Consider the following 57,671-nt stretch of genomic DNA (forward strand, 5'->3'; position numbering starts at 1 on the left):
GCCAAAGACAGGCTGCTTAAAATTGCCGTGGAATACGACAAGCTGGCTCGGCGTGCCCACGTGTGGCGGATGCACAAAAACGAGGACGATACGTGGCCTGAGGAAGAGCTGTAAAGCGTCGCTGCGGATCATCAAAAAGGCCCCCAGCCCGTTGATCGCTACCCGACCTAATGGTCCGCGCAAAATGTCGCTCAGCTGCAAGTCAGTGCCTGGAAGGGACGTTGAGGGGCACCGTGGGCCAAGGCATCCTGACGGTCCTGTGGCGCGCTCCTGATCGCGACACGTAGGTGAAGGCGGAGCAGGCCGCCTGCCCAACGCTCCTTCAAGTCTACTTGTTTAGTCAGCTTCTCGAAAGCTAATTCTCATATGACGAAAAATGCGGGATACAGACCTCAATTTGAGTCAATGCGTCCCAGTTAAAGCGGAAGCCCGGATGACATCCGCGCGGGGACATGTTGAGCTGTTACAGGTCAGTGTTTGGCACTTCGTCGCGGCTGCAATGGCATATCAGTTTGGCAAATTCGAGAGTTCTGCGGCATCGCTCAATATTTACTTTGCGCTGGTCGGAGGGACGGATTTCCAGGTAGTCGCGCGAAGTGTGTCACTGGAACCAAGTCTGTGAAGAGGTCTCCACGTCCGATTGATGGTGCGCATACGGTGCGGCCGCGGCATGCGAGAGGTGTCGGTAAGCTCCTCGCGCCTTTGGCATCCGCGAGATTATTTCAGAAGAGCGCTGCGATGATCCAGTAGATACCGGCCCAAAGCAGCGCATTTATGAGGAGTGCAGCCAGCAGCCAAAGGTTCCACCTCCTTTGCACCTGCCGGGAGCGACAATCGGCGCCGTAATGCTTGATCGGTTGTTGCTTTGGTGCGCGCCAATGCGTCATTTCATCAGACGTCGCGCTGGTCCACGGAAAAATGCCGGGTTTTGCATGCCTCGTACTACTCATAAGTTCGCGGTCCTCTTTCATAAGGAGAGTGTCAGAATCGTTTGTCTGAGCGCGGCGAGCATCCGGCCGATGGTATGCTCGTCGTATCGTCGGTGCATTTAAGGTCGGCGTTCCGTTGCCACAGCAATCTACATGCCACGACGGAGAAGTGTCGGCACCGCTTTGATGTAAGCAAAAACGCCTCTGTCGGGCGTTGGCGACACGGAACCGCTGTCCAAGGTCGGATTCGCGACGTCCATGTCTGAAAGACAACACCCGCATTAGCAGCAAAAGCGTGAGCGCTTCGCGAGCGTCATACCGTGAGAAATGCGTAAGAGCTGTATCGTAGTAGTGCGGGAAGACGGCCGGCGGTCGCACTCATAGAGATCGATTAATCATTGTTTCTGACCATCACCTTACGAGGAGACACCGAGATGGCAGGCGATCCGCTGGATGCTATCAGCTCGAAAACAGTTCGTGCTCGGCGTCAGCGGCTCTGGTGCAGGCCCGTTTTGATTTGGTCCCGTACAATTCAATCGAGCTTACGTAGATGGCGCATTGGCACCGTTCAGACTCGACCGAAAGCTGCGAATGGTCAAGTACTACGATCTCACCAAGCAGTAAGATCGCCGCGAAGCATCAACTGGTGCCAGCAGTGGTTTTGCGCATCATAGAATGTGGATGTCAAACGCCACCATAGGGAGCATGCCATGATGACGACCAATTCATTGAAGAGGAGGTGACGGCCAAGAGCTGACAAGTTCTTGTGAAGAAGGTCACCATGAAACATGAATGGGCGCTAACGCTTGCTTGAAGCGGGCAAGAGCGATGGCGGACATTGCTGTTGCTGATGCGCGATCTGTTCGGCGACGTGCGACCAATACTGGCTGGCATCGATAAGTAGGATGATTCGCATGAGAGGGGCTTGATGGCACAGCTGCCTTACGAGCGGGAAGGTGCAATCGGCGGACTGATTCGCCATCGCGCAGATCGTGCTATCGCGCATGCTCAGGCAATCAGTGGCCCTTGAGAGCGACCTTCGCCCACAATGCGAGTGTTAGAAGACTATAACAGGAGAACGAGTGATGATGAACATCTGCGGCTTTCTCAGATGGTGCGCTGAAGAGGAGTATAGGAGCGCTGGGCCGAGGATCGAGCCGGTTGACGAGTTGCGAGACAACGTCATCTGCGTTGAGTTCAAGGCCATCCGAGAGGCAAAGGAGCGGGCGTGCGGGCGCAGATGATAGAGAAGCTGGAGGCCGGCCGCGTGCAACACGGCCGGTTCGCTACCGTTCCGGGATCAGGCCCTTGCGGCGTGTTCCTCGTGCAGGGGCCTTGCGGGTGTGAACTAAAGATAAGTGGATTCGTCCGTCCTGGCTGGGAGCATGTCGCTGTCTCGACGCCGCGGCGCTGTCCGAATTGGGACGAAATGTGCTTTGTCAAAGACCTGTTCTGGGATGAAGAGGAGTGTGTCATGCAACTGCATCCGCCACATTCGCAGTATGTGAATAACAGCCGATATTGCCTGCACCTGTGGAGACCCACTCATCGCGGCATCCCAATGCCGCCGCCGAGCTTTGTGGGCATCGTTGGGCTAGGGCCATCAGAAGCCGCAATGTTGTTCGCCCAGATGAGCGCGACAGCATGATGAGCTGAGTTAAAAGGATATCTGAGCGGAAGATGAGGCCGAGCGGGTGCAGAAGCACCGGTTCGGCGCCGCCGGAACGCGGCGTCGCAAGCGGATATAGTCGCCGATCGCCTGTTGCACTGTGCAGGGGTGCTGAGCCTGAAATCGCTGTTTTCAAAGGAGCTGCTGATGGTGCACTGATCCGGTTCAAGAGCCTCGTATGCGGTTGGGACCAATTATTATCGAAGGAACGAATTGAAGTTCGGGTCTTGGTGGCATTCAAACCAGTGTTTGCAGTACCGTGCTGAACGCCGGTTCGGCAGCAACAACGACGTCTCACCGGGCAGACGACTTGTCACGAGTCAATCACTGGACGATCCGACGAAGCGAAAAGCATGTGCCGACCGAATGGCATAACGCGAAATGCTGAGACCGAAGCCAAAGCGAAGGCCGAATTCAGTTTGACGAAGGCGCTGTCCAGGCGCCGCCTACGCCACGAGCCGGGGTCCGGTCACCCTGACGGCATGCGGAATTGCTCAAGCTAGGCCTACCGGTCGCTCTGCAAGAGCCGGTAGCTCGTCGGCACTACTCCTCATCTGAAGCGGGGCTGATGAGCAGAGACGGTCGAGTCGCCAAATAGCCAACTCGGGCGGTAGCTTCTCCAAGCCTATTTGGTTGTCAGCTCGTCGTCAGCTTGCCGCAATAGCATTCGCAGGCAGGGCGTAAGCAGCCCGCCCTCGCTCTGAGGCAACGTACGCTGAAGAGGCAGGCGAGCCGCCATGTATAATCGAGTTAGTGGTCAATCCACACGCCCTAATCAAACTAACGAACCGAGTCAGCCGGCAGACAGCAGCGAATTTGCGCAAACACTGATGGATCTCGCTCGACGGGAGAGCTCGTCACCTGGGGAATTGCCCGACAAAATGGGGCTCTGCTGCAGCAGGCCACATACCTCCGATGCAAACATTTACAGTCCAAGCACCTCAGATTCCAGCATAACCTCTTTGTCCTCCAGCTCAAGTCCATCCTCTCCAGCGAGGCCTATCCCTCCTCTGTTCGGTTACAGGACTGCTGAATTGTCCGAGGCCAATGTCAACGGCATCTGCGTTGGATTGGCAGCGGAGTGGATCCGCAATCTCCCAAGCAGTCCTTCATCCCGGATGAGGGCGCTCCGCCCGGGTACTGAAACTCACAGCTCAGCCGCAGTGCTGCAGCAGCGGTATGAACGCCTCAAGTCGGCGGAAAGTTCTCACAATCCTCAGGCAAGAAGCACGATGTTACGCGAAGCTGGCCTAGAGCCGTCCGCCGAGCAAAAGCGATATAGGTTTGGTACATCTTCGCGCATTGACCAGATCGTGAGCGAGGTCACCCACGATCCATCGATCTATTTGGTCAGCTTGCGATTCGCCGAAGGTGACGCCCACATGATCGCAACGTCTACATCGAACGGAATGACGACCCTCTTTGATCCTAACTATGGAGAGTTTACAGTTCGGTCAGATCAGATGGGTGATTTGTTCAAAAGTCTTGCCGACCGCTACCGCAACCCGCCGAACGGACTTGATATATCGATGGTCGTCACACAGAGGATGACGTGAGTGTTGCGGAGGTTCCAAAACGGGCCTTGCCGATCCCACGCGCGGATGCTTTCGCGATTAATGCCGGACAGCCGCGTCGCGTCCGACAGTGCAACACCACGGCACGGAAGACGGATTGTGGCACCCTGAACGTGCGCCCGACGTGGTAGCGGAGCTCACCGGCGCCCTTCGGACGTTGGAGGGGCACGCTCGACGGAAGCTCTCTGGAAGTAGTGCAGCGAGGGGGAGAATATTCAGAGAGAGGCTGGCCGGTCACTCGGGTTCATGAGCTCGTGCCCTCGCGCGTCAAAGACTCAATGGGCTTCGCTTGCACTGAAGCAGGACCGTTGGCCCGTTAGAGCTTGCATGAAAGCTGGTTAAGCTCCTCGCATGGGGTTCGGCGCTTTTCGTCCTTGCGCTCAGGGCCAAGGGCGAGCATCACGGATCCAACACAGGCGGCACAAGCTGTATTTCGTCGGCTTCGGAATCGTCGCCGGCCACTTCTCTACTGACCTCGCCAGCCAAACAGCTGCTGTGGACGACAATGCATGCCGTCGCACCAGCGCACGACCGAGTCGACGTTCGCCACGAGCTCCGCAACAATCCGCGCCTTGTCCTCGTCGCTGCACTTCCGCTGACGTTCAGCTCTGGAGAAGACCTCAGCCCCGGAACCGACGCAGGTTCGTTCCAAGCCTGACGGTCAAACTTTGCATCGAGCTGGGCTAGAAGGTCATTTGACACTTCCCGAACAATGCCAGGTGACATGCGACCCGGAGCCCTCTCCGCGGAATGCGCGCAAGCTGGCTATTAGCTTGATCTGGAAGACGTCGCCCCGTGGTTTAGATATGATTCCAGTCTCACACCGGAAGCAGCGCGGGCGCGACTCGGCGCTGGTCGGGCTGGATGGATCAGACGCTGTCCCTGCCACGCCCGCACTGGTTGAAGTTAGCAGAAACGTGACTCGGCGCCCAAAAGCCCCACGCATACACGGAGCAAGCGCTGTCCCTACCACGCGCCGCTAACTTCAACGGCATTGTACACGGACTAGCTTTCCGAAAGCTGACGAACCCGACGCGATCTATAAAACGAAAGCGGCCGGTGTGGGTGGGTCGATGCTCCTGTCTGGAACCCACGCGTCTGTCCAGCGGACGTCCGACTTAAGGGTATGGTCAAGCATAGACACAAGCCGATCTCTTCAAAGAGGTCGTGAAACTCGCATGTGCCATGTGCCGCAGAAAGTGTCATCAGAAGCCCATCGATGTGTGCAAGGCGCGGCTCTGCGACATCATTCACGAAAGACGATCCATTATCTCTGCGACTTCGACGACAGCTGGGCCCATCCGATCAAGCGCGAAAAGTGATCCGACAACAGGCGAACGAACGGCCTTCCACTCTTACTCGATGCCGCCGGATGTCGGCGGTGTGCCGGACTATGTCGGAATACCTCGATGTCATAGGTGACCCCTCTCGTCCCGAGCACGGACATATGCGTCCGTGCGGCCCAGAGAAATTCGATCGCCGCTTCATCGACCGGATAGCGCTCGAGGCCGCTGTCTCCGCATTGTCCGGAAAATGGAAGGCGCATAAGCGCTTCACGCGGGCGAAAATAGCCGTGAAGCGCCAGTCAAAACGGGATCCGATCTACGCTTGCCTTTCACGGACCCCTCTTTCTCGACATTGTGGTCGGGTGTCACGTAGATGATACGATGCGATCGTGTCCCATGTCATAGTGCAACGGGCGGCGGGTCACGGCGTCCAGCGGCTGGAGCCGGGAGGTCAGTTGGCGATCGCCGGTAGGCTTGACGGTGGGATCATCGCTCAACGTTGCGATGGCTTCCAGCGTCATGTAATGGGCGCGCTGGACGGCCCATTCGTGGTTCTGATCGGGCAGGAATTGCACCGATGAGGCGGACGATGGCGTCCTCGTTGGGGAAGATGCCGACCACCTCGGTCCGCCGATTGATCTCGCCGTTGAGTCTTCGGCTTTCCGGAGTTGCATAGTCGCGCGCGGGACCACCAGGTGGAAAGAGGTCCGGCATCCGCTAGTTCTCAGACATACTGCACTAGCTTAAGGTAATCGTCAGTGAGAACAGGTGAGCGAATAGAACAAGCCGCGTCTTGAAGGAAGGTGGTCAGAGTCCGACTGGCCCGATTGCGGACTTCGACAGATTGCCGTGCCGGCGCGCGAGTACGGAGAGTTGCTAGCTCGGAACTGACCAGGTCAGCCGCTGCTGCGGCGCAATCTGAGATAGAGAAGCAACCAGCAGACATGACAGCTTTTGCCAAGCCCAATGTGGTGAGCCAACCCGCATAGATCAGCACGGCACCGTCTGTCTCATGGAGCCCAGAGAGTTCCTCAATTGCAGCAGCATGGACTGAAGCCGCACCAACTGACCGAAACAGATCGGCTATTTCATCACGGGTGGCTTTAGAGAGGAGGCAGCGGCCGAGGTGTGATAAGAGCGCCTCAGTCGGACCTTCGAAGATGCGGAGGATGCGAGCGTCTCGATAGATTTTAGCTAAAGGCGTTCCCTCATCGTAACCACGGCCACCTAACAGCTGGACGCATTGATCAGCGACAAGACCGCACCATTCCGAGGACAAAACCTTCGTTGCCGACGCAAGGTGGACGTTGGGCGCGCCCTGCGCTGAAACAAGTCGGCAGGATGCTGCCAGCATCGCCTTCACGACTTCCCGCCGCAGCACCATCTGCCCAAATAACTGCTCGATGTAGCTGTTCTCGATCATACGCAGTTTACCGAGTCGACGATGGCTTGCATAAGAGGCTGCGAGCTGGATAGCGCGCTCAAGCGCTCCAAGACCCATAGCAGCCACACCGATGCGGCCGCGGTTCATACTAGATGACGCCGCGCCCCAGCCGTCTTGATCGCGAGAGAGCACGTAAGCACGCGGCACCTCGACATCCTGAAACTCCAGAGTATTCTGAATAATGCCACGTAGACCGAGTGTGCGATGCTCGTGCGTGACCTTTAGCCCTGGAGCCTGCCTGTCAACGAGTACACCAACGAGCCGACCTTTCGCATCGGGACCAGACGCGCGAGCAAAGCAAACGATCCAGCGAGCCCAGTCAGCGAGGCCGATCCAGATCTTGCGGCCAGAGATCCGAACTTTATCTTCGCGCATGAGAGCCGAAGCTTCTATATGCCTCGGGGCAGAGCCAGCTCCAGGCTCGGTCAAAGCGAAAGCGCAGAGATCGCCGCGTGTTGCACCCCGAATGATATGCTTTTGTTCGGGGATGTGCGGTGCCGCTTCGATGCAGGGCAAGGCTAGGAAGTTATGGATGACGAGGGTGGAGGCAGCGGAGACGTCGAAGGATGCAGTGGCGGAGATGAGGTCGATGGCCTCTTGCAAGGAAAGAGCTAATCCGCCGTGCTCTCCTGGTGTGGTGAGCCCGAACAGTCCATGCCTTGCCAAGATGCTGTGTAGGGTTGGAGGGAATGCTCGGCGGTCATCAGCGTCTGCGAAATTCAGCTGACTGAGGTCAGCGATCAAACTGGAGAAAAGTGCAGCTGCACGGCCCTCAGCTGTGCGTTCCTGCGCCTCACCGAATTGGGCGTTAACCTGAGTATACATAGCCATAAGGCCCATAATGATCCCGGCCCCGCTTCGGGCCAATTCATCCGCGTGGCTAGCTTGGCTACACATTGGTATAGTGTGGATGCAAGCGCAGTATAAGCACGTTGTCGGGGACGGGGGTTTATTGCGCCTACCGCTTCCCGGCCGATCTCAGCGCCGATCAGTTCCTCAGCCATGCAGACGCCCAGGAAACGTGGGGATTTGGCGCAAATTCTACAACAAAGAATGCTCCCGGAGGGCAATCGGCAATAGATCGCCGATTTTGCTGCGAACCCACGTGGCGCAACCAGCCCGCCAAAGTGTTCAGAGTCGTAAAACTCGACTTCTGGGTAGTCCATAGTTTCGGTCCCGCTGCATCCTCAAAAGTCATTCCCCGTGATTTGCCTGGCCGTATGCTCAACAGCCTCAATTGCGCAACCTGCTGACACACACTCTCTCTAAAACAGATATCATGGTAGGACCCTGCGGCGGAGTTCAGGGCCCGGTAGGCGAAGCGGAGCCCATCCGCGAGGACAAAAATGAAGCGCACGCTAAATCATGGCACTTCCACGGGACATCTTGTGGCTCTTGACAATGAGCATTCTCGCTGAGGGGTTTCAAACAAGCGCTCTCGCCATGAGATGTAAGTGCGAAACTGCAGGAAAGGGTATTTGGGCGCTTGGGACCACGCGTCAGGACAGGAAAGTAGGCAAGAAGGTCGAAAGCGGGTAGGCGGCGCCGGATAAGCCCCAGACGAAGAGTTCAAACACTCAGCAGAGGTAGGTTCGTGAGACTGAAATAGCGACAGGCCCACTTCCATCGCAGTGCTGGACCCGTTTAACGTGGACCGAGGCCATGTCCCCGCCGAAGGAAAAGTCACAAGCAAATTAAGTCTGGGCCCTACCGCCGTTCATACGGATAGGCGGATGGGTTGGGCCTTTGGCGCGGCTTGCAAGGGCTACGTTGCAAGCTCGCCCGAGCAAAACCCTGGCATTCGTGCCAGGGTTTTTCATGTCATCGATACTTTGAGAGAGTGGATCAGAAGTCCATACCGCCCATGCCGGCGCCTGGAGGCATTGCTGGACCAGCCCCGGCCTTCTTCGGCAGCTCGGCAACCATCGCTTCCGTCGTAATCAGCAGCGCCGCCACCGAGGAGGCGTTCTGGACTGCGATGCGCACGACCTTGGTCGGGTCAATAATGCCTTTGGAGACAAGGTTGCTATACTCGCCTGTCTGCGCATCGAAGCCATAAGAGTACTGCTCGTTGTCGAGGACTTTGCCGACCACGATCGAACCGTCTTCACCGGCGTTGATCGCGATCTGGCGGGCCGGCCAGGACAGCGCCTTGCGGACGATCTCGACGCCGGTCTTCTGGTCGTCGTTCTTGGTGCGCAGACCCTTGAGCTGCTCGGAAGCCCGGAGCAGGGCGACGCCGCCGCCCGGCAGGATGCCTTCCTCGACTGCCGCGCGGGTCGCGTGCATCGCGTCATCAACGCGATCCTTGCGCTCCTTTACCTCGACCTCGGTCGCGCCGCCGACGCGGATCACCGCGACGCCGCCGGCCAGCTTGGCGAGACGCTCCTGGAGCTTCTCACGGTCGTATTCCGAGGTGGTCTCCTCGATCTGCGCCTTGATCTGGGCCACGCGCGCCTCGATGTCGGCCTTCTTGCCGGCGCCGTTGACGATCGTGGTGTTCTCCTTGTCGATCGTCACCTTCTTGGCGCGACCGAGCATGTTGAGCGTGACGTTCTCGAGCTTGATGCCGAGATCTTCCGAGATCGCCTGGCCGCCGGTCAGGATCGCGATGTCCTGCAGCATGGCCTTGCGGCGATCGCCGAAGCCCGGAGCCTTGACGGCCGCGACCTTCAGACCACCACGGAGACGGTTCACCACAAGCGTGGCCAAGGCCTCGCCTTCGACGTCCTCGGCGACGATGACCAGCGGCTTGCCACTCTGCACCACGGCCTCGAGCAGCGGCAGCAGCTCGTTCAGCGAGGAGAGCTTCTTCTCGTATATCAGGATGTAAGGGTCCTCCATTTCGACCCGCATCTTGTCGGCGTTGGTGACGAAGTAGGGCGAGATGTAGCCGCGGTCGAACTGCATGCCCTCGACGACGTCGAGCTCGGTCTCCAGCGACTTGGCCTCTTCGACCGTGATCACGCCTTCGTTGCCGACCTTCTTCATGGCGTCGGCGAGGAACTTGCCGATCTCCTGGTCGCCGTTGGCCGAAATGGTGCCGACCTGGGCGATCTCCTCGTTCGAGGTGACCTTCTTGGAGTTCTTCTGCAGGTCCGCAACGACGGCCTCGACCGCGAGATCGATACCGCGCTTGAGGTCCATCGGGTTCATGCCGGCGGCAACCGACTTGGCGCCCTCGCGGACAATCGCGGCGGCCAGGACGGTCGCGGTGGTGGTGCCGTCGCCGGCAGCATCCGCCGCCTTCGAAGCCACCTCGCGCACCATTTGGGCGCCCATGTTCTCGAACTTGTCGTCGAGTTCGATGTCCTTGGCGACGGCAACGCCGTCCTTGGTGATGCGAGGCGCGCCGAACGACTTGTCGAGCACGACGTTGCGGCCCTTCGGACCGAGCGTGACCTGCACGGCATTGGCGAGGATGTCGACGCCGCGCAGCATGCGGTCCCGCGCGTCTACTCCGAATTTGACTTCTTTGGCTGACATAAAGAATTCCTCAGTTCTTATTTTCTCTTCCTTCAGCGCGCCCGTCGGGCGCTCGCCAGGGGGTGGGCTGTGCGAGCGCTGGGTTAGGCGGCTTTCTTCGTGGAAAACACATCGGTGAGAACGCCCATCACGTCGCTCTCCTTCATGATCAGCAGGTCCTGGCCGTCGATTTTGACCTCGGTGCCGGACCACTTGCCGAACAGCACGCGGTCGCCGACCTCGATGTCGATCGGAATCAGCTTGCCGGTCTCATCGCGGCCGCCCGGGCCGATTGCAATGACTTCGCCCTGCGAAGGCTTTTCCTTGGCTGTGTCGGGAATGATAATGCCGCCAGCGGTCTTCTCATCGGCGTCGATGCGCTTGACCACGACGCGGTCGTGAAGCGGACGGAAATTCATACAAGTCTCCTGAGCGTCTGAACAAGTTGGAGATAGTCACATTGTGACGAGCCCAATTACAGCAAGAGTCAGGCCAAAAATGAGCTGAACGATCATGCCTGCAGTTCTGCTGAATCGTTGCCTGGTCTGCGCGTGTCTTTGTCCGGAAGCAAGCGCCCTCAGGTACACAGTCCGCCAAGCTGTTGCGAAAATGACATTGCGTTGCGTCGGAACACCCGGTTGATCCCAGGGTTCCTCAACTTGGCGGCCCTTACACCGATCGAAGCGCCGGCGTATTTCGACGGCGGCGGCCTGGCTGCACATAATTGGTTCGTCTTACAGCAGCATCTAGGAGCCGGGGAAACGTGCGGCGCACAAGATTCATCGAAGGGCGGGTTCGAACAATATGAGATCCTCGCGCATAATAACGATTATGCCAACTATCTTGAGCGCGGGACCTTCAAGAATTGATCTGGACCGAGCTCGATAAGGTCATTGCACGCTGGTACAAACCCAGCAGAGGCCCGCCATGAGGAAGGCGCACGTGTCTCCAGACAGCGAGAGGTTGCAGGGCAGTCGCTGCACCTGTCGGTCCGAGAGGTTTCCCTTTTTATGTCCATGGCATCCAAATAGCCGTCATGGATCAAGGGGACTGAGGGGCTTACGAATAATATACGTTGATATACGTTGTGCCGGCGCATCTGGCGTGTGATTGCAGCTTCGAAGTTCGAAATTCACGCGATCTCCGCGCCCAATGGGAAAAGCACCTGTGTCCTCTGTAGAAGTCCACCAGTACATCGTCTCACTTCTTCAGAAGCCGAATCCAGTCATCCTGGATATCGGCTGCAATGACGGGACCGATACGCAACAGTTTCTCAACCTCTGCCCGCAAGCTCAGCTCTACTGCTTTGAGCCGGACCCCAGAGCGATCGCGCGCTTCAAGAAAAAGCTGGGCTCGTCCCTCAATAAGGTGAAGCTGCTTGAAATCGCGATCAGTGATCGAAACGGGATGATCGACTTCCATCCAAGCAATGCAGATGGTGATGTGAAGGAATGGGACCTCTCCGGCTCAATACGCCGCCCAAAGAATCATCTCACTGAGTATGATTGGGTCCGATTCGATCGCCCTGTCTCGGTTGAAACGCGGCGGCTGGATGACTGGTGCGGCGAGGCGGAGCTGAACACGGTCGATTTCATCTGGATGGATGTCCAGGGAGCCGAAGCCGATGTTATTGCCGGCGGCATGCGGACCTTGAGCAACACGCGCTTCATCTACACGGAATATAGCGACCGTGAGCTCTACGAAGGGCAGTTGTCCCTGCAAGCCATTCTGGACTTGCTACCATCATTCGAAGTGGCGGCCCATTATCCGCGCACAGTGGAAGGTGATGTATTGCTCAAAAATACGCGCTTCTAGTGGCTGCTCGTATCGAGCGCCTCATTCATTGCTGGGAGACCTGACCAGCGCGCTCCATGCCACCCAAAGCTGCACAATTGGCGTCATGAAGGCGAGGGGATGTCAGTAGCCGAGCGGGCACTCCGGTTTCCGGCTGCCATTGCAGACCACACGCATCACGTCGGCGTCGGGCGGGTGGTGGGTCTCTGACAATCATTTATTTGGCGAGCCGGCACGACCGAGGACTTTGCAGCCAGCAGGCCGAGCCGTTTCATATGTTTGAATCAACACTGCCAGCTGGGGCTCGAAGCGTGGAATCATCTGAACGGCTGCTGATGGTCTGAACCTCTGGTAAGCTGGTGCACTGCTTCGAAGCAACTGGTTCTCGTAGTTCCTTGTCTCAATCGGAAAGCGAGCTGAAGCATGTGTTTATGCCATATGAAGGTCGCCGTGAGGCGTCCAGCATAACTGCAGCAGCCGATTGTCCAGCAAAGCGTGCGGCGCAGGAGAAGGGGGCCGCGATCATCAGCGGCCAATCTCGTGCCGGATCGGATCAAGACCGCCATCGTAATCGCGGTTACTTGCTGCTCATGTGTCGCAAGCGGAGTTGATCATCGAATCTGCGAGCACGCTCGGCCCGTGCGGCTGCGGCGCGATGACGAAGATCGGCGAGCATGTCAGGAAACGCCTTGACGTAATGCTGGCGCAATGGCCGAAGATTCTCCTAGCCGCGCCGCCCGATCACCCGCAATTCCAGATCGGCCCGATCGGCGTCCGCGTCCAGCACGGCCCGAAACCGCCGCCATTGTAGCGGCCGCCGGCGGAAGCCGGGGCGGCCGAAATAGTGCCATTCGCCATCCCAACCGTGGTACTGATGAACCGGGTCAAGATACCAGTGGCGCCGGTCGGCGCACGAGAGCCGGCGCATCGCGTCCTTATGCCCGTAGAGCGGAATGCTGTTGCTGAGCGGCTGGCGATAGCCGGGCAGGAAGCCGTAACCTTGCCAGACCGGCTTGGGCCGCTTTTGAATTGGCGCAGCGTTCGCGACGACCGACAGCAGCGACAGGATGATAGTAGCAGTTAGACACACAAGGCGCGCGACATGGATCGACAATAGTCGGTCTGTTGCGCGGAGGCTATTCAAATTTGGGTGCAGAGTCCTGCGCAATCTTGCGCAGAATTGTTCTCTCAGCTGATCACGCCCTTCCTGATCAGAAAGCACGCATATCCGGTGCTGTCACCCACCTGCACCGCGCCAGCCCTAAGCCTTAGCGCGAGAAGATCCGGACATGAGAGTTTGCTGCGACTGATGGGGCGACCGACCCAGCGCTCGATCTCGGTCTGCACCGTGCGTGCGTCCGGGCACACGGTCGAGATCGTCGACCGGCATCATCACGCGCGCGGATCGGCGAAATCTCAAGCGGGTAGAAGGTTAGGATGGCGTGGACAGTCTTCTCCATACTCATGCCCGGGAGCTGGATCAGGCGCTCCGAGCAGAGTCGTGGGTGCCCGGGCCGCGAGGGTGGTCGCCATGGCCCATGGAGGCGAGCAGCCAGAGCAGCTCGGGCACTAGGATCGGATCAATCGGCTTCAGGATGTGATGAACTATCCCCTCGATCATTCTGACGTTTGTCTCTGTCTCCCCAAGCTTCGCAATCATCAGATACCACGGGCCAGAACAGTCCAAACTGTCGTCGATCGGTGGCAAAAAAAAGCCCGGCCTCATTTCGATAGCCGGGCCGAAGTCAGTCGTCGACAGAGGGAGAACTGTCGACGGTTATTTGCGGCAAAACGTTCACCGCAAATTCTAATTACGAAAGGATTAATGACCGGAGAAATCTCGCGCCTTTTCCTTTCTATCAGACGATATTGACCGAATGCGGCTCAACGCTGGCTCGCACAAACCTTGAAGGGTGTATTGTCCGTTATCCTGAGGATCGTCGAAGCCATGGTGATAAAGTGAGCGTTGCCGAACAGAGACGATCCGCAGCTGAATGGCGTCAATGTGTCGTCCGCAGAGCGCAGCAACCCAGCTTCCCCTGGGCTGGGACGAAGTACGTTATTTTTCGCATGCGAGCACTCGTTGCCCGTTCGCGCGATCCCGCACGCGAGGGCCCTCTGCTGCACACAACGACCGCATTGGCATCATCGTCTCACCGATGGCAGGAAGCCGCCGGCCGCTCCGATTTTCCGGGCATCCTCGTCATCTATTTCTCATGGTACACCGTGACGTCGCGTGCGATTCAAGGCCTTTTAGCCCGACGATGCAGATGTTCTGGAGCGTGCTGGCGCGTGTCCGGAATGTGCGGGCCGGTTGATCTCCGGGCCGATAGCCGCCGAGCGGTCGTATGAGGAAATGGGGCAAGTGCGGCGGGGAGGGGATGCTCTATGGAGATGCGGTGGTGTTTTTGAGAAGCGCCTGACCGCAAGAGTCTCTCTCTCTTTCTTGTCCTTTAAACAAGGCCGGCAGGCCGCCAAGTCCTTGCAACCGCAGGCCGCATCATATCGCAGGCTCTGCAATTCGTAGCTGCAGAGCGTGGGGGGACCTGGGTGAACCACTTCATGGAAAGCCCGGCTGTGCTGCACTTCCGAGCAGGAGTCGGCCGGCGCTCTGGAGCGTTCCCTCGTTTAGAGCTGCGTGTTGGGCAACCACGAAGCTGTCGCACATGGCGCGCGCCAGATTGCTGGTGGTATAGAGCGACGTACTTCCAGCGAGACCGCTCGCAATCCTACAGACCTCAGCGCTCTGCCGCGCGGCGTTCGTTGCGGCGAGTCGCATCAGCGTCGCCGTGCTCCGGTTTACCGCACCCTTGAGCGCTTCCTTCCACAGCTCCTCGGTGGCCTCATAGAAGAAGGAACGGGCGGAACGCAGCATGGCTTCGGCTCTGGCCATCTCCAGTTGGACATAGCCGCGCTCCGCCATCACGGGCGCTCCAGTGATCGAGGCGCGGCTTCCGGCCATGGCGACCACCTCGTCTAGCGCCGAGCGCGCAATACCGATGCCGACAATTGCATGCACCTGCGCAGCGAAAGCCACGGACGGATAACGATAGACCGGCCCGTCGAGTGTCGGCGGACCGCCGCGGATCAAGGTCCATTCCTCCGGCACAATGACATCGTTGACAACGACGTCGTGGCTGCCGGTGCCTTGCAGGCCGATGACGTCCCAATTGGGGCGGATTGTCACCTTCTCGGCCGGCATTACGGCTACACGCACAAGGTCACCGGTCGAATCGTCTTCCACAGTGATGCCAACGCCTATCAGGTCCGCGCCCGGTGAGCCGCTGGCGAATGGCCACACGCCGTTCACGACAAATCCGTCGGTGCTTCGCCTGGCGGGCTGGAGTGGGAAAACCGCACCTGCCAACACCACATCAGGTCCATTCGCGTATACCTTGCGAAGCGTGTCGTCCGGAAGAGCAGCGAGGTAGCGAGCCCCATCGCCGAAGCTGGCGACCCAACCGGCGGAGCCGTCGGCTTCAGAAATGCGCTCGATCAGGCGACAAAACTCGGCCGGCGTTCGCTCCTCACCGCCGAATCGCCTGGCCGCCATAGCCCGATAGACGCCAACGCGCTTGAAGCCCTCGATGATCTCGTCGGGAATCTGCTGCGCTCGGGCGAACTCGTCTCGACGCGCGCGGATATCGACCAGTAGCGGCGACAGATTATCCCAGGTCGCAGCCGTAGCGTCGGCTTCTGCAGTGATCTTCTCTGGTGGAGCGTTCATAAACTTTCCTCGGGAGTTTAGCCGATCGACGGCGCGTGTCATTGATATGGATTGCCCGCGCATGGCGAAGCCGGCCGGATTGATACCCAGCCGGAGGGATCGTCGAAACTGTCGCAGTTGATAATCGGCTGTGATGCGATTGCAGGCGGTTGCCAGTCCAAACCGCACCCCGAGCGGATTGGCTCAAAGAAAAGGTGTTGAGGGCCAGGAAGGCTGATCGAGATGTGGCCTCGATGTTGCCATTGAGGCTGAACTGGCAAGGCAACCGATATGAGGCGGCGAGATCGATCCGCCTCTGCTGCACTATGTTTCGGACGGCTGACGGCAGCGCTCGTTTTGTCATGTCTTATCCAACGGACAGGTTGTCACAATTGGGGCTCGGCCGGCGCGAACCACGTTGTGAATACCTGACTTGGCGACCGGTACCCCAAGCCTGCGGCTCGTTTCCATATCCCCAGCAATCGACGTGCCACCAATCATGTCTGCCGGTCGTGGCTGAATCGAGCGAGATCACGTGACCCGTGCCGCGCCAGGAGGATGCTCGCGCCTCCCGTGTCTGATACCAGGCACAAGAAGTCATCAACCGAACAAGACGGGAGGAGAACGACTGAAGTGGACCTCGGCCGCGGACCAGTCGGGCTCGGCTTGCCTGCTGGAGTTTCAGCCCCGCTGCGATCTCCTGGGACTACCAACAGCGCAATTTACCGTGGTCGCGGAGCCTGAGCGGCAGCAACGCCTGATCAGTCTGGTCGACGATGCGTTGGTTGAAGAGACTATGGACGACGTGCGATGACCGCGCGAGTCGCGATCATCAAGCTGATGTCCGCATTGGAAAAACGCACTTCAAAGGTGCACGCCGGCCGCGAAGATGCTCCTTTCCGATGCGCCACTTCGGAACTTCCAATGACAAGACCCGCCTGCGCAGAGCCACGAGTGCCTTTTAGATGGCACGTCAACGCGTCTGTCGATAGTTGACCGTCAGGCTTCACGAACTCCGGCGCGGGCATAAAAGATTGTTCTCCGCTCGAGCCGATGGTCGCCATCGTCGTGCGCGCGACAAGTTTCTGTTTATGCTGATCCAAGCTAGGCCCAAGACAGATGCAACAAGGCTGCTTTCCGACACTTGTGGTCTCCCAAATGGCTGATGCAGAGAGACGTCCGATGCCTACGCGAGTAGCTATTTTCTTTACGTCGGTCGGCTGGTTAGTCATGTCGGTCGTAATCCTGCTCTATTTGATCTTCGGCCCTGGCTGAGCCTGGTGATCATAAGCAGGACCATAGATGGCTTGCCGGATCGGGAGTGAGAGTCTGCCGGAATTGTCGCTTGTTCCGGGGGCCGAGAGCTCAGACCCTGCATGCCTCGCACCGCGATCTGCCGCTTGACCCCCCTCGCGCATTAAGGTGCAGGCTTGAATACTGTTGGCCGCGATATGAGTGTTTCTTGGTGCTGGCCTCGCGTTGCCAACATGAGCGCGTAGAACACAAGGAGGATTAAGAGGCCGCGCATAACATAAAGCTTCCCGAAGCTATAACAATTGTGGAGCTGATTGTACTCGGTGCAGTTGATGCAGCCGATGCACGAGCGAATTGCGCGGAACTCGACGAAGCCCTGTATCAGGCGGCAAACGACCAGCTGGCCGCGCGAAGGTGCCAGCGTCAGCTCAGCAATTCGACCCTGCCGGTGTCGAGCCGATATAGCCCCCCGACGACCTTCAGTCTGTTCTGCTCAACTGCCGCGTTGAGAATCGGCCCCGTCGATTTAAGTTTGTTGACATTATCGACTACATTTTGTCGGGTTGCTTCTGCGAACGTGTCACCTGTTTGCTGGCGAGATGCTGTTACTGCAGGCGCAAGCGCAGCGATGAGGGATGAAATGTGCCCCGGCGGCGGCTTATCGTCGTGGAGCGACTTGATCGTGGCGTCTATCGCACCGCAATGATCGTGGCCAAGTACCAGGATCAGCGGCGTATTCAGCACGGCGACCGCATATTCCATACTGGCGAGCGTGTCATCGTTGGCGAAGTTGCCGGCGAGGCGGCAGACAAACAGATCACCGAGTCCGCTGCCGAAGACAAGTTCAGGCGCCACGCGAGAATCGGCGCAGCTCAGAACCGCGGCATATGGATTTTGCCCATCCACCAAAACAGAGCGCTCGCGCTTGAAATCGTCGCCTCGTGATACGCCATGGACATAACGATCGTTACCTTCCATCAGCCGCTTCAGGGCAGCATCCGGCGAGAGCAGGTTATCCGGCTTGGGCGGCGTTTTTGCTTCCTTCGCATCGACAATGTTGTTGTCAAGCCGCAGGCAAGCCGCCGAAACAGCGAACAGCAACAGCGAGCGGCGCGAAGGCGCGATCTTGGTCAGATAGGACATATTCGGATAATGGCCTGCATGCATGCATCTCACCTCATCGCGCGGCTTTGCGCCACCCGGTCGCTTCGGCTTCCGATTCGCTGCAGAGCCAGCGTTCACCGGGCTTCTTCGTCATGTCGATTTGTTCGTAACCGAATTGCCCGGGCAAGTGATAAAGTCGCTCGCCGTTGTGGCCCACGGTGCCTTTTATCAGACACTCTGACGAGGGCGGGTCCGATAGCAAAGCGGATCCGAGCAGGAGCTCCTGAGCGTCGATCGGAACCGAGCTCGCGCCGATGATGATCGTCCCCTTGTTGCGGCGACGCCAGTCCCAGGGCGCGATGAACGCCCCCGACCACAGCCCCGCATAGGCTTTGCTCGCCACAACCTCATAGATAACGTACGTATTGGCAGAAGGCGACGATAGTGCCCAGCCGGAGCGTACCATCCAGGCGTTCACGTCCTCGCCTTCGATGAAGCAACGGCCACGCGACCTGCCGTATTCATCAACTCCTGTGGTATGACAATCCCACGTTCGTCCGTTCGAATGCTTGATAAGCTCGTCGCGAGCAGCCACGCCGCAAGCCCATTTCCGGCCGTGGGCGTCGAGGCAAATCTGGTCAGTCTCAGGAGCGTCGATGCCTGAGAGCCGAAGCGTGGTTTTCTCGAGCTCGATCGTATTGCCGTCGAGGATGCGCGGAGGGCCGCTGAGCTTCGCCGCGCAGACCGGAGATGTGATGACAGCCAACAATGCGACCATCATTACGCGGTGTTTCATTCCGACAATAGCCTTTCGTCTTGATTCATGTTCACGTGCGATCCGGCGCCGCGTTCGACGCTTAAACGCACTATGTCCGTTATCGGGCCGCATCTTTCGACGTTTGCTTTATGAAAGCTTGGCCCTCATTTCCAAGCTACGACCTGACGCTGCGTGAGGTTCAAGCGATTTCTTCCGGTGTGCGTATCGCGGTATCCTTCGAGCCTCACCGGTCTCACTCAGTGGGCGCGCACAGCACCCTCTCTCGGCCTGAGGAGGAGATCCCCATCGCTCAGCCGCCAACTCGGCATGCGGGAGAAAGCCGAGCCTCGGAACGCTGTTTCTCACGCGATTGAAGAAGAAAAGCGCCTGTGAATTGTGACAGTCGAGTGGAAGTCAGGCGTGGAGGACAGCAACCTGGCTATGCTTTGTGCCAACCCCCATCGGCACACAGAAGGCTGCCGACGGTTTCGGCGAGAGCGATGACATTTTAAGTTCTTGCCACGGAAAGACCGACGTTCGAAAGAAATCTGGTCTCGCGTCCTATCAGAGATTTGGACGAAAGGCGCCACGGAGTCCAGCTCAACGCTCGCAGCGCAAGTGAATCGGTATCGTTTGCGCAAACCGCGGAAAACCAGGAGCTCTCTTGAGAGCCAGCCGGGATGGTCGGGTGGTGCCGCGGCCCCGTTCGGAGAAGGCCAGGATTTTTCATGACCCGGTCGGCGCGACTGGCGGCCGCTCTTTCGTTGTGCGCTTCCCCGTACTCACGTGTTGAGAGTTACCCAGCACGGCATGAGGGCATGCGTTTGCGCCGGGAAAATTTAAGGACAACCATGTGGAGCCGTGGCTACTTCGTATACGCACCGGCGAGGGGTAAGCCGCCCGCGTGTTCGGACGATCGCGAGTGCCGTCCTGATGCCATTCGGTGCGAGGCGTCAATCCACAAGGCCCATCGCGGCATCCGAGCAGGTAGCTCTGGTGTGGTATGGCCGACTCAAGCTACACATCATTCTGAGCCACCTCACTACCCAATGGAAATGAAATGGTTTCAGCCCCCCGGGAATTGCCCGTCTCTTCTTACGCGCTTGAAGTGGATGGCCGACTCAGAGCTGAATTCGCAACCAAAGACGGCGCCAGGGCAGGTGGAGCAGAACTAAAGAAGCGCTTTCCCATGCTTCAAATCCGGATCTACGATGCGCAGACGAATGCGTGCGAGGAAATCTAGCGGGCGACTCAGTCCGGTCTTCGATGCCTCGCGCACGGCTCCGGCTCCTCGTTGGGGGCACTTGAAGGACCGGTGGTCAAGCCGGGGCCGCTAACACTGCCCCATTACCCTATTAACCGGTTTCGTCGCAGCAGTCGATCCCGCGTGCCACCTCGGCCTCGGAATGGTCACGCTCTTGCGGGTGCCAGTCAGTCGCGCGATGCGCGGTTCGCACGCCGGATCGGGCTTGGGCCCGAGGCATCTGCAGGCCCAGTCCCGTGAAGAATGGCATGGAGAGCTGGTTCTCTCGCAAATGGTGTCCTTCCACTGCGTGGGGTGCGCCGAGGTCAAGCCGCCTCTCGCAAGGCGGCACGCGCCGCTGAGCTCGACTCCTCGCAGAAAGAATCGGAGGTAATCGTGCTGCCCCATTTTCTCGATGGCCGGCTGAAGGCCGCGGGAAAGCTCGCGACTGTTCAAGGTGTAAACACCGGAGAGTTTAGAGCTGATAGTCTTGCCGTTGCTCTGAGGCGTTCGGCCCTGCAGGAGCTACGGCGCGATCTTGCTCTGCGCGATCATTTACCGAGGCCTTTAGCTCCCTTCTAATCCTCCCGTTCCTTTGGCTCCATGCGAGCGAACCAGGAGCCAGGAGGAAAAGCCGCGATACGCTTGGCAAAGGAGGATTGCGGCTCCCAATCTTGTCCTTCGCTCTTCTCGAAAGTGATGACCCCGTTGTATGTAAAATAGCGGGGCCCTGGGATATTACAGTTCACCACAAGCAAAACGCGCCACAGATCACCTTTCTCGGTCGGCTTGTCATTCTGCTTCGGCAAGTAGTCCACTCCAACAGGATCAACGATAGTGCAGCTGCCCTGCCGCAGAAGATCACCGAGCCGACCTTGCATGGTCGTCACAAAGTTGAAGTTGGCCGGGTCATGCAGAAAGCCAAGATTTGCGTCCCTTTCGCCATCCTTGACTTCACTGGCGATCAACGAGAGCGCGAAGGCGCGCCAGCCCAATTCCATTGGCTTCGCATAGGTCGACGCAAGTTCAATCGTCCCGTCGAGCGCGACCTTCCAGGTGATAACGTACTCTTCGTCTGATTTATCATCCCGGTGCCTGGTCCAAGAAACAAAAACATATTCATTTTGGTCAAGTTCAGCGACGCCCCACATCCGAGGGACGAACTGTGCCACCTTCGAGACGTTGGAGATAACTTGTTCTATTGTCTCACCGTCTTGCGCTCGCCACGTTGACTTGACTCTTTCGACAAGGGGGCTGTCGTTAGCGCGAACAGTGTTGCTCGTCGCAGCCAGCCCGGCCAGGCAGATCAGGGATCGACCGAGCCAAAGCCATAGCGCGCGTCTTCCTGACGTTTTCTTCATAACCGTCGGCCTATCCGGTCTCATCCACACGTCATTCCAGAGCAGGCAACCTTCAACCTGTTATGCGCGAGCGCAAGAAGTTAGCGGCGACGCGACGGGGCGACCACTGGTTTTCCCGTGCGAGCAGGCGCTCCCCTCTATGTCACGCGCCGCTAACTTCACTGCCACCGACAGCCTCAATTTGCTGTGCTGGACATGCCCAGCAGGAGGACTGGGCAGGCAGAGGACGTGCATTCTTCGTGCCAGATAATAGACGGCAATTCGCACCGGTTTTGTGTCCTCTTTGTCGACTTTCCGACTGGCGCATGTCTCGATGTTTCCGTTCAACCTCTCCAGCACGGCTTATGCATCCCCGTCACGCACCGGATGTTCGACGGCACAGCGGAACGCCTCGGTGCCAAGTTCCTGATGAGAAGTGGCAGCACGTTTGCCGTCATTGAACCGTGTGGTTCGGTTATCGTTGCCGGAATGTGGGCTTTTGATCGCTGCCATGCCTTCGGGCACTTTCGGCCAAGGGGCCATGGCGCGTTTGGCGCTCCTTTCGCGACGTCCGGCGCTCCGGAAGTCGAGAACAGCCTCAGTCAGGCGCGCTTTGTACTCGATGGCGAACGACGGCAAGCCGATCTTCGCCGAGCATTTGGGGTGTGGCTGGCACCGCAAATCAAACGTGCTGCCCGGGTAAGTTGTAAGTTGCTGGCTTAGCCAAGTGTCTTGGCCTATTCAACACTGATCCTGTTGGTCGAGAAGGTGGCTGGATGGCGCGCGTGCTCGAAAAACCGCTGGGAAGCTGGGACTGGCGACAAATGCGTTCTGCTCGAGGCAGCGGCCCCGACCGCGCAAGCCGCATTTGTCCTTTCCACCGATCTGGCGTGCAACCCGCGGGCAACTGCGATGCTCATTGCGGTATCGCTGATTGGAGAGCACTGCTACATCATCTCAATGCTAGAGATGCACGGTCATTCGCGTAGCAGATGTCGCAGCATCAGCTTGAGACATGATCTGAGAGGTTGACGGAAGACTGCTCTTGCCGATAATCCAAGTCGTCGAGGTTCTCCGGTTTCCATTTGATCCGGAGCTAAGAGGGAAGCCGGTGAAAATGCCGGCGCTGCCCCCGCAACTGTGAGCGGCGAGCCGCTGTCCAACGACGTCACTGAAGCCTGCGCGGCTTCGGGAAGGCCGGACAGCAGCGATGACCTGCGAGCCAGGAGACCTGCCCCGACACTATATTCGTCCACGGGCGGGGTGTCCCGGTGGTGCGCCAAGCAGCCGTCGCACCGCGACTTCCCCTGCCTGCGTCCGCCATGGCCTTTGCCCCCAACATGGGTTAACGCTATGTCTCTTCTCTCCCTCCCTGTTGCCACGCTCGGAACGCCACGCATCGGTCCAAGGCGCGAGCTCAAAGTCGCTCTAGAAAGCTACTGGGCCGGAAAAAGCAGCGAACAGCAGCTGCTCGAGGACGCAGCTGGCCTGCGTGCCGCGAATTGGGCCCGTCAGAAATCTATCGGCGTCACGGTCATTCCATCGAACGATTTCTCGCTGTATGACCAGGTGCTCGACACAAGTGTCATGGTTGGCGCCATCCCGGAGATCTACGCCTCGAAAGCCGAATCCGTTTCGCTCAAGACATACTTCGCCATGGCCCGCGGTTCACAATGCGACGACCAGGAAGCGAGTTGCGGTCACGGACCGCGCGGATTTGGCGCACCCGCGCAGGAGATGACCAAGTGGTTCGACACCAACTATCACTATATGGTCCCCGAGTTTCACAGGGGACAGACTTTCAGGCTATGCTCTCGCAAGCCGATCGAGGAGTATGAGGAAGCCAAGGCCCTTGGCTTTCAGACCCGCCCCGTCCTGATCGGGCCGGTCACATTCCTAAAGCTCGGCAAGAGTCCCGATCCCACGTTCCAGCCACTCTCACTGCTGGATGAACTGATACCGCCCTATATCGAGGTTATGCAGGAATTGGCCAAACGTGGGGCAAATTGGGTTCAGTTCGACGAGCCCAGCCTAGTTCTTGATCTGGATGAGGGGACGCGAAAATCTTTGCGACATGCCTATGACCGGCTCGCCAAGGAGGGGCCGGCGATCAAGATCATGGTTGCCAGCTATTTCGGCGACCTCGGCGACAATCTGGACACCGCCTTGAGCCTGCCAGTTGCCGGGCTGCACCTCGATCTGGTTCGAGCGCCACAGTTGTTGCACCAGATCATCGCTGGCGGCCGAAGTGATCTCGTCATGTCGCTCGGTGTCGTCGACGGTCGGAATGTATGGCGGTCGAATTTGTCGTCGCTGCGCCAGCGGCTCGAACCCGCGATTGCGAAGCTCGGCAAGGATCGTGTACAGATCGCCCCATCCTGCTCGCTGCTTCATGTGCCGGTCGATGTTGAACTCGAGACCGGGCTCGCTTCCGACGTCAAGAGCTGGCTTGCTTTCTCGGTCCAGAAGATGCGGGAGCTTGCGATCCTAGCGCGTGCACTCGCAGGCGACCAGAATGTTGCGTTAGCTCTTGCCGAGTCGGAAGGTGCCGCGACTGTCCGCCGGACTTCGCCGAAAATCCGTGATGCCAATGTCGCTGTCCGGATGAGAGCGATCGACCAGACCATGTGTCGGCGCGCGAGCCCATTTGCCCGTCGGGCCGAGATCCAAAGCAATCGATTCGGACTACCGGCTTTTCCTACCACGACGATCGGATCATTTCCGCAGACCACAGAGATCCGGAATGCCCGTGCGGCGCATGCGCGAGGTGCGATAAGCGACGAGCAATACGACAAGTTCCTCAAGGAGGAGACTGCGCGCGCCGTACGTTGGCAGGAGGACATCGGTCTTGACGTCCTCGTGCACGGCGAGTTTGAGCGCAATGACATGGTGCAGTACTTCGGCGAGCAACTCGCCGGCTTCGTATTTACCAAGAGCGGATGGGTGCAGTCCTACGGCTCGCGCTGCGTCAGGCCACCGATCCTGTTTGGCGATGTAGCACGGCCGAAGCCTATCACCGTGGACTGGTGGCGCTACGCGCAATCACTAACAAGGAAGCCGATGAAAGCGATGTTGACCGGACCGGTGACGATCTTGAACTGGTCCTTTGTTCGGGATGATATTCCCAGAAGCGAGGTCTGCCGCCAGATTGCGCTCGCGATCCGAGACGAAGTCCGCGATCTCGAGAATGCTGGTGCGACCATGATCCAGATCGACGAAGCTGCAGTCCGCGAAGGATTGCCGTTGCGTCGATCGGAGTGGGCGGCTTATCTCGACTGGGCCGTCGATTGCTTCCGCATCTGTTCATCGGGCGTCGCCGATCAAACGCAAATTCATACGCATATGTGCTACTCGGAGTTCAACGACATCATTGGTGCGATCGCTGCAATGGACGCGGATGTCATCTCGATCGAGACATCGCGCTCGAAAATGGAACTACTCGACGCGTTCAGGAACTACGAATATCCAAATCAGATCGGGCCGGGCGTGTACGACATCCACTCTCCACGCGTTCCCGAGACGAGCGAAATGAAGGAGCTGATGGTGTTGGCTCGGACGCGGCTGCAGGATTCGCAGCTCTGGATCAATCCAGACTGCGGCCTGAAGACGCGCAAATGGGAGGAGGTTCGGCCAGCGCTAGCGAACATGGTCACTGCCGCCCGCGAACTGCGCGCTGCATTCGATCCGCGAGGCCGTTGATCCGGGCTTCGGTCTCTTTTCGACAAAGCTGATCCGCTTGTGGTCATTTGCGCGGGAGCCTTAGGAACATAAAAAATGCCCCGCCCCGCTTAGCGGGCCGGGCGAAAGTCTGGGAGGAGCGAAGCTGACGCATTCGCGCGGACTTCCATCGGCGAAGCCGCCAGTTCGATCACGGCGAGGACATTCGCCGAAAATCTGAGCCGAGTTGAAGCACAAGATCAGCGTAGCTCAATTATGCCGTGGTATGCGACCGTATAGCCTGAGAGTTAGAATCTACACCAAGGTTTGTCGCTCATGAGCACGTCGGCACGATTACGACAGCAGCGAGGGGGCATGCCGGGCGGTCGCCGCAGGACAGCAAACTCGGTGCGCTTTCCTGCCTGGAGCCTTATGTTCGATCAGGGCGACGTAAGCCCGGCTCCATGGATCTCGCAAGCTTATCCAATGCATAAGCGGTTGCTAAATTTGAACCTTGCTTAAGGCAGTCCTTGGTCGACCGGTTCCACCCGATAGTCGGGTTTCGGCTTGGGCGCTGAGGAGCACCCTATCGGCACCGCGGCATCATCAAGCTCGTGACACCCTCCGCATGGTCCGCTCATAGATCTCAAACAGAGGTTTCTGGACCTGATTACGGAGTGTCGCCGATGCCTATGGCCGCTCCAAGGCCAATGGGAGGGCATGCTGCACGCCGCATACACGTATGTAGGATCGCGATGAAGCGGTCACGCGTCAGGAACGAGCATCATTTACGATGCGGATCCCCATAGGTTGTTGAAATCCAATTGCGCCAGAACTGGTCGTGGCGATCCACGTCCAGCGCCTTGCTGTTGGTGCTGAACGTACCCGGGACTGGCAGTGCCTCGCATTCGCGTGCAGTGAGTAGGACCGGCTGCGGCCGGATGTCTCAGAGCGTATGGGGCGGGGCTCAAGGAGTGGGAGTGCTTCGCCGCACCCGCGCGGCGGCAATCGTCCGTCCTCATCGGTCGGCGGACACGAGAGGCGTCCGTTTCGCGCGATATCACTGCGCAACTGACAGACCTGCGAGGTTTACATTGTGGTGCCGGAACCAGAGCTCAGCTAGGCTCCGCCATGCTGTTTGCGCCGGTGGTCGAGGAAGCGATCACGTTGCGCAGAAGCCATTTTGGGGGGGGGGCGGCAGCCTACGTGCCCGCGAGCACCCCCCATTTTCTTTCGACAGAATGAGCATGAGGTCCACTTCCTGCTGTCAAACGGCCGCGTCAATACGGCCCGTCCGTCTCGGCGCTGTGTCACGGATTGCCGGCCTTGGCGGACGACAACGCGACCGAGCTCCGTTCGGCCTCAGCTTCTTGCTCCAATTGCAGAATATGCGCTCTTAGCGCATCGGAAGTCGCTGCCGCTGTCTCGCTGAACAGCGGATCTCCATCATTGGTGAGGGCGGAAGCGATTTCGGTCCAATCCTTAGCCGAGAGAGCCTTCAGAGCGGCGGGAAAGAAATCTCGTTCTTCCCACATCATGTGGTGCCGCTCGCGTACTATAAAGTCGCGTATGATATTGCCGACGTCTTGCCGAAAGAGGTCACGATCCGCGAGGATAGCGTCAATAGCTCGCGCGAAGTGGTGCAAACGGTCGACGACTTCCTGGTGTTCAAGCGCGAGATCGCCGACGATTGCAGCTGCCTCCGGATCGCGAGACTTGAGCTTGAAAAAAATCAAGTCTTCCTGTGGATGATGGTACACCTCGGGGTAAACCTCGAAATAGCTGATAATCGCGCGAATGACCTCATAATCGGGCCGGATCCCCTTCTCAAAAATCTCCAATTCGCGTTGAAGAGCGACCAGAAGAAGATCAATGTTGCGATGCTCTCGAAGCAGAAGATCGATGATCATTGCGGTGTTCCTGGAGGCACAATCTAGGCTGGAAGCGATTTCTGCCATTTGCAAGACTGCCCAAGCCGAATTCGGTGTCCTTCGCGGGGCTGCGATTTGTCCGCGCCATTCGACGCAAAAAGTAGCGCGCTTCAATTTGAGCTGGCGTAAATCAACTTAGCTGAAGTGTTGCACAAAGCTCCTGGGCAGTCCGTCGTTACGCAGCACGACCGCACAGCGCACGAAACCACCTGATAGAGGTATTGGGCTGCCTGGTCTTCGCGGTAGATCTCGCTATTGGGAGTGAGACGCTTCGGTCTCGGAATTATGCCAAATGGTTCACGACGATGAGGTCGCCCACGCAAGACGCTGGTCGGATGGCGTCTCGTCTCGCTAGAACTGGCGGCCTGGGCGTGCATGGCGGACCCTATCTTACCAACGTCGATTCGACGCAGATTGGCTGCTCCTGACGAATTGGAAATTTGGATGTTTTCCCTAGGTAGAAGCCCCTAAGTATTTACACGTAAGTCCATGAGCGGGGCGTGTATGGGGCGACGCGGTCACTTGGTTGCTCAAACATGCTCAAATCGGATTACGAAGCTGCATGCTGGCTTCGTCGGCCGCGCACTGCCGTACCCCTGAAGAGCTCCAGCCAGCCGAAACGTTGTCGTCCATCGCCACTTTCGGCTCGCCGCAGGAAGTCTTGTTCGGCGCCTTGACTTTGATCCTCGTCAGCATCGGTCGGCCGCGGAGGTGACGGGGCCGATGTTGACGGCATCCTGATCGATGTACGCTGGCGTGGTGACGTGCTTGATGATCATGCGATAAGTACGCATGTGGACCGAGTTGGGGTCTAGCCCGGATCATAGGTCTCGGCTCGCGTGACATATTGACCTGGCGCAACGGCCGGCCTGGGTGTGTTGCATCGGCAGGCGTCACCGAAAACATGATCGGCTCGGTGCGCGCGAAACCTGCCGTTCGTCAGCTTGATGCATGAATAAGCCATTCACGCTATTTTGCGCTGCTGCTAGAGTCCCGCGGTAATGGCGATCCGCATCAACTCGGACATGCTGCGGACATTAGTCTTGGCCATCAGGTTCGCACGGTAAACCTCGACTGTCCGCGGACTGATGCCGAGATCATGGGCTATCACTTTGTTAATCTTGCCGGCTAATAGTCCCTGCAGGACGTCGCGTTCGCGCGACGAGAGATCCGCGAGGCGGGCTTCCGCCTGCAGTTTCGCTGCGTCGGCTGGCTTTGTTGGCCGCGCTTCCAAAGCACTATTGATCGCACGCAATAGCACCTCCTCCTCGAACGGCTTCTCGATGAAGTCGACCGCACCCGCTTTCATCGCTTCGACTGCGAGCGATACGTCGCCATGACCAGTTATTAAGAGGACGGGGCAGTCGGCGCGATCGGCTTTCACTTTTCTGACGAGTTCGAGACCGCTCATAGCCGGCAGACAGATGTCTGACACAATGCAGTCAACCGGACCGCTTGCGACGTCATTGAGAAACGCGGTCGCCGTCTCATAGGTTGCTACGTAGAAACCATTAACATCAAGCAGAAACGCGAGCGAGTCCCGCATAGCGGCGTCATCGTCGATCACGAGAATGCGCCGCCCAGTCATGTGTCTTCACTAAGCTCCGCAATCGCGCGGTGAACTGAAAGATCCTGTCGCCGCCCGGATTCCTCGTGGCTCGATGATCGTCCAGCAGATCGATAGCCCCACACCCATGCCATGCGTGTTAGACGTGACAATGGGCTGGAACCGGCCGTCGCTGATGCAGAGCAGGGTAGCGAAGCTCCCCCAGTCCGCGGCCGCGGCGAAAGCGGGAAAAACGACCGGAAGGTAGATGATCGTGCCCGTGCGGTCCTGAAGATGCGGACTAACGCCCGTCGCAGCACGAGAGCCAACGCGGCGTCTGCCGCGCCAGGCCCATAGCCGTACCTGATGTGGTCCGACATGTTTCTGGCAGGCCCTCTCATTGATCAACTCTAAATTGTTTACCACGAGAGGCCACCCCGAGGCAGTCCCGGCCTCAACTCACGCCAATCTATTGCGCAGGATGGTCGCCGCTATCCGGGCCAGATGCGCCAGTGCGTCGGCTGCACGGCGACGCGTTCTCCGGTCTTTGCCTTAATCCAGCCGTCGAAGATCCGGCGGCAAGGAAAGACCACCCGGTGAATGGTGTTACCCTCGATCACGGCAATCTCCAGATCCCGATCAAAGGGCGGCGCAGTTTCGAGCCGCTCCCAGGTCAGGTCGCCACTAGATCCTGGACGGAGTTCATCGCTGCGGGCTGACAAATTCAGGCAACCTTCTGAACACTACGGACGAGATCGCTTGGTGTGCCGCGCGAACAGGCTCAACTCGGTATAACCTAGGCGGCGCGTGCTCTCGATGGGGTCGGCCGCGGCCGGGATTTTATCGGCCGTGGCGCCGTTGAACCTATCGTGCCGGGACATGATCCGCTCGCTAACCGAAATATTAGGATTGGCGCTGCGAAACAACTCCCGGGCTTCGGTCGAATCGATCTGAATCAGCTCAAGCCCGCGGCGGTTGGTATTCATCGCTGTTCTGCAGAAGTTAAACTGGACTGCGCTGCGACGATCTGGCCGGCGCCGCGACAAATGTCGCCGTAGTCTGTCATGCCGAAACATCCTCCGTTGGTGAAAATCTCCTTGTCCCACGACGTCAGCGCGGGGCGTTGGGTTGTGATGACGTCAGCCGCGCCCTTACGAGCGGAGCGGCATCCCCAATCGAGAACGGGAAGGCGCGGGAATTTTCTTGACACCATTCGGATGGGCCTAGTTGCGCTCGGCGCTGATCATCGCGCCCGTCCGCAGGTCGATGAAGTGGACGCCATCGCACGCAGCGCAGGTTATTCTGTGCAGGTCATCGGCACGCGGTTCGGGTGCGTCCGGCAGCAGTCCTTGAACTCGGTCGCCGGTATCTGGACATGAAAAGATGATGGGGCGCCAAGTCTTTCTGTCTGCCATGTGTGTGACCTTGGACTGGAAGCTCACTTCTATCAGTAGGCAGTCGCCGCAGAATTGATACAGGTCAAAAAGAGCTGATGCGCGTCCAAAACGGCCAAGCTCGAGCGGCTGCTGCGAGCCCGACAGGCCCGCGTTGGCAGGCGACATGTCTCAACTCGGGCGATCCGCCAGGGTCCCGCGTTGGTCTGCAACACGCCAGCGTGTAGCCGAGTTGATTTGAGGCGCATCCCTCGCGATGGGCCACGACAGCATCTGTCCTCAATGCTGCGATAGCCAGCAAGCAGATAGTCAATTGATCGCTCGCTTCGCATTGTCGGCAGCCTTGCCGGCGCTGATCCCAGATAATCTTTGGCGCTGAAGTCCGGAATCTTGGCCTTATCAAACGTTGGCTGCGACAAGCCTGATCATCGGCTTTGCTGTCGGGGCGGCAGGGCGGACCGTCAGAAGGTCGGGGCGGTTCGCCTCATTGGCCCGCGATCACGTGCGCGTAGTCTCGCCGTCGATAGTCCTGGCCGCCGGCACGCCTCAGAAATGCCTCTGCCCGGTCATTGGCGCAATGACCTGGTGTTTGCGGCAATGCCTCGTGAGACCACCAAATATCGCGTGTAAGGTTCGCGGCGTCTCGAGCCTCCATATTGCCAGCGGTTGAGTATGGGAGTTCAAGGTGCAAAATTGTAACGCTCCCCCGAGATCGCGATCGATAGAGATCAATAGCCGGCATCTCGGGCGTGACGGCGCATGCTGCTCTCGATCCTCTCTTCGAGACATTCCCCAATTCATCGTCACCCCAATTTGTTGGTCGAGGGCTTGAGCAGACCAGAAGACGCTGTCCCTCGGCTCAAACAGAGTGCGATCTGCAAAGCTAGACAGATAGAGATAGCGCGGCTTGCGGGACAACAGGAGCGCGCGGGCCGCGCTGCCAAAGTCTCGACTTTATCTCGACGGAGCAGCGGACAACCAAACCTCTTGGGGGTGCTGCTTGAGGCAGATCAAATACTCTTGAGGCGCCAATGGCAGGATGGTGGATAAGCAAACCCACAAGAAGAGGGGGCCATGCCTTCATTTAACGTTCGGTTCATTAAGACCGTTTGTGACGATACCGGTCACGAACATCGTGCCTGTCAGGCAGCGTTTAAGATCGATGCCGCCTCGCTAAGTGCTGCTGCACAGCAGGCGGAGACCGATTTCTGCAAGCAAAAGAGTGTCCGCGATTGGACAGTCTTCGCCGATGTGATCGAGCTTCGAACCCCGCCTGCATTGCCGTCGGCATAGGCTGGTTAGCTTGAGTTTGGCGAGAAGTCTGCGAATTGAGTTGTGGGGTCAATCTGTAATCTAAGCGTGATCCCGGACAGGGTCGTGTCGACCGTCGATTCGAGAGAACAACTGGTGATGCTTTCGTCAATTCGGCGGGCACCCTGTTGTCTCACCACACCTAAGCGGACCTCGCTGGACGGTTTGCCGCCTGCCGTTCAATGGGGTCTGCAGCGCTCGGCCAAGCATCGTACCGGCAGGGCAATCCGGATCGAAGGACCTGCTCCCACAAGTCGGTCTTGTTTGATCCAATGTCAAAAACAAGTCTGCCTCCGGCAGCTATGGCTGTTTCGAAGGGTTAGGCTTGGTTGTCCAATCTGCACACATACCCTTGACGGTTTAGACATCTCCTCAGCCGGTTACGCGCGGGCCTGTCCCAGACATCCGAACCGGCTTAGTTGAGCTCGCAGGACATCGATGCGATCGCACGTGACCTTAGTCTGTCCGTATCCGCCTTTCGAACCATGGCGCAAAGACCGGGCTCTCCTGAACTCTTGAGCAAGCGCCTCGCACTTGGCGGTGTTTCCGAGAATGCGCTTGCTGCCGCAATCGAGACTGCGATCTGCAACGCGTGTGTGGCCTGTGTCAGACCAAAGTCCGCTGCGCCGCCGACCTCGAGAGCCAACACCATGCAAGTCCGCTCAAAGACTGCCCGAACGAACAGACCCGGCGCGATCGGTCGTGAGATATCCTCCGGCTGCTCTTTCGCGATCATCTCGCTCAATCAGTTCCTCACCGAAGATCTTGACTCCTGAGCATGCCCGCATTCAAAGAAGGCCGATACAGGACAAGCCCATCGCCGCCTCGAAATCCACGACATAGTGAAGCAGCCCTTATGTCTATATTCGCTGTTTCTGCCTACGTCTTCTTCTTTGCCGCAGCGATGGGACACGATCCGGCGTTTACGTTCTGCGTATTGCTGGCTTTCGTCGCCAGCCTGGCCGCCGCCGCCGTCGTCGTCCTCAATCGCCGCTATGAACCGCCGGCGCGACTACCCCCGGCGGAGATCAAAGTTCGGCCGAACTACAACTCGGTCCGATCAAATTCGCCTCAGCGACGGCGAGGTGGCCGCTGGATAAGGGAAATCAGTCTCAAAGGGCAAGGCGTGTTGCATCCAGACGCTCAACACAAAAGAGTGCGCTCCACCTGCTCGGGCGTATATTCGTGACAAGGGCGGCAATATTCTTAAAAACGCGGATGGTCATTATCGTGTCGATCTGACGAAGCCCCGATAAGTGGATCTGTTAGCGACAATAAGGCGTGAGAAGCCTCCTGTGTTCTCGGCGATGCGGAGCACCTGAAGGAGAAGCGGGATTGCGCCATGCACCCTCAAGTGCGGCAACATCCGGAGAAAACTCGCGTAGAGTTCTTAATCGCGACTGTTGCTTCGATGTCACCAAATGTATGAACCCGCGATCTACGCTCGTGTCTGACGAGGGACGACATGTTTGATGTTTATTTGAACGGAAGGCGCGATCTTTTGGTCGTTCCGCGAGGCTTTGCGATCCCCGCGGGGTTGGACGGCAATTGGAAGCGAAAGAAGCGGGCGGTGCGTTTAGTGAGCGATGCCATTCGCCAAGATGTCCAACGGCGCGGTTACCACCGACGTAGTTTGACCTCAAATCGGTCGGAGACGGCAGTTGAGACCTCGTCACAAACGTAGCCAAGGCGGCTATCTCCGCTGACCCTTTCTTCGAAACACTATGGGCAGAAAGCATGACCGAACTTATACGCTGGCGCGAGTTCCGATGAGTGCCTCTTTTTTACGGTCGTCGCTCCGAAAAAAATGTGTTACAGGCGCTCCTCTCAGAAGGAGCATTCATCGTGAAAAAAGCAACCAAGAAACGCGTTAAGCGGCGCGAGTGGACGAAGGCAGATATCAAAGAGCTCAAAGTCCATTCGAAGGCTCGGACCCCGGTCATAAAAATAGCAAAAATGACCAAACGCAGCGAAGGTGCGCTACGCCAGAAGGCCTTAAATCTCGGAATCGGACTCGGACATCAGCGGTAATTGTGAGCAACGCTGGCTAGTGGCCGGTAGGGCGGCTCGCGGGCCGCCCTCTTTGGCCATACAGACTTTGTCGCACATTAGCGTGGCCGACCCGCGCTGAGAGAAGTTTTCAGGCACGTACTGGATGCCTTCAATGTCGCGGAACGTGCTCCAGCGCTTTGATCAAGTTTCTTGGAAGGCGGTTTCGACAGCCGCTTGCGATGTATGATCGCGAGTGAAGAGATAGTCTTAGCCATAGCCCTGTCTCGAAGATAAAACCCCAAGACACTCGACCCCGGAACGCATGCGATGGTGCCACTACGCCCAGTCCTACGCGCGTTAGTTCGAGAAGCTGACCAGTCTCAGAGGAACTCCTGTAGGGGCCGAATCTAGCATCCGTTCGGCCAGCAGCTTCTTCAGCTTCGGCGAGGCAGTCTTGGCCGCGCTGGGCCGAACACATCGGCTGATCGCTTTAGCGAAATGGAAACAACTCGCGAATGGGGCATCCTCGAAGCTTGTGCCAGACTAAAGTGTGGGCGTAAGCGAACCTCGCCGAGCCTGTTGGCTAGCTCGAGCTCCGAGGCAATATGGCGCGCTCAACAGCAATTGAAAAAGCGCTCTGTTAGCTTGATAGATGGCGGCGGGGCGGTTAGGTCCTGAACCCGTCATCACCTGAGCGCCCTAGGCGTTGTGAACGGACCACAACCATCTTCGACCGCGCTGCTTCAAGACATATTCGAAGGATGGGAGACTCATGTTAGCGAGCTCCATTTCTGACGGTCGTGCGTTTGATCTTCTGAACGCCAGAGCGGGCCCTTTCCAGGCGAAGCCTCACTGTAGCAGCCTTGGCAATGAACTCGCTTGATCGGTCAACGCCGCTTTCATCAAAAGCGAGCTCACCAGGACTGCCTGTCGTGGCTCCAAAGTCGGAGATGCTTGCGCGTTTTGGCCGTCAGCGACATCTGCCCGATCCGGGCATCGTCTGCGGAGGACTTATGCCGCAGCAAACCGTTTTTCTCTAGCAGCTTTGAGTGGGTTGTCACGAAGGAGGGGTCGACGAGCATCAATCGTGACACCAGGTTGACCGGTACACGCATTTCTTTGCCCAAATAGTTCACAGCCATCAGGATCGTCCACCGTGGCCGAGTGATGCCCAGCACATATAATTTGGCAAGTTCTTCGACGCACGAATCGATCTGATCTCCCACATAAATGACCGGACAATCTCGTCTCCGTCAGTAGAGATGCGGCCAAGCGCGCTTGCTGGATCAGGTAGATCCGGAGGCATCTTAAGTCAGGTTCCATCGTTTACAAGTCTCCTTGCGCCGATTAAGGGAGGGGCAACTCTCCAAGAGCAGGAAAATCAATTACTTGGTATAACTCGGAAGGATGGGCTGGCGAACAACAGGCTGGCCGGACTATGGAGTGTCTTGGCGGACCATGGGCAGCATTCACGGTTGCGTCGGCAGCGATGCGCGCTGACAAGATTGCTGCACCTTGCCACGTGAGATGTCCGCGACATGGTCTGCTTCTTTGCTGAGCTCGCCGAGCTGTCCGCTCTTTTGCCAAACTTCTTTGGTGTATGCCGAGCATCAGCGAGGTTGCATGTCGCATTTACGTCTTCAATACCTCAGCAACAGGAAGCTGTGATCATACGTAATAACCTTCCCATGTGCCGTGGGCGGTCTTCGGCAAACGTCTGTATAGTTCGTTCCAACCTTCCCATATCCGCAATCAATCTTCGTGTAATTGAGCTGGCTCGTGACTTCGTTTCAACTGTCGAGTAATCGAGGACGCGATTGCGGTGTCTTTCTGTATCCAGCCGATCGATCGAACTGAACGGTTCTCAAGTCATGAGTGGCAGACAAAATTCTGGTCGTTTTAGCGCTTTGCGGCTGGCTTTCTGTCGATCAAGCGAGCGCCGACAGGGTTCGCTTTTCAAGGACGGGGCGTCTGAACGATGAGCGGACGTTTTGGCCGTTCGCCTGCGGTGTGCTTTCTCCTCGGTCTTCCACGATCCGGGACGACACTCCTGGCGCATTTGCTGCAGCACCATCCAGACATTGTGGCTCCGCCTGAACCCTGGTTGATGTTGGCGGTTGAAGCATTTGGCAGGGTGGATCAGCGCCATCCGGCGGGTGGCTCGCTGATTGAGGCCGCGACCTCTGAATTCTTGGGTCGAATAGACAGCACGATCCCTAGCCGCGCTTTTGCCGATGCAGCCTATGATCAGTATCTGGCACAAGCGGGCAAGCGCATCATCCTAGACAAGACACCACGCTATTGGATGGCGCTTGAGTTTCTTGAATCTGTCTATCCAGAGGCGCCACACATCCTTCTAATGCGCAATCCCTATGCCATCGCGGCTTCACTGAAATCGACGTGGGGGGTCCCACTGCGGGCAGAAAGCTCGCATCCGGTCAGCGTCTCCAGTCTCGTCGATCTCATGCTCCGTCTGCCCGACGGCATCATAACGTCACTCGCCGATTTGGTTCTGGGCCTTCCCAAGCTCGCCGCCCACCGCACTCGCCCGCGCACACAGTTCGTGCAATACGAACTGTTCGTGGCGCATCCGGACGAGGAAATCCGGCGTCTGTTGACGGGGCTCGGCTGTGATCCAGCGGCCGTCGCATCGGCGGGGATGAGACAAGCAGATTATCTTCGATCGAGTAGCTTCGGAGACCGAAAAATCTTGGAACGAAACGCCGTCGACAAAAGCTCTGTCAAGGCATGGCAATCTCAATTGAGCGCCGAAGAGATGCAAACCGTGACCGATCTGGTCGGCGCCGAGCTTTTGCTAGAACTCGGATATGAGCAGGAACTGGTACATGCAAAGCAAGCCGGAGTCCTGGATAGGGGAGGGGAGGTAACTGAACTTTATCGTCAGGTATTCCGAACCTGGTGGGATTTGCGAAGCTCCAAGGCGGGAGCATTATCCGGCCCACCTCACGCTGGAGAGCCGGTCCACACGATGGCTGCCCAGTTGCAACAGACGCTGTTGGCGTCAGAAGCTGATCGAGCTGCGGGGCTGGATGGCATTCGCAACAGCGAAGCGGCTATCGAGATGCTGCGAGGCGAAGTCGCGCGGCTTGAGCGGATCCTCAATATCCGCTAACGGATCTGAATGCTTGCGAATAAAACACGCTGGCTGATTTAGCCATTATCCTTAACCCGCACGAGCTGATCTCCCGATCAGGTGTGACCCAGGCGCCGACCGCACCAGCGGCGGAATGCGATATGCTCCCGCGTCTGCAAGTCTCCTCTCCAGTGGGGCTTGAGCTCATCGACGAGCCATGCGTCTTGGCCAGCCGTTTCCGCGGCGGATATTCCCACTCTAGGCTGGAGCCATAGAACGGCGAAGAACAGAGATCCTGCATCGAAAAGAAGGCACATGCTACCGAAACATCTGCGCCGCCTCGAAGCTGAATCGATTGAAATCATGCGTGATGTGGTCGCCGAGTTCAAAAGGCCGGTCATGCTTTACTCGATCGGAAAAGACTCAAGCGTAATGCTGCACATTGCAATCAAGGCGTTCTATCCGGCAAAATTGCCGTTTCCCCTGCTTCACGTTGACACGACCTGGAAGTTCCGCGAGATGATCAGCTTCCGGGACGCGACAGCCAGGCGGCTCGGCCTCGACCTGATCGTCCATGTCAACAAGGAGGGCCTCGCGCGCGGGACCAATCCGATCGATTCCGGCTCCGCGCTCCATACCCAGGTGATGAAGACCGACGCGCTGAAGCAGGCGCTCGACCTCCACGGATTTGATGCTGCCTTTGGCGGAGCGCGGCGCGATGAGGAAAAGAGTCGCGCAAAAGAACGGATACTCTCCTTCCGTTCGGCCGGACACGTATGGGACCCCCGTAATCAGCGGCCGGAGCTCTGGAACCTGTTCAACACACGGATCCGCCAGGGCGAAACCATGCGCGTGTTTGCGATGTCAAACTGGACCGAGCTCGAGGTGTGGGAATACATCATGCTCGAGAAGATTCCGGTGGTTCCGCTCTACTTCGCGAACCAAAGACCGATAGTGCGTCGAAATGGTGCGATGATCATGGTCGATGACCAGCGATTGCCGCTTAACGGCGACGAGACGCCGGAAATGCGCATGATCCGCTTTCGCACGCTTGGATGTTATCCTTTGAGCGGAGCTATTGAATCCGATGCGACGACGATCGAAGATATCGTCGCGGAAATGCAGACTACGACTGTGTCGGAGCGCCAGGGACGCCTAATTGATGCCGACGAAGCCGCTTCAATGGAGAAGAAGAAGCGGGAAGGCTACTTTTGATGTTTACGAATCCGGCAACAGAACTGGTCCCGGCCAGGACGAAGGATCAGCTGCGATTCATCACATGTGGCTCGGTGGACGACGGCAAATCGACGCTGATCGGCCGATTGCTGCACGACAGCAAGATGATCTACCACGATCAGCTCACGGCGCTGGAACGCGACAGCATCAAGCATGGTAGCACCGGCAATGACATCGACTTCGCGCTGCTCGTGGACGGGCTGGAGGCCGAACGGGAGCAGGGCATCACAATCGATGTCGCCTACCGCTTCTTCACGACGCCGCGGCGCTCCTTCATGGTGGCCGACACTCCCGGCCACGAGCAGTATACCCGCAATATGGCTACCGGCGCCTCGCATGCCCAGCTCGCCATCATCCTGATCGATGCCCGCAAAGGCGTGATGGTTCAGACCCGCCGCCACTCCTTTATCTGCTCGCTGCTCGGTATTCGCCATGTCGTGCTGGCAGTGAACAAGATCGATCTTGTGGCATATAACAAGGAGTGCTTCGATCGGATCGCCCGTGACTATCTGGCCTTTGCCGCCGGTCTCAGCTTCACCTCGATTGTTCCGATCCCGATCTCGGCCCGCTACGGCGACAACGTCGTGGACCGCTCCGCTCATGCCAACTGGTATCATGGTCCCTGCCTGCTCGAGCATTTGGAGAGCATTGACATCCAGTCCGGCACCGCAAGCCAGGCTTTCCGCTTTCCGGTCCAATGGGTAAACCGGCCAAACCCGGATTTTCGGGGCTATGCCGGGTCGGTGGCTTCCGGGAGGATCTCGACAGGAGACGAGATCGTTGTCGCTGCGTCGGGGCGGACCACGCGCGTCAAGCGGATCGTGACCCACGATGGTGACCTCGTCGCCGCCGAAGCCGGGGATGCGGTTACCATTACACTGGAAGACGAAATCGATATCAGTCGTGGCGACATTCTGTCGCGACCGGACGACCGACCGAAGGTGGCCGACCAGCTTGCTGCTTATGTGATCTGGATGGACAAGGAGCCGCTCGCTCCCGGACGCAATTACGTCCTGCGGATTGGATCGCAGACGATTTCTGGCAGCATTACCACAATTAGGCATCGAATCGACGTCAACACTTGTGAGCATCTGGCCGCCGGGACGCTTTCCCTCAACGAGATCGCCTTCTGCGATGTTGTGACCGCAACGCCCGCCGTATTCGATCCTTACGACCTCAATCGAAAGACCGGATCATTTATCGTCATCGATCGTTACACGAATCGTACGGTCGGGGCCGGCATGATTGCCTTTCCGCTACGGCGGGCCACCAATATTGCTAGGCAAGCGCTATCCGTGGACAGGAGGGAGCGCGCCGCGCTCAAGAATCAGAAGCCTTGCGTCATCTGGTTCACTGGCTTGTCTGGCGCGGGAAAGTCGACGATTGCCAACCTTGTTGATCAAAAGCTGTTTGCGATGTCGCGGCATACCATGCTGCTGGATGGCGACAACCTCCGGCACGGATTGAACGCGGACCTCGGTTTCTCGGAGACGGATCGCGTGGCGAACATCCGGCGTGTCGGCGAAGTTGCCAAGTTGATGGCGGACAGCGGCTTGATCGTGATCTGCTCGTTCATCTCGCCCACTAGGGCCGAACGGGACAGGGTGCGCAGCCTGGTTGGCAAGGATGAGTTCATAGAAGTCTTTGTCGATACGCCGCTCGAGGAATGCGCGCGGCGAGACCCAAAAGGCCTGTATTCAAAGGTGAGATCCGGCAAGATCAAGAACTTCACCGGGATCGATTCGTGCTACGAAGCACCAACGACACCGGAGGTTCATCTCAGGACCATGGAGCAGACCCTAGAGCATTCAGCGGAAGCGGTAGTGGATGTCTTGATGGCGCGGTCAATTCTTGATGGTTAGAGGTCCCTCGCGTCGCACCATCGATTCGCACGATATCCCGCAAGCCGGCCAAGGCGATCCAGCTCTGGCGAGCCTGCGATCGGACTTTTGGCTCTAAAGGAACAAAATGGTCGCACCCACTCGTCGATTGCCCGCTTCCGGTTATGTGCTCGAAGTGGATGGCCAACTCAAAACCGAGTACGCGAGCAGAGATGGAGCATGGGCGGGAGCGGAGGAGCTCAAGAAACGCCGTCCCATGCTCCAGATCAGAATCTACGATGTGACAACAAAGTCCAGAGAGGAAGTCCGACTTCCAGTAAGTTGACTTTTCGCTTGGCGCTTCTTGCTGCGCGTACGGCCAGCGACACGCCGAGCTCCCGTTAAAGCCGAGCCGGACAGCGTCTCGGCCGGCTTCGATCTCTCGCGCAGTATGAGGGGCCTCGGTTTCCGGGCTTGGCCGCATCCGGCGAGCGGGCACTTGTTTTCAGGACCCGAATTTGGCAGTCGACCACGACTCCCTCCTGTCGCGGCCATGCCGGCTTTCGGCAAGCTTGCTTCGGTGGCCCGCCGCTCGACGGCGGACAACGCCTGCCTACACCCGCGCCTTGGCATTGCGAGACAAAGCAGCCGCGAACCTTAGCCATCCCGTGCTGCGCTACGGACTTCCGCGCTTCGGGTTCTGCTCCGTACCGCCTGCCGTCGTTGATCGTCATGAAGGCGGCCATGGCGCGGCCGAAAAGGCAAGGGAGCTCATCCATGGCAAGCGACAAGGACGATCTCTTGATGATCTGCTCTGGTCAACCGTCAACCTGTTCGACCGCGCGGTAGACCGCGTCGAACGCGAGCTCGCCATCAACGAGCAGGCGCTGCAGAGGGGCCAACGCGAGCAGAACGGCTGCGAGATGCGATCCGTCGAATCAGAACGCCTTACCGCCGAGGTACTTGCGCTCCATTGAGTGTTGGACGCGATGGAACTCCTTTCACTTTGGGCCTTACGATTTGGACCAGCCCGTCAACCGCGGCACGCTCGCCACGGCGATGATCGTTCGTGAGACTTTCTCGCCACGAAGCGGAGTGCAGGCCCGAGAGATGCTGCCAGCCTAACGATCGCGCTCACAGAGGGACACGTGCCACTCATCTGGAGTCGAGTCGACCTGGTCCTAGCAAAGCAGGACGACAGGTTCTGCGTCACGGCGCCTCGCCGAAAGGTCGAACTGTTCGTTGCTAAAGCGACAGCAATCGCAAGGTCGCTCAGATTACCTTCAAGCCGGATTCGACCACAGCCTGCCAAGGGCGCTTCATTCAGCGCAACGACACCTGACAGCGGCGGTCATGTGCGACGAGGCGTACACTTTCCAGGTGCCAGCTATCCAGGAGGATCTCGGCGGCATGGCGGAGAAGCTCGGTACCTCCATCTGCGGTATGGCGAGGAATACGTGAACGGAAAGGCTGGCCATCCTTACCTGCTGGTATGCGGCCGCAGGCGGAATGCCGAATGTCCTGATGTCGAACTCTCAAAATACTTCAGCTCGCTGTGAACCTCCGCACTCCGCTGCCTACGTCGGCTTGTCGCCGCCAGATGGGAGTACGTCAGGAAAAAAATCTCACGAGAAAATCCCCGGAGAGGGTTGAAACGCCCCTAACGTCAAGTTGTACGATCTCGAAATGGACAGCGACAGTCATCAGCGTCCCAAACCTCCAACGAGCTACGAAGTGCGAATGCATCAAGTCTCAAGCCCATGCATCAGACTCCCGCTGCCTGCGACGTCATCAAGTGTGCCATGCCTTAATCTGCATCCCGGCGCGATGATCCGGCTGCATCGCTTTCCTAATGTCAGGTTTGCCTGAATGACGCAGGTTCGCACGTAAGTCGGTCGGTCGACCTGCCGCTTCGCGACGCAAGAAGGCGACCGCGCTCACGCCTGCGCATGCGTGATGGCTAGATGACAGCGCGCGTCGCCGCCGGTTGCGTTCGAGGGCGCGGTCGCAAGGCCAATATCTTGGAGGTGATGAATGGTATCGGTGAGCAGCTTTGTGAAAGATCGCTCTGCATCTGCGATGAGATGTGGAGGTTGTCATCCGGCAGGGTTTCGGACACAGACGCGAAGCGCGCCCGCAATCTATGGGCATCTGACCCGAAGCTGTTGAACGGAGGAAGTCGACACTCGCCACAGGGGCTCCCTGGTGGGGTGGGCGTACTCCAGGTCTATTGAAGAATACAACTTGAGGAGGAATGGTTTGATAAGACAGCGCTCTTTGCTGACGCCTGGTCCATTGTCGTTATCGCTGGCGGTCAGGAGCCAGATGCAGCTTGATCTCGCATCGCGCGATTGCGAGTTCAAGGAAGTGACCGCCTGCATGAGGCGGCTGATGCTCAACTTGCTGGGAAATGCTGACGACTATTCGGTCGTGCCTATTCAGGGAGGGGGCTCCTTTGCGATGGAGGCCGCTCTCTCTTCATTTGTGTCCCGAGCCCACAGGCCGCTCGTTTGCATAAACGGCATCTATGGCGAGCGTATTTTGCAAATCTTGCGGCTGTGGGGCGTCGAAGCACTGAAGCTTGTGAAGCGAGCGACCGATCCTTTGGATCCTCAAGAAATTGGCGAGCATCTGAGCCGAAATCCTGGCGTTACGCACCTGTGCTTCGTGCATTGTGAGACGACAACCGGAATCGTCAATCCGCTGGACGCGATCGTGGAGGAGGCGAGAAGACGTGGCGTAAAGACCATCGTCGATGGGATGAGTTCCTTCGGCGGCCTTAATATCGACCTGAGCCAGCGTGGACCTGACGTCCTGGTCACGTCGAGCAACAAGTGCATAGAAGGGCCGCCGGGAGTGGCGTTTGTCATCGCGTCCCGCGAGCTGCTGGAGAATGCGGTTCAAGAACCGAGGTCGTTTGTCCTCGACGTGAGAGATCAATGGCTCTCGCTCGAGCGCACCGGTGAGTGGCGGTCGACCCCTCCCACCCACATCGTTCAGGCAACGACAAAGGCCCTGAAGATTCTGCACGAGGAGGGCATCGATGCCAGACGCTGCAGGTACGAGAAGGTCAGGGACGATCTCGTCAAGGAACTCGAAGGACTGGTGTCTCCGCTGCTGTCCGCGGACTTGCAGTCGCCGGTCTGCGTCGCGTTCAGTGCGCCGTCGGGAATCGTGGACCAGGCAGGATTCGATGGGCTTTATCGCCACTTGGCGGCCCACAACCTTTACATCTACTCAAAGCTGCATCTTGCCACGCGGAGTTTTCGCGTCGGTTGCATTGGGGAAATCCAATTCAGCTGGATCGAGCAGTTGGGGTGTGCTTTTCGTACATATTTCCGGTCCGGTCAGGCTCGGTTAGCAAAGCCGATGTCGGGCCAAGAGGCATGCGGGGCTCGCATAAAGATGCCGGCTCGAGTGGCTGGGGACCCGCGGCTGCCGTTTTCGGCCGAGACTGCTGTTCTGCATGCGGGCTATCGGCGAGACCCGGCGACGAAAGCCGTCGCAGTGCCGATTTACCAGAATACGGCTTATGAACTCGATGGCGATCTAAACCACATCGCTGACGTCTACAACGTCAAGGCCGATGGGTTCACCTACACAAGGATCATCAATCCAACGACCCGCGCGCTGGAAAGGCGCTACGCCGCCGTCGATATGGGGAGCGACTCGCTCGCCGTTGCGTCAGGTCAAGCAGCGACGTTCCTTGCGATCGTCAACCTGTCAAGTGGCGAAGTGGGGGACAATGTCGTCGCCTCTCCGTATCTATATGGCAATACCTGGAACCTGCTCCACAACACATTAAAGCGTCTTGGGATCAGCGTGAGGACGGCCGATCCTCGAAAGCCCGAGACGTTTGAACGTGCCATTGATGATCGCACGATATGCCTGTTCGGAGAGGTGATGTCGAATCCTTGTCTGATTCCGCTCCCCGTCAAACAGCTGGCCGAGATCGGCCGAAAGTACGGCGTGCCTTTGGTCGTGGACAATACGACGACGCCGCTGGTATGCCGGCCGTCAGATCTCGGCGCTGCTATTACGACGTACTCCGCAACGAAATATATATGCGGCCACGGTACGACGCTCGGTGGACTGATCGTTGACAACGGCGAGTTTAGCTACCGGGGAGCCTCTCGCTTTCCCTTGTTCAACCGTCCCGACGACGCGCATGGCGGAGTTGTTTGGCATAATGCGGTGCGCGATGTCGACGATCTTGGAAGGAGCGAGTTTCTTCTCAAGGCTCGCATGACCTGGTTGCGCGATACAGGCGCAGCCATCGCCCCGTTTGCGAGCTTTCAACTGATCCAAGGGCTTGAAACGCTGCCACTTCGCATGAAGCAGCACTGCGCGAATGCCAGGATCGTGGCCGACGTTCTCAAGGAGCATCCAAAAGTGCGCCGTGTCTTCTACCCCGGGCTCTTCGAAGGCGCCGATCGGGAAACCGTTGAACAGACACTCAATGCTGCATACGGACACGGGGCGATGGTCATGTTCGAGGTGGAGGACGAACAAGCCGGGCGCAAGTTCATCCAGAACGTCGACTTGATGTATCACGTTTCGAATGTAGGCGATGCCCGCACGCTCGTGACCCATCCTGTCTCCACGACCCACACCACCGTCCCGCGGGAAAAGCGCGAAGCCGCCGGCATATTTGGCGGCTCGATCCGGCTTTGCGTCGGCATCGAAGATGTCAACGACATCCTGCGCGATCTGGACAAGGCGCTTTCCGCAATTTGACAACCTGCAAGGCGATCAGGAGGAGGTTCTCATGAATCAGGCAGACGCTTGGAAATTGAGGTCATCACGCTATGAGGCCGTTCAATTCAGCCGAGAAATCAATAAGCAGCTCTCCGAGCTCAGGCCCGACAACATAACGGGAGCGGCTTATATTGCCAAAGATTACGCCGTCATCACAGCGTGTACGCTCGCGACTGTGTCGGTCTCATGGTGGCTCTACCCGCTGGCCGTCCTTCTGATTGGCGCCTATCAGCGCGGATTGACAACCATTGCTCATGATGCGGCTCACCGCACGCTCGCGAAGAACACGACCTGGAACTACGTCCTGGGCATTCTGTTCGCTTCCTATCCCTTGTTCCAGCGCCACTGGGCTTACCGGATCTCGCACGTCTATTTGCATCATCCCTATCTCGGAGATCCGGACAAGGATCCCGACCTGAAGTTCTTCCTGGCCAGCGGCGTTTACAACGTGCAGCCTCCGGAGCGGTACGCTTTCAACATGATCTGGAAGCCGATCTTCGGCGGCGCGACAGTAGCGTATCTGAAGTATCTTTGGGCCAATCGATTTTCGATCACAGATGTCGAGGAGCAGAGCCGCTCAGGCATACTTATCGACAAGTATGGCTTCTATCTCTTCTGGATCAGCATCCTGGCCGGGTCATATGCTGTTGGGCTGCTCCATATCGTCGTCCTGTTTTGGATCGTGCCCTATCTCACCACGTTTCAGGTCCTCGGATGGTTTATCGAGCTAGCCGAGCACTCACCTATGTGCGAAACCGAGACGCAGAACGTCTATCTCACCAGGAATCGGAAAGGAAACTTCCTCGAACGAGCCATCCTCGGACAGAATCTGGATGAGTACCACCTTGAGCATCATCTTTCGCCGGGCATCCCGTTTTGGCTGTTGCGCAAAGCTCAGAAAATCCGAATGCAGGATCCGAACTATGCGAAGGTTGCCGCGACCTGGGGTGGGCTCTTTGTCAAGGGACCTCAAGGTCAACCTAGCGTCATAGCTCAGTTAAAAGAGCGAAATCGACGCTTGTATGAGCAGGCCGTTGCCGAGGTTCGCGCGCGAGGGCAGCTCGCGTGACGTTTCTACGGCCAGAGAGCACCCGAGCCGTGGTCGGCGTCACTTCGAACCGTCTTCGGGTCGATGGTGTGCATCGCGACTGGTTGCGGCGCAAGTACTTGCAGGCACTCCATCGTCATGCGGGAGTGGCTTGCGTCATATTGCCGACGATCGACGCCGAAGATGCGAGGGAGGAGATCTCCCCGGCGACCATGCGCCGGCTCGACGGCTTAGTGTTGACAGGTGATGAATCGAACATCGACCCCGCCGTCCTGAGAGCGCCTGCGTCCTTGACGCAGGCTGATCGGCAGGACGTTGAGCTTGGGATCCTTGACCGTCCGCGGGACAGGCTCTCTGCCGTAACTATAGAGAGCGCCATCGCGCTCGGAATGCCTATTCTGGGCATCTGCCGTGGGCTTCAGGAACTCAACGTCTATTTCGGCGGCACGCTCCGCTCATCGCTTGCGGAGTGGAGGCCGAAAAGTGGCGCGATGCATGCCGAGAAGCCAGATCGTCCAAGAGACCGTCAGTACGACGCCGCGCACAGCGTCAGGATATGCTCCGATGGCGCGCTCTTTCCAATCGCGCGGACGATCGAAGCGCAAGTCAACTCGCTGCACAATCAAGGCATCGAGGCGCTTGCCCCGGCACTGAGGCGCGAGGCGTGGGCGCCTGACGGTTTGGTCGAGGCGGCTTCGGTCATTGGCGCCCCGACGCTCCAAATCGGTGTGCAATGGCACCCCGAATGGCACGTCTCAACCGATCTCCTCAGCAAGCAACTGTTCAAGGCATTTGGAGAGGCGTGTGTTGGGTACTACCGAACTAAGAAGAACTAGAGGCAGGTTGTGACATTTCAAACCAAACGTGGTCCGTGCACGTCGAAAGGACACTCCCTCGGAGCCGAAGCACGCGTCCGGTCCTGCGAGGGCCGTGCGCCGCCTCGCGGGCACAGGAAGACTGGAGGATTGGCGAATCGCTTCGTTCTGGGAGTCCTATTTGTGGCGCTTTATGTCGTCGTGAGCGCGGCAGGCGAGGTTTATGCGGCGTCGTATTTTCAGCAAGCGGATGTGTTCGTCGCGCTCCTGCTGACCTTCGCTGTGGTTTGTCTGATGTTCAATCTCCTGGCTCGCCAGGAAGGACGCGAGGCAACGGTGGCGAAATGGTCGCTCCTCGTCTTCGTCGCGCTCAATGTCGTGACAGCAATCAGCTGGATCGGCCTATTTATCGGACTGAAATACGCTGAACCTGCGATCGTCATCGCCTTCATGGTGGCGCTGGGGCCCACCGCAACAGTGTGGTTAAACGCACTGATCAGGCGCCAGGGTGCCCCTCCAGCATCCGATATTGTCGTGAGCGTTACGATCGCAACGATCGGGAGTTACATGATTTGGATCTCGGCCAGCGGCAACGCAGGCGTGGAGTGGGGGGCTCGATCGTCCTTCGGCATCGTCTTGGCGATCGTGGCCGGCCTATCGCTGGCCCTTACAAATATACTTGTCAAACTGCTGTTCGATCGTGGGTTTTCTGGCCGACAAGTCCTGGCGCATCGCTTTTATGGAACGATTTTCTTGCTGCTGGGACTGGTCGACCATTCATCTATCGTGCCTGAGATCTCGCAGCATTGGTTTGCGATCGCGGCAATTGGGCTGTCGACGATCATTGTTCCTTTGCTCTTGATCCAGCAGGGCATTCGCCGGGTAGAGCCCTTCACCGTCAACATGGTCCTGTCCACCGCCCCTATCATCACCTTCCTGTTCCAGTACTTCGATTCTCGCATCGTGCCTTCGTTACATACGTTCGTAGGAAATGCTCTCATTACGGCTGTCGCTGTCGGAAACATCTACTTGCAGTATCGGAGATCCGCATGAAAGAACGGAGTTGTGTAATCGTAGACGCATATTCTACCGGCCGATACCTACCGGAAGAATTCAAGCGCTATGGAATTGGAACGGTGCATGTGATGTCGGCTGCACAGATTCCGTCCATATTCCAATCGCATTTCAATGCGGATCTTTATGATGAAGTCATTCGCCCCACCGAGCGCATGGGATATGACGACATCGTTGATTATCATCTTCAGGCTCTCCATGGCCGGGAATTGGAGTTCGTTATCGCGGGCTGCGAGACCGGAGTTGAACTCGCCGATTCTCTGTCGGAGCGGCTTGGCTTACCATCAAATGGGACTGCGCTATCCGCTGCTCGGCGTGACAAAGCGCGATTGTCTTGCGCGCTGACCTTTGCAGGCGTGCGATCGATCAGACAAGTCGTGTCCGACAGTCCTGTAGAGATCGCGAGCTGGAAGCGTGAAGCGAAGTTCGATCAGATCGTGATCAAGCCGCTGAACAGTACGGGTACCGAGGATGTATTCTTTTGCTCGACAGATGCTGATATTCAGCGGGCTGTGAGCGCAATTGTCGGGAAGACGAACCGTGTCGGAGCGTTGAATCGTTTTGCCCTTGGGCAAGAAAAAATAAACGGCCAGCAATATACCGTAAATGCCGTCTCGATCGACGGGGAAGCCTTCGTTACGGAGGCGTGGACCTATGACACGGTTCCGATTGAGAGGGCATCATCGGTCTGCTCACTTGAGAGATTGTTGGGGGGCAACGAACCAATCGTTCAGGAACTGTCCGACTACTTGGTGCGTGCGTTGCAGGCACTACAGATCGTCGACGGACCGGCTCATGCTGAGATCATCGTCGATCATCGGGGACCGGTTCTGGTGGACTTCGGAGCGAGGCTTCAAGGGACCATGTCGGCAAAAGCACGAACGATGGCGTTGGGGCACAACCATATGACCTTGACGGCCTGGCGTTACGCAGATCCCAAGGGCTTTGGTGAATATATGAGGCTGCGCGGGCCCTACAAGCGGCAGGCTCACGCACTTTGCGTCTCGCTGATCTCAGATATGAGCGGTGTCGTTGCCGGTTACCCGGGACTCGAAGCAATCCGCAAGCTCCCGAGCTTCGCGGATGCCATTGCATTCGTCCCGATTGGTCAAGAGCTAGTTCCCACGATCGACTTAGTGTCGACACCAGGCATCGTTTATCTCGTGAATAGCGACTTGACTCAGCTTGAGAATGACTATCGCAAGTTGCGAGCAATGCGGATGGACCAGGTGTTCGATTTAGTGATGCAGGATCGCGACTGATGCCAACTGATCCCAGGTTGACCGGAGCGAATCCAGCCCGCGCGGCGATGGTCGGCTTAAGCGACTTCGATGGCGTTCTGCGAGGCAAACACGTCTTAGGTGAAGATCTCGCGGGTGAAGATAAAGTTATCAAGTTCTCTGAAGCGGTGCTGGCGTGGGATTGTATGGACCGGGTCATTCCGGCCAGTTTCACGCAAAAGCCGCTATCGGCGTTCGGAGATGCTGACCTGCGGATTTTGTCAGGCACCGGCCGTTCGGTGTCTCATCTCGGCGATCAATATCTCTATCTCGCGGAGTTCGCGGGCGCACATGAGAACATCTGTCCGCGCGGTGTTCTGCGTAAGGTCCTGCGAAGGACTGCTGACCACGGATACGACTGCACTGCCGGGTTCGAGTTTGAATTTATGCTGTTTAAGGAGAACGCAGACACGATTGAAGACAAGCCGTTCGGCGAATGGGCTCCTTTAACGCGCGGCCCGTTCGGCTACTCGATTGCGCGCTCTGTCGCACAACATGAGCTGTTCGATGAGATCTTGGCGATTTGTGAGAAGGCTAGAATACCTCTCAGCGGACTACACTTTGAAACGGGACCTGCCGTTGTCGAAGCGTCACTTCGTCATTGTGATGCGCTGGAAGCCGCCGATCGAGCAATCATATTCAAGTCGATGATAAAAGCCTGGGCGCAAACGCGAGGCATGATGGCTACATTCATGGCCAAGGTTTCCGAGAAATGGCCCGGCCAGTCCGGCCATATTCACATCTCGATGTCCTCGGATAGTAAAAATGTATTTTACGACGGTGATGCGTTAGGCAACGTCTCCGATCTTATGAGGCAATTCATCGCCGGACAACTAGAATACATGAATGAGTTCTGTGTGCTCGCTGCGCCGAACGTCAACAGCTACAAGAGATTGGTACCTGGCTGCTGGGCACCAATCTGTCCAAGCTGGGGCCTTGACAACCGCTCCTGCGCGGTTCGCGCCATTCCGGGAGAGCCATCTGCGCATCGCCTGGAATATAGGCTGCCTGGCGCAGACGTGAACCCGTATCTCGCGCTCGCATGTGCGATTGGTTCAGGAATATTGGGCGTCGAGACAGGTCCGGAACTACCGGCTTCGATCGTCGGTGATGCAAGCCTGGAAATGTGTCGTCCGTCCGCGAGGCTGCCTCAAAGCCTATCAGAGGCAACATCTCGGTTTGCAGAGTCTGCAGCGGCCAGTGATGTCTTCGGAGAAAGGTTTGTTGAAGCGTTCGCTTGCTCGCGCCGTTGGGAGTGGGAATCCGTTCAACATCGGGTCACCGACTTTGAACGTCGGAGATACTTCGAGATCATTTAGCTTGAGCTCTTCGCTAGTTCTGAACCTCCTTCCGTTGACCGGTGCCGGCGCGACCATCGCGGCTGTCTGTGCCGCTGATGTTGAGCTTCATACAGAGCAATTGTGCGTTACTCGTTAAGTGAGGACCTTGGGAACGGTGAGGAGGTCTGCTATTATCTGCTCTATGGCAGCAACCGCGATTGCTCCGTTTGCGATGCTAGGTAATTCTAGCAACGAACAACACCATTTCCGTTCGCATCAATGAAGACGTTCTCGACTTCTTCAAGCGGGAAGGCATGGTCGATTATGCTCAGAGCACGAGCCGAAGAGGCCCGTGATGCGCGACGCTGTAGCCGAGCCGCGGAGCCACGCAGGACGCGAGGCTCACCATTAATGGGGGCAGCGCGACCAGACGATGGCTTAGCCGCCGCCGGCCACAACGAGGCTGGCGTTGATCGGTGCTGACTAGTACGCGCTTGGCGCGGCGCTCTGAATTCCCATCAGGGAAGAGGTCCCAGTCACCTTGGGTCCATTAAGTTCATGAGAGAGCGATGGCGGCGAACGCTACACGGCCATCTTGGGACCGAAAGGCCCCAACGACGTTCAACTCATTCATCACCCTCGGCCAACTTTGCCGAGTGAAGCTGCGGCACCAAGGACTTCCTCAGATATCTATGGCGGTCTTGCGCCAGGGTTTGATTCGCCGGGACTTTTCGAATGGCGTGAGGACGCTCCTTCGGCGCTGGCGCCAAACCTTTCCCTGCCGTCTGCCGCACCGGCATCAGGCCATCAGCCACTCCCGCAAGTGCCTGAACTGAGAGAGTTGTTCGGCGATCACTGGACGCACGGCCCCCAAAGAGGCTTCGCCTGTCGTGATCGACATATTGCAGAGCCTAGGTCTTCTGCCGAGCCGGGATGTCCCAATGACCCGTTTCTTAGTCCACGGTCAGCCCTACACGGCCGAGAGCCTACCGGGAGGCCGCGTTCTTCTCTTCCATCGGCCGCAACTTGGCTGAACGGGGCTCGTGGGCACCTAGTGTTTCGGCACAGAGATTTTGAGTCTTTGTGCTTTCGGCACTCTGGTAGATATTTTAGAATAGAGAGCGGCCTAATTTGGTGCGCGCCTTCTCGATCGCGAACATCCAATTGATGGGTGCGCGCTCGGCGTTGCGGCGTTCTCCCATGCAGCGGTCTCTCTGACGAGATGGGCATAACTGTCGATGCGCCGGTCGAGACACTGACGGGCGAGCGCGCTAATCTCGATCTCGATGATGTTGAGCCAATTGGCATGCTTCGGGGGGGAATGGAATTCGCGCATGCGCTCGGCAAAGTCGACGGCGGCCGGTGCTAGATGGCCTTCACTGGCCACATACCCCATTTGTACCTTTGGAGTGCACCACATGCTTCTGCGCCATGGCTTGAGATCGTTCTCGGCCAGGCGCCGTCTTGCGCGACAGGCTCTCCTGCGACGTCAGTCTGACCGTCTCGTCGGCCAGCAGCTCCAGTGTCCAGCGCGCGCGGTCGGAGGGCTGAAGCAGGAGGTGGCCACCAGAAGGACCTCTTCTTTGTCGTTGAGCTCGCGCTCTGCCCCTGCACGGGCTCTTCGCTCTGGGCGGCCACCGGGTTGCCTTCCGACAAAACGCCGACGGGTTCGATAGACCATCGAGTGGCCGACGTCCACGCTGCTGGCGATATCGTCACCACTCATCCCGGCATCGGCGGCATCTGCGCCTTTAGCTTGCGCACCGCCTGTCTGCCTCCGGCGCATCGAGGATGTGCTTGATTTGTACGCCGAGCCGCCCAATGAAGCAGTGCGGGCGCGGTCCGGACCCTACCGGCGGGGGGCTGAGTTGACGAAAGGTTCCTGCCGCATCCGCACTGCTGATGAGGCTGACGAGAAACATGACTCGGCGCCGACCGTTCTGGTACGCTAGCACTGTCCCTGCCACATCCCGCCAACCTCAACGGCTCTGTATCCGGGGGAGCTTACTGAAAGCTGACAGACCTGCGCGGCAAATCACAAATGGAAGGGGCCCCAGGGCAGCTTGCCACTAGACGTCAGGACGTTCAGGTCCAGACAAAAGGCCGTTCGGCGCGCTTACGATCAGCGGCCGCTACAGCGGCGCGACGGACCGGAGGGGCGGTCAGCTAGTCCACTGCAAGCTTTATGACTGATCGCCGGTTACGACATCCGGCTTCGGGCGGGTCCTCGAGGAGGAGAGTTTACCATCTGGATCACGCATCAGGCGCGTCCGGACCAAATACGTCGCACCGCTTACACAGTAGCGGTCTAGCTGGCTAGACATTCCTCGTGAACATGACCATATTGCCGAGCCGTCTCTCGATCCAAGAGCGCGCTATTGTCCGCAAAATGATAGACACAGCAGTTCTATTTAAGCCGCTCGGCTGCAGCCGTGATAACTTCGAAATTCTTGGTATCAGACATATGTTCGCTCACATGAACTCCTGGGACAAATCGCCAGGAGATTCTCTGACAATCGAACATCATCCGCTACATGGGGTGACCTACGCGCTTACGCTTGTTTTAGCGCTTTGCCGTCGATACGGGCTCCGGCCATTTCGTTATCACCGCCAGCGACGCAACACGGTGATGATCCGTGCGTCACTGGGCTTCGTCGACAAGGTGCTGCTGCCGGAGTTCACCGAGCTGGAGGGGAAACCAACAGTCCACCATCTTGATCGGCAGGCGAGCCGCCTCTCATTGCTCCGCGTGGTTTCGAAAATCCTCTGTGAGTCGCAAGAAGTTCATAAGCAGGACGTGCCCCTGTGAGGTAAGTATCGACTCGGGATGGAACTGGACCCCATAGGTGGGATAATAGCCGTGCGTGAAGGCCATGATCTCGCCTTCCTCCGAACGCGCTGTCACTATGAGATTCTGCGCACATGACTGATCAAGCTCGACGATAAGAGAATGGTAGCGTCCGACGTCAAGCGGGGTTGGCAGCCCCTTGAATAACCCTCGGCCGTCATGCGCAATGTACGAGCGCCGACCGTGCATGGGCCGATGCGCACGCGCCACCCGTCCTCCGAAAACGCTTCCAATACATTGATGTCCAAGGCAGATGCCGAGAATTGGTACGCGTCCTGAAAGTTCGCGAACCACTGCTGTCGATATTCCTGCCTCATTTGGGGTGCAGGGGCCGGGCGATATGACCACCGCGCGCGGGTTGAGACCAACGAGCTCGCTGATGCTGATAGCATCGTTTCGGATCACTTCCGTTGCTTCACTGAGCTTGTGGAAATAGCGGGCAATGTTGAACACGAAGGAATCGTAATTATCGATGATGACAATCAAAATGCACCAGCTGGTTCAGAACCAAATGCATCAAAGATTCGCTCTGCCTTGGCGAGCGTTTCCTCGTATTCGGCCTCGGGCTCCGACAGGGCCGTTATACCGCTGCCCGCATGAAACACAGCCAGGTCGCCGTCGATCGTGACCGTGCGGATCGCAATACTTGTGTCCATGTGCCCGTTGAAGCCGATGAAGCCGATCGCCCCACAATAGACCTCTCGCGCTATGCGCTCGATTTCTGTAATAATTTCCATCGACCGCAGCTTTGGCGCTCCCGTAATGGAGCCGCCGGGGAAGCAAGCACGGAGCAGGCTAACGGCGTCTTCGCCTCCGGCAAGTTTCCCCGTAACGATCGACACGAGATGGTGCACTGAGGCATATGACTCGAGATTGCACAGGGCCGGAACCTCGACCGAATGCGCGGTGCAAACGCGTGACAGATCGTTGCGCAAAAGGTCGACAATCATCGTGTTCTCGGCATGATCCTTTTCGGAAGCGAGGAGAACAGCCGCACGGCGCTGGTCTTCCTTGAAATCAGGAGAACGCGCGATCGTACCCTTGATAGGTCGTGTCTCGACTTGTCGCCCCTCAAGCTTCAGGAATCGTTCCGGCGAACTTGATGCGATGGTCAGCTTTCCCCATCGCAGCAGGGCCGCAAAAGGCGCTGGATTCAATGATCGTAGTTGGCAATAGTAGGCGAGCGGATCAAACGAGGTCGACAGGCGGGTGCTGAAACGCTGCGCAATATTCGTCTGGAACACGTCACCCGCCAGGATCAAGTCGATCACGCGTTGTACCGCCGCAATGTAGCCCTCGCGGCTGAAGTTCGAGCGCCATGCGCACGCTTTGCTGGGACAACCCTTCTGTGGCGCCTTTGGGCCGGCAAGCAATGCTGCAAACTCGTCGGCTCGACGACGCGCTCGTTCGCTCCGTCGCACCCGATCCTGCTCCGGCCATCCGGTCGAGACGATCCAGCATTTGTTATCCCGGTGATCGAAGCTGATGACCACATCATAGAAATGCAGGATGGATTGGGGCACACCCAGACCGGCAATTGCCGGCGCAGACAATCGCTCCAATGTCCTGTTCATGTCGTAGGCAAGGTAGCCTGCCGCTCCTCCCTGGAACGGCGGGAGATCGGGACGATGCTCTTGCGGGTACTTCGCGAGTAGCGTGCGAAGGACCTTCCATGGATCGGCCTCGAGAGTCAGTCCGTTCCAACTGACTTGGCCGTTCGCGACCCTATAGGTGCTGAACGGGTCGCACGTTAGATATGAGTAGCGCCCAAGCAGCTCGTGCCTTGCTACGCTATCGAGAAACGTGAGATGCGATCGATGCCCGAGACGTCGCATCGCTATGACAGGGTCAACCCACTGCAACTCGCGAACGTACATCGTGGTTATCGGTCACCGGCGGCTGACGTCGTGAAAGTGCCGTTCCATCTGTTGGCCCACCCGATGAGAACGACGCTTGCCTGCGATGGGCCGAAACTTGAGGCCCATTGCCAAGTTAACCAGGCGGTGGACTTTTTGCTGCGACAGCACCTGGATCATCCTGCCGTGGAGGCGCAAGGGGTATCTATGCATCGTAGTCGGCCGCGAACCGCAGCTCGCGGAGCGGTCGGACCCGCTTAATCGACTCCCGGTAGAGATCGTGCGCCTTGTACGCTGCGAGCTCCGCCTCGCTGTCGAACTCACCATAGACCACGACATCGATATCGTTGCCGAGCTGATCGGTCTTGCGGTTGCGGGCAACCTCAAGCCGGCGCGCATGTGGTATCGTGGTGAGAAGCGAAAGACCTTCGATGATATGGTCGATATGCGCCTCGTCCTTGGCGCTGAAGAAGACTATGTGACGAATCATGGCCGTCCGTGGAGATGTCGCTAGTGGGTGCCACAACTATCTGGGAATAGAGCCCGTTGCAATGAGGCTAGTCGCTTGCCGCATGATCGTCGCTTGCGATCGTCGGCGATCCGCAATGAAGCTTGCCAGATTTGCTCAGGGCGCCGGAAGGGCAAGGCGCTCAATGGTTTGAATGTGCCGCGTGAGCAGATTACAGGCTTGATCGACGTTGCGCGTTCGCAAGGCTTGCAGAATCAGGCGGTGATCTTGATTGGAGCGCGGTCGCCAGCCCACCGATCGCGCCATCGCGAACACCAATCGAGAATTGGCAAGCTGCAGTCCATCGAGGCTCGCGAGCAGACGCGGCATTCCGCACGGCGCGACCAAGGCTTGGTGAAAGGCGCGGTTGGCTGTCTCAAACTCCTCGATCGTCTTTGCATTGTCTCCTTCGATCAGGGCGAGCTCGATCTGAGCCAAATGAGCTGTTGTGAGCCTTGGCCCCGAATGGCGCAATGCCACCACTTCGAGCGCGGCGCGCATTTCGGCGATCTCCTTCACTGAACGGGTATCGAGCGGGGAAACCCGAACACCGCGACGCGGCACCGCGACAACAAGATGTTGTGCCTGCAACTGCCGAAAGGCCTCGCGCACGGGGACGTGGCTGGAATTGAATTCTCGTGCCACGTGATCCTGACGGAGTGGCGCGCCTGGTTCTAAGGCGCCGCTGATAATGCGCTCAGCAATTGAGTCCGCGATGCGCGCGACCGTCGTCATGTTGTCACGAGTGATCATAGATTATCTACCGCAATAACCGGTGCATTTGCGAGACAGCTCGATTAGCATCTCTTCGAGGGCAATGACTATAGATAATTGACGCGATTATCTACAATTGAGCGGGATTGGCTTATGGATGCTGCTGCGCAAGTCCAGCGGAAGGAAGCAGGCAACGGGACGCAGGTTCGTTATCATTGGAACGTCGAAGAGGCTAAGGCGCTCTACGACCGTCCTTTTGCCGACCTGATGCTTCAGGCGCAGCACGCTCATCGCAAGAACTTCGATCCAAACCACGTCGAAACTGCGAGCCTGCTCAGCATCAAGACCGGCGGCTGTCCGGAAGACTGCGGCTACTGCTCGCAAAGCGCGCATTACGAGACCGGCCTGAAAGCCACTCGTCTGATGCATTGCGCCGATGTGGTTGCGACCGCGCAGCGCGCGAAGGATGCCGGCGCCACGCGCTTCTGCATGGCCGCGGCCTGGCGCACGCCAAAAGATCGCGATCTTGATTCCGTCTGCGACATGGTCAAGGCGGTCAAGGGACTCGGCATGGAAACGTGCGTCACGCTCGGCATGCTGACACCGAAGCAGGCCGCGCGCCTCGCCGAGGCCGGCCTTGACTTCTACAATCACAACGTCGACACATCGCCCGAGTTTTACAGCAAGATCATCACCACCCGCAGCCTGCAGGACCGCATCGATACGCTGGCGCATGTGCGCGATGCCGGCATCAAGATCTGCTGCGGCGGGATTATCGGCATGGGCGAGCGCGTCGAGGACCGCCTGGGTATGCTCGTGCTGCTCGCCAATCTTCCCAACCATCCCGAAAGCGTGCCGATCAACCTGTGGAACAAGATCGAGGGCGTGCCGGTGGAAGACACCGCGGGGCCTCCCGATCCGATCGCGCTGGTCCGGCTGCTGGCGACCGCGCGGATCATGATGCCGAGGAGTGTGGTTCGCTTGTCCGCCGGGCGGCAATACATGACCGATGAATTGCAGGCGCTTTGCTTCTTGGCCGGCGCAAATTCAATCTTCGTCGGCGACGTGCTCTTGACCACCAAAAACCCGAAAGTTGATCGCGACGCGGATCTGCTGGCCCGGCTCGGCATCACGTCCGGGCTCTCCTGACGGAAGCAGTGCGCGCAATATGTTGCCCCCTACATCCAGCCTAGGTGAGAAATGCAGATAACTTTGATGAAGGGCAAAATCCATCGCGCCTCAGTGACCGAAGCTGATCTTCACTATGAAGGCTCGATCTCGATAGATCGTACGCTCCTGGACGCGGCAGGAATGGTGATCAACGAGCGCGTCGAAATCTACAATGTCGAAACAGGGATGCGCTTTGCCACCTACGTGATCGAGGCGCCGCCGATGTCTGGCACGATAAGCCTGAACGGTGCGGCCGCCCGACTGGCGATGCCCGGAGACAAGATCATTATCGTTGCATATGCCTCATTCGACGAGGCCGAAGCAAAGATATTCAAGCCACGCATTGTGCGTGTGGACAGAGACAATCGCATCCTGGCAAGTTGAACCTAACGGGCCATCCTTCCTTCTTAAACGGCCAACGCATTTTTTGCGTGATTTGATGCGAGCCTCGGAGTCATGAATGCGGTCAATCCAAACAGCTAGACTTGGTCCCTACGTCGCAGCGTTGAATGCCTTGAACGATGATAAACGGCTGCGCTGCCTCAAGCCCCGCGTGGGGATCGATTTCGCATCGAACGACTATCTGGCGCTCGGCAACGCCTCGCACATCAAAAAGGCGATGGTCGCCGCGCTCGAGGCGGGCACTCCGGTTGGAGCCGGCGGGTCGCGGCTTCTGCGCGGCAATTGCGAGGAGCATGAACGGCTCGAAACGGAAGCGGCTCAGTTCTTTGGCGCGGAGGCAGCGCTTTTCTTTGGAGGCGGCTACATCGCAAA

General features: G+C 58.1%; 41 protein-coding genes, 2 pseudogenes and 1 riboswitch (2 of these 44 cut by a window edge). Of the genes and pseudogenes, 21 read left to right on the forward strand and 22 right to left on the reverse strand.

Annotation, left to right across the window (positions count from 1 at the left end; translation table 11 throughout):
• Positions 1 to 201 carry the 5' portion of a hypothetical protein gene (locus I6F09_RS24595; RefSeq protein ID WP_225142056.1) on the reverse strand. 156 nt of this gene lie to the left of the window's left edge, so 201 of the gene's 357 nt are visible here — the first part of the coding sequence; the start codon lies at positions 199 to 201; its stop codon lies off the left edge, out of view.
• Positions 202 to 3,479: 3,278 nt separating this feature from the next.
• Here I6F09_RS24595 and I6F09_RS24600 point away from each other — a divergent pair.
• Complete coding sequence (locus tag I6F09_RS24600) at positions 3,480 to 4,154, forward strand: YopT-type cysteine protease domain-containing protein (RefSeq protein WP_225131004.1); 675 nt, start codon at positions 3,480 to 3,482, stop codon at positions 4,152 to 4,154.
• A gap of 1,789 nt (positions 4,155 to 5,943) precedes the next feature.
• Here the strand turns inward: I6F09_RS24600 and I6F09_RS24610 are convergent.
• From I6F09_RS24610 to I6F09_RS24625, 4 genes and pseudogenes are all read right to left on the reverse strand, one after another.
• Positions 5,944 to 6,112: pseudogene (locus tag I6F09_RS24610) on the reverse strand (transposase); the annotation flags it as partial.
• 70 nt (positions 6,113 to 6,182) lie between these two features.
• On the reverse strand, positions 6,183 to 7,727 hold the full coding sequence (locus tag I6F09_RS24615; RefSeq protein WP_225189235.1) for an acyl-CoA dehydrogenase family protein: 1,545 nt from the start codon (positions 7,725 to 7,727) through the stop codon (positions 6,183 to 6,185).
• A gap of 1,020 nt (positions 7,728 to 8,747) precedes the next feature.
• Positions 8,748 to 10,388, reverse strand: a complete 1,641-nt coding sequence (gene groL, locus I6F09_RS24620; protein WP_225189236.1) for a chaperonin GroEL — start codon at positions 10,386 to 10,388, stop codon at positions 8,748 to 8,750.
• An 83-nt stretch (positions 10,389 to 10,471) separates the two neighbouring features.
• Positions 10,472 to 10,786 carry a co-chaperone GroES gene (locus tag I6F09_RS24625; protein WP_128932171.1) on the reverse strand — a complete coding sequence of 105 codons (315 nt, stop codon included), beginning with the start codon at positions 10,784 to 10,786 and terminating at the stop codon, positions 10,472 to 10,474.
• Positions 10,787 to 11,026: 240 nt separating this feature from the next.
• Between I6F09_RS24625 and I6F09_RS24630 the strand changes: the two genes are divergently transcribed.
• Together I6F09_RS24630 and I6F09_RS24635 are read left to right on the forward strand one after the other, a co-directional pair.
• Entirely contained in the window at positions 11,027 to 11,236 is a 210-nt protein-coding gene (locus tag I6F09_RS24630) for a hypothetical protein (protein WP_225130948.1), read from the forward strand.
• Between the two features lie 298 nt (positions 11,237 to 11,534).
• Positions 11,535 to 12,182 (forward strand): FkbM family methyltransferase, encoded by a 648-nt coding sequence (locus I6F09_RS24635; RefSeq protein WP_346730130.1) that lies wholly within the window; start codon positions 11,535 to 11,537, stop codon positions 12,180 to 12,182.
• 720 nt (positions 12,183 to 12,902) lie between these two features.
• On the opposite strand, the pseudogene I6F09_RS24640 reads toward I6F09_RS24635, so the two are convergent.
• From I6F09_RS24640 to I6F09_RS24665, 6 genes and pseudogenes are all read right to left on the reverse strand, one after another.
• Positions 12,903 to 13,269, reverse strand: a pseudogene (locus I6F09_RS24640) (hypothetical protein).
• A 1,452-nt stretch (positions 13,270 to 14,721) separates the two neighbouring features.
• Positions 14,722 to 15,888 (reverse strand): acyl-CoA dehydrogenase family protein, encoded by a 1,167-nt coding sequence (locus tag I6F09_RS24645; RefSeq protein WP_225189238.1) that lies wholly within the window; start codon positions 15,886 to 15,888, stop codon positions 14,722 to 14,724.
• Between the two features lie 1,656 nt (positions 15,889 to 17,544).
• Positions 17,545 to 18,288, reverse strand: a complete 744-nt coding sequence (locus I6F09_RS24650; protein WP_225189239.1) for a carbonic anhydrase — start codon at positions 18,286 to 18,288, stop codon at positions 17,545 to 17,547.
• 10 nt (positions 18,289 to 18,298) lie between these two features.
• Complete coding sequence (locus tag I6F09_RS24655) at positions 18,299 to 19,006, reverse strand: thermonuclease family protein (protein WP_225142062.1); 708 nt, start codon at positions 19,004 to 19,006, stop codon at positions 18,299 to 18,301.
• Between the two features lie 1,797 nt (positions 19,007 to 20,803).
• Positions 20,804 to 21,586: a nodulate formation efficiency C protein gene (locus I6F09_RS24660; protein WP_225130922.1), complete on the reverse strand. Its 783-nt coding sequence runs from the start codon at positions 21,584 to 21,586 to the stop codon at positions 20,804 to 20,806.
• 342 nt (positions 21,587 to 21,928) lie between these two features.
• Positions 21,929 to 22,204 (reverse strand): hypothetical protein, encoded by a 276-nt coding sequence (locus tag I6F09_RS24665; RefSeq protein WP_225130920.1) that lies wholly within the window; start codon positions 22,202 to 22,204, stop codon positions 21,929 to 21,931.
• 411 nt (positions 22,205 to 22,615) lie between these two features.
• Positions 22,616 to 22,819: riboswitch (cobalamin riboswitch) on the forward strand.
• A gap of 99 nt (positions 22,820 to 22,918) precedes the next feature.
• Between I6F09_RS24665 and metE the strand changes: the two genes are divergently transcribed.
• Complete coding sequence (gene metE / locus I6F09_RS24670) at positions 22,919 to 25,264, forward strand: 5-methyltetrahydropteroyltriglutamate--homocysteine S-methyltransferase (protein ID WP_225142063.1); 2,346 nt, start codon at positions 22,919 to 22,921, stop codon at positions 25,262 to 25,264.
• A 1,268-nt stretch (positions 25,265 to 26,532) separates the two neighbouring features.
• Here metE and I6F09_RS24675 read toward each other — a convergent pair.
• The 5 genes from I6F09_RS24675 to I6F09_RS24695 form a co-directional block, all read right to left on the reverse strand.
• The gene (locus tag I6F09_RS24675) at positions 26,533 to 27,132 is read right to left on the reverse strand and encodes a hemerythrin domain-containing protein (protein WP_225130916.1); all 600 of its coding nucleotides are present in this window, start codon (positions 27,130 to 27,132) and stop codon (positions 26,533 to 26,535) included.
• A 1,006-nt stretch (positions 27,133 to 28,138) separates the two neighbouring features.
• Positions 28,139 to 28,741 carry a response regulator FixJ gene (fixJ, locus tag I6F09_RS24680; RefSeq protein ID WP_225130913.1) on the reverse strand — a complete coding sequence of 201 codons (603 nt, stop codon included), beginning with the start codon at positions 28,739 to 28,741 and terminating at the stop codon, positions 28,139 to 28,141.
• A 449-nt stretch (positions 28,742 to 29,190) separates the two neighbouring features.
• Positions 29,191 to 29,421: a hypothetical protein gene (locus tag I6F09_RS24685; RefSeq protein ID WP_346730131.1), complete on the reverse strand. Its 231-nt coding sequence runs from the start codon at positions 29,419 to 29,421 to the stop codon at positions 29,191 to 29,193.
• Positions 29,422 to 29,442: 21 nt separating this feature from the next.
• Positions 29,443 to 29,685 (reverse strand): hypothetical protein, encoded by a 243-nt coding sequence (locus tag I6F09_RS24690; RefSeq protein ID WP_225130911.1) that lies wholly within the window; start codon positions 29,683 to 29,685, stop codon positions 29,443 to 29,445.
• Positions 29,686 to 29,922: 237 nt separating this feature from the next.
• Positions 29,923 to 30,261 (reverse strand): hypothetical protein, encoded by a 339-nt coding sequence (locus I6F09_RS24695; protein ID WP_225130909.1) that lies wholly within the window; start codon positions 30,259 to 30,261, stop codon positions 29,923 to 29,925.
• Positions 30,262 to 31,167: 906 nt separating this feature from the next.
• Here I6F09_RS24695 and I6F09_RS24700 point away from each other — a divergent pair.
• On the forward strand, positions 31,168 to 31,386 hold the full coding sequence (locus tag I6F09_RS24700) for a hypothetical protein (RefSeq protein WP_225189240.1): 219 nt from the start codon (positions 31,168 to 31,170) through the stop codon (positions 31,384 to 31,386).
• A gap of 433 nt (positions 31,387 to 31,819) precedes the next feature.
• Here I6F09_RS24700 and I6F09_RS24705 read toward each other — a convergent pair whose 3' ends face one another.
• Positions 31,820 to 32,149, reverse strand: a complete 330-nt coding sequence (locus I6F09_RS24705; protein ID WP_225130906.1) for a hypothetical protein — start codon at positions 32,147 to 32,149, stop codon at positions 31,820 to 31,822.
• Positions 32,150 to 32,260: 111 nt separating this feature from the next.
• Here I6F09_RS24705 and I6F09_RS24710 point away from each other — a divergent pair, with 111 nt between their 5' ends.
• Both I6F09_RS24710 and I6F09_RS24715 read left to right on the forward strand, forming a co-directional pair.
• Positions 32,261 to 32,593: a hypothetical protein gene (locus I6F09_RS24710; protein ID WP_225189241.1), complete on the forward strand. Its 333-nt coding sequence runs from the start codon at positions 32,261 to 32,263 to the stop codon at positions 32,591 to 32,593.
• 656 nt (positions 32,594 to 33,249) lie between these two features.
• Positions 33,250 to 33,435, forward strand: coding sequence for a hypothetical protein (locus I6F09_RS24715; RefSeq protein WP_225130902.1), 186 nt, complete (start codon positions 33,250 to 33,252; stop codon positions 33,433 to 33,435).
• An 875-nt stretch (positions 33,436 to 34,310) separates the two neighbouring features.
• Here the strand turns inward: I6F09_RS24715 and I6F09_RS24720 are convergent.
• A complete protein-coding gene (locus I6F09_RS24720) occupies positions 34,311 to 34,622 on the reverse strand; it encodes a MarR family transcriptional regulator (RefSeq protein ID WP_346656752.1) in 312 nt (103 codons plus the stop codon).
• A 752-nt stretch (positions 34,623 to 35,374) separates the two neighbouring features.
• Here I6F09_RS24720 and I6F09_RS24725 point away from each other — a divergent pair.
• The 11 genes from I6F09_RS24725 to I6F09_RS24775 all read left to right on the forward strand — a co-directional run bounded on the left by I6F09_RS24725 (position 35,375) and on the right by I6F09_RS24775 (position 52,610).
• Positions 35,375 to 36,529, forward strand: a complete 1,155-nt coding sequence (locus I6F09_RS24725) for a sulfotransferase (protein WP_225189242.1) — start codon at positions 35,375 to 35,377, stop codon at positions 36,527 to 36,529.
• A 210-nt stretch (positions 36,530 to 36,739) separates the two neighbouring features.
• Positions 36,740 to 37,705, forward strand: coding sequence for a sulfate adenylyltransferase subunit CysD (gene cysD / locus I6F09_RS24730; RefSeq protein ID WP_225189269.1), 966 nt, complete (start codon positions 36,740 to 36,742; stop codon positions 37,703 to 37,705).
• Complete coding sequence (gene cysN, locus I6F09_RS24735) at positions 37,705 to 39,588, forward strand: sulfate adenylyltransferase subunit CysN (protein WP_225130895.1); 1,884 nt, start codon at positions 37,705 to 37,707, stop codon at positions 39,586 to 39,588. The genes cysD and cysN overlap by 1 nt, the downstream gene beginning before the upstream one ends.
• A gap of 476 nt (positions 39,589 to 40,064) precedes the next feature.
• Entirely contained in the window at positions 40,065 to 40,523 is a 459-nt protein-coding gene (locus tag I6F09_RS24740) for a hypothetical protein (RefSeq protein ID WP_225130893.1), read from the forward strand.
• Positions 40,524 to 41,751: 1,228 nt separating this feature from the next.
• Positions 41,752 to 44,283 (forward strand): 2-aminoethylphosphonate--pyruvate transaminase, encoded by a 2,532-nt coding sequence (locus I6F09_RS24745; protein WP_225189243.1) that lies wholly within the window; start codon positions 41,752 to 41,754, stop codon positions 44,281 to 44,283.
• 31 nt (positions 44,284 to 44,314) lie between these two features.
• Positions 44,315 to 45,373 carry a dhydrorhizobitoxine desaturase gene (gene rtxC / locus I6F09_RS24750; RefSeq protein WP_225189244.1) on the forward strand — a complete coding sequence of 353 codons (1,059 nt, stop codon included), beginning with the start codon at positions 44,315 to 44,317 and terminating at the stop codon, positions 45,371 to 45,373.
• Between the two features lie 29 nt (positions 45,374 to 45,402).
• Positions 45,403 to 46,188: a gamma-glutamyl-gamma-aminobutyrate hydrolase family protein gene (locus tag I6F09_RS24755; RefSeq protein ID WP_225189245.1), complete on the forward strand. Its 786-nt coding sequence runs from the start codon at positions 45,403 to 45,405 to the stop codon at positions 46,186 to 46,188.
• Positions 46,189 to 46,317: 129 nt separating this feature from the next.
• Positions 46,318 to 47,220 carry a DMT family transporter gene (locus tag I6F09_RS24760; protein ID WP_225189246.1) on the forward strand — a complete coding sequence of 301 codons (903 nt, stop codon included), beginning with the start codon at positions 46,318 to 46,320 and terminating at the stop codon, positions 47,218 to 47,220.
• The gene (locus I6F09_RS24765; RefSeq protein WP_225189247.1) at positions 47,217 to 48,503 is read left to right on the forward strand and encodes an ATP-grasp domain-containing protein; all 1,287 of its coding nucleotides are present in this window, start codon (positions 47,217 to 47,219) and stop codon (positions 48,501 to 48,503) included. Before I6F09_RS24760 ends, I6F09_RS24765 begins: the two co-directional genes overlap by 4 nt.
• Positions 48,503 to 49,840: a glutamine synthetase gene (locus I6F09_RS24770; RefSeq protein WP_225189248.1), complete on the forward strand. Its 1,338-nt coding sequence runs from the start codon at positions 48,503 to 48,505 to the stop codon at positions 49,838 to 49,840. The genes I6F09_RS24765 and I6F09_RS24770 overlap by 1 nt, the downstream gene beginning before the upstream one ends.
• 2,296 nt (positions 49,841 to 52,136) lie before the next feature.
• Positions 52,137 to 52,610, forward strand: a complete 474-nt coding sequence (locus I6F09_RS24775; protein ID WP_225189270.1) for a hypothetical protein — start codon at positions 52,137 to 52,139, stop codon at positions 52,608 to 52,610.
• Here I6F09_RS24775 and I6F09_RS24780 read toward each other — a convergent pair.
• The 4 genes from I6F09_RS24780 to I6F09_RS24795 form a co-directional block, all read right to left on the reverse strand.
• Positions 52,539 to 53,135 (reverse strand): aminodeoxychorismate/anthranilate synthase component II, encoded by a 597-nt coding sequence (locus I6F09_RS24780; protein WP_225130879.1) that lies wholly within the window; start codon positions 53,133 to 53,135, stop codon positions 52,539 to 52,541. The two genes, I6F09_RS24775 and I6F09_RS24780, sit on opposite strands and share 72 nt — an antisense overlap.
• On the reverse strand, positions 53,132 to 54,526 hold the full coding sequence (pabB, locus tag I6F09_RS24785) for an aminodeoxychorismate synthase component I (RefSeq protein WP_225189249.1): 1,395 nt from the start codon (positions 54,524 to 54,526) through the stop codon (positions 53,132 to 53,134). The genes I6F09_RS24780 and pabB overlap by 4 nt, the downstream gene beginning before the upstream one ends.
• Before the next feature lie 184 nt (positions 54,527 to 54,710).
• Complete coding sequence (locus I6F09_RS24790) at positions 54,711 to 54,995, reverse strand: Dabb family protein (RefSeq protein WP_225130875.1); 285 nt, start codon at positions 54,993 to 54,995, stop codon at positions 54,711 to 54,713.
• A 135-nt stretch (positions 54,996 to 55,130) separates the two neighbouring features.
• Complete coding sequence (locus I6F09_RS24795) at positions 55,131 to 55,766, reverse strand: GntR family transcriptional regulator (protein WP_225189250.1); 636 nt, start codon at positions 55,764 to 55,766, stop codon at positions 55,131 to 55,133.
• Between the two features lie 114 nt (positions 55,767 to 55,880).
• On the opposite strand from I6F09_RS24795, the gene bioB reads away from it, so the two are divergent.
• From bioB to I6F09_RS24810, 3 genes are all read left to right on the forward strand, one after another.
• A complete protein-coding gene (gene bioB / locus I6F09_RS24800; RefSeq protein ID WP_225189251.1) occupies positions 55,881 to 56,876 on the forward strand; it encodes a biotin synthase BioB in 996 nt (331 codons plus the stop codon).
• A gap of 51 nt (positions 56,877 to 56,927) precedes the next feature.
• A complete protein-coding gene (gene panD, locus I6F09_RS24805; RefSeq protein ID WP_225130861.1) occupies positions 56,928 to 57,281 on the forward strand; it encodes an aspartate 1-decarboxylase in 354 nt (117 codons plus the stop codon).
• Positions 57,282 to 57,357: 76 nt separating this feature from the next.
• On the forward strand, positions 57,358 to 57,671 hold the 5' portion of the coding sequence (locus I6F09_RS24810; protein ID WP_225189252.1) for an 8-amino-7-oxononanoate synthase. It continues 844 nt past the right edge of the window; only the first 314 of its 1,158 coding nucleotides appear in the window; its start codon is at positions 57,358 to 57,360; the stop codon falls past the right edge of the window.

This window comes from Bradyrhizobium sp. IC3195 (assembly GCF_020193585.1).
Taxonomy (GTDB): Bacteria; Pseudomonadota; Alphaproteobacteria; order Rhizobiales; family Xanthobacteraceae; genus Bradyrhizobium; species Bradyrhizobium yuanmingense.

Excerpts from the sequence above, each read along its gene's own strand:
- I6F09_RS24600 (WP_225131004.1), top strand. The coding sequence starts at position 3,480 with ATGGGGCTCTGCTGCAGCAGGCCACATACCTCCGATGCAAACATTTAC.
- I6F09_RS24615 (WP_225189235.1), bottom strand. The coding sequence starts at position 7,727 with ATGTATACTCAGGTTAACGCCCAATTCGGTGAGGCGCAGGAACGCACA.
- groL (WP_225189236.1), bottom strand. The coding sequence starts at position 10,388 with ATGTCAGCCAAAGAAGTCAAATTCGGAGTAGACGCGCGGGACCGCATG.
- I6F09_RS24625 (WP_128932171.1), bottom strand. The coding sequence starts at position 10,786 with ATGAATTTCCGTCCGCTTCACGACCGCGTCGTGGTCAAGCGCATCGAC.
- I6F09_RS24645 (WP_225189238.1), bottom strand. The coding sequence starts at position 15,888 with ATGAACGCTCCACCAGAGAAGATCACTGCAGAAGCCGACGCTACGGCT.
- I6F09_RS24650 (WP_225189239.1), bottom strand. The coding sequence starts at position 18,288 with ATGCATGCAGGCCATTATCCGAATATGTCCTATCTGACCAAGATCGCG.
- I6F09_RS24655 (WP_225142062.1), bottom strand. The coding sequence starts at position 19,006 with ATGATGGTCGCATTGTTGGCTGTCATCACATCTCCGGTCTGCGCGGCG.
- I6F09_RS24660 (WP_225130922.1), bottom strand. The coding sequence starts at position 21,586 with ATGAAGAAAACGTCAGGAAGACGCGCGCTATGGCTTTGGCTCGGTCGA.
- metE (WP_225142063.1), top strand. The coding sequence starts at position 22,919 with ATGTCTCTTCTCTCCCTCCCTGTTGCCACGCTCGGAACGCCACGCATC.
- I6F09_RS24675 (WP_225130916.1), bottom strand. The coding sequence starts at position 27,132 with ATGATCATCGATCTTCTGCTTCGAGAGCATCGCAACATTGATCTTCTT.
- fixJ (WP_225130913.1), bottom strand. The coding sequence starts at position 28,741 with ATGACTGGGCGGCGCATTCTCGTGATCGACGATGACGCCGCTATGCGG.
- I6F09_RS24690 (WP_225130911.1), bottom strand. The coding sequence starts at position 29,685 with ATGAATACCAACCGCCGCGGGCTTGAGCTGATTCAGATCGATTCGACC.
- I6F09_RS24695 (WP_225130909.1), bottom strand. The coding sequence starts at position 30,261 with ATGTCGCCTGCCAACGCGGGCCTGTCGGGCTCGCAGCAGCCGCTCGAG.
- I6F09_RS24700 (WP_225189240.1), top strand. The coding sequence starts at position 31,168 with ATGCCTTCATTTAACGTTCGGTTCATTAAGACCGTTTGTGACGATACC.
- I6F09_RS24710 (WP_225189241.1), top strand. The coding sequence starts at position 32,261 with ATGTCTATATTCGCTGTTTCTGCCTACGTCTTCTTCTTTGCCGCAGCG.
- I6F09_RS24725 (WP_225189242.1), top strand. The coding sequence starts at position 35,375 with ATGAGCGGACGTTTTGGCCGTTCGCCTGCGGTGTGCTTTCTCCTCGGT.
- cysN (WP_225130895.1), top strand. The coding sequence starts at position 37,705 with ATGTTTACGAATCCGGCAACAGAACTGGTCCCGGCCAGGACGAAGGAT.
- rtxC (WP_225189244.1), top strand. The coding sequence starts at position 44,315 with ATGAATCAGGCAGACGCTTGGAAATTGAGGTCATCACGCTATGAGGCC.
- I6F09_RS24765 (WP_225189247.1), top strand. The coding sequence starts at position 47,217 with ATGAAAGAACGGAGTTGTGTAATCGTAGACGCATATTCTACCGGCCGA.
- I6F09_RS24770 (WP_225189248.1), top strand. The coding sequence starts at position 48,503 with ATGCCAACTGATCCCAGGTTGACCGGAGCGAATCCAGCCCGCGCGGCG.
- I6F09_RS24775 (WP_225189270.1), top strand. The coding sequence starts at position 52,137 with ATGACCATATTGCCGAGCCGTCTCTCGATCCAAGAGCGCGCTATTGTC.
- pabB (WP_225189249.1), bottom strand. The coding sequence starts at position 54,526 with ATGTACGTTCGCGAGTTGCAGTGGGTTGACCCTGTCATAGCGATGCGA.
- I6F09_RS24790 (WP_225130875.1), bottom strand. The coding sequence starts at position 54,995 with ATGATTCGTCACATAGTCTTCTTCAGCGCCAAGGACGAGGCGCATATC.
- I6F09_RS24795 (WP_225189250.1), bottom strand. The coding sequence starts at position 55,766 with ATGATCACTCGTGACAACATGACGACGGTCGCGCGCATCGCGGACTCA.
- bioB (WP_225189251.1), top strand. The coding sequence starts at position 55,881 with ATGGATGCTGCTGCGCAAGTCCAGCGGAAGGAAGCAGGCAACGGGACG.
- panD (WP_225130861.1), top strand. The coding sequence starts at position 56,928 with ATGCAGATAACTTTGATGAAGGGCAAAATCCATCGCGCCTCAGTGACC.